This is a genomic window from Bacillus sp. EKM202B (assembly GCF_011066025.1).
GTDB classification, from domain to species: domain Bacteria; phylum Bacillota; class Bacilli; order Bacillales; family Bacillaceae_G; genus Bacillus_A; species Bacillus_A toyonensis.
On record NZ_JAAMNK010000007.1, the window covers coordinates 57,672 to 115,342 of the forward strand.

At 34.7% G+C, this 57,671-nt stretch carries 54 protein-coding genes and 4 pseudogenes (2 of these 58 cut by a window edge); 14 read left to right on the forward strand and 44 right to left on the reverse strand.

Annotation, left to right across the window (positions count from 1 at the left end; all coding sequences use genetic code 11):
- From G9F74_RS11240 to G9F74_RS11295, 12 genes and pseudogenes are all read right to left on the reverse strand, one after another.
- Positions 1 to 861: the 5' portion of a DUF979 domain-containing protein gene (locus tag G9F74_RS11240; RefSeq protein WP_001021667.1), read on the reverse strand. 102 nt of this gene lie to the left of the window's left edge; the window shows 861 of its 963 coding nt (coding positions 1–861); the start codon lies at positions 859 to 861; the stop codon falls past the left edge of the window.
- A gap of 1 nt (position 862) precedes the next feature.
- Positions 863 to 1,558, reverse strand: a complete 696-nt coding sequence (locus G9F74_RS11245; protein ID WP_000593386.1) for a DUF969 domain-containing protein — start codon at positions 1,556 to 1,558, stop codon at positions 863 to 865.
- A 22-nt stretch (positions 1,559 to 1,580) separates the two neighbouring features.
- Positions 1,581 to 2,342 carry a 5-oxoprolinase subunit PxpA gene (gene pxpA, locus G9F74_RS11250; protein WP_016108699.1) on the reverse strand — a complete coding sequence of 254 codons (762 nt, stop codon included), beginning with the start codon at positions 2,340 to 2,342 and terminating at the stop codon, positions 1,581 to 1,583.
- A gap of 18 nt (positions 2,343 to 2,360) precedes the next feature.
- The gene (locus G9F74_RS11255) at positions 2,361 to 3,350 is read right to left on the reverse strand and encodes a 5-oxoprolinase subunit C family protein (RefSeq protein ID WP_000382261.1); all 990 of its coding nucleotides are present in this window, start codon (positions 3,348 to 3,350) and stop codon (positions 2,361 to 2,363) included.
- Complete coding sequence (gene pxpB / locus G9F74_RS11260) at positions 3,341 to 4,054, reverse strand: 5-oxoprolinase subunit PxpB (protein ID WP_000672290.1); 714 nt, start codon at positions 4,052 to 4,054, stop codon at positions 3,341 to 3,343. The genes G9F74_RS11255 and pxpB overlap by 10 nt, the downstream gene beginning before the upstream one ends.
- Before the next feature lie 14 nt (positions 4,055 to 4,068).
- On the reverse strand, positions 4,069 to 4,821 hold the full coding sequence (locus tag G9F74_RS11265; protein ID WP_000026373.1) for an IclR family transcriptional regulator: 753 nt from the start codon (positions 4,819 to 4,821) through the stop codon (positions 4,069 to 4,071).
- 448 nt (positions 4,822 to 5,269) lie between these two features.
- Positions 5,270 to 6,103 carry a DNA alkylation repair protein gene (locus tag G9F74_RS11270; protein WP_016108700.1) on the reverse strand — a complete coding sequence of 278 codons (834 nt, stop codon included), beginning with the start codon at positions 6,101 to 6,103 and terminating at the stop codon, positions 5,270 to 5,272.
- Between the two features lie 153 nt (positions 6,104 to 6,256).
- A complete protein-coding gene (gene lepB, locus G9F74_RS11275) occupies positions 6,257 to 6,808 on the reverse strand; it encodes a signal peptidase I (RefSeq protein ID WP_000662506.1) in 552 nt (183 codons plus the stop codon).
- Positions 6,809 to 6,831: 23 nt separating this feature from the next.
- Positions 6,832 to 7,509, reverse strand: coding sequence for a copper homeostasis protein CutC (locus tag G9F74_RS11280; protein ID WP_000895104.1), 678 nt, complete (start codon positions 7,507 to 7,509; stop codon positions 6,832 to 6,834).
- Positions 7,510 to 8,231: 722 nt separating this feature from the next.
- Positions 8,232 to 8,687: a VOC family protein gene (locus G9F74_RS11285; RefSeq protein WP_016108701.1), complete on the reverse strand. Its 456-nt coding sequence runs from the start codon at positions 8,685 to 8,687 to the stop codon at positions 8,232 to 8,234.
- A 234-nt stretch (positions 8,688 to 8,921) separates the two neighbouring features.
- Positions 8,922 to 9,119: pseudogene (locus G9F74_RS11290) on the reverse strand (CPBP family glutamic-type intramembrane protease); the annotation flags it as partial.
- Positions 9,120 to 9,827 carry an ArsR/SmtB family transcription factor gene (locus G9F74_RS11295; protein ID WP_016108702.1) on the reverse strand — a complete coding sequence of 236 codons (708 nt, stop codon included), beginning with the start codon at positions 9,825 to 9,827 and terminating at the stop codon, positions 9,120 to 9,122.
- A gap of 69 nt (positions 9,828 to 9,896) precedes the next feature.
- Between G9F74_RS11295 and G9F74_RS11300 the strand changes: the two genes are divergently transcribed.
- Entirely contained in the window at positions 9,897 to 10,367 is a 471-nt protein-coding gene (locus G9F74_RS11300; protein WP_016108703.1) for a DinB family protein, read from the forward strand.
- A 230-nt stretch (positions 10,368 to 10,597) separates the two neighbouring features.
- On the opposite strand, the gene G9F74_RS11305 is transcribed toward G9F74_RS11300, so the two are convergent.
- From G9F74_RS11305 to G9F74_RS11355, 11 genes are all read right to left on the reverse strand, one after another.
- On the reverse strand, positions 10,598 to 11,746 hold the full coding sequence (locus tag G9F74_RS11305) for an acyl-CoA dehydrogenase family protein (protein ID WP_001218351.1): 1,149 nt from the start codon (positions 11,744 to 11,746) through the stop codon (positions 10,598 to 10,600).
- 238 nt (positions 11,747 to 11,984) lie between these two features.
- Positions 11,985 to 12,617 (reverse strand): YdcF family protein, encoded by a 633-nt coding sequence (locus G9F74_RS11310; protein WP_000662220.1) that lies wholly within the window; start codon positions 12,615 to 12,617, stop codon positions 11,985 to 11,987.
- 325 nt (positions 12,618 to 12,942) lie between these two features.
- Positions 12,943 to 13,530, reverse strand: a complete 588-nt coding sequence (locus tag G9F74_RS11315; protein ID WP_016108704.1) for a GNAT family N-acetyltransferase — start codon at positions 13,528 to 13,530, stop codon at positions 12,943 to 12,945.
- A 111-nt stretch (positions 13,531 to 13,641) separates the two neighbouring features.
- Positions 13,642 to 14,970, reverse strand: a complete 1,329-nt coding sequence (locus tag G9F74_RS11320) for a YjiH family protein (RefSeq protein ID WP_033668536.1) — start codon at positions 14,968 to 14,970, stop codon at positions 13,642 to 13,644.
- A 171-nt stretch (positions 14,971 to 15,141) separates the two neighbouring features.
- A complete protein-coding gene (locus G9F74_RS11325) occupies positions 15,142 to 16,269 on the reverse strand; it encodes an alpha/beta hydrolase (protein WP_016108706.1) in 1,128 nt (375 codons plus the stop codon).
- A gap of 142 nt (positions 16,270 to 16,411) precedes the next feature.
- Positions 16,412 to 17,272 carry an AraC family transcriptional regulator gene (locus G9F74_RS11330; RefSeq protein ID WP_000868380.1) on the reverse strand — a complete coding sequence of 287 codons (861 nt, stop codon included), beginning with the start codon at positions 17,270 to 17,272 and terminating at the stop codon, positions 16,412 to 16,414.
- Positions 17,273 to 17,347: 75 nt separating this feature from the next.
- The gene (locus G9F74_RS11335; RefSeq protein WP_016108707.1) at positions 17,348 to 18,229 is read right to left on the reverse strand and encodes an aminoglycoside phosphotransferase family protein; all 882 of its coding nucleotides are present in this window, start codon (positions 18,227 to 18,229) and stop codon (positions 17,348 to 17,350) included.
- Positions 18,230 to 18,745: a GNAT family N-acetyltransferase gene (locus G9F74_RS11340; protein ID WP_000440853.1), complete on the reverse strand. Its 516-nt coding sequence runs from the start codon at positions 18,743 to 18,745 to the stop codon at positions 18,230 to 18,232. It lies immediately after the preceding gene.
- A 26-nt stretch (positions 18,746 to 18,771) separates the two neighbouring features.
- Positions 18,772 to 19,233 carry a DUF2691 family protein gene (locus G9F74_RS11345; protein WP_016108708.1) on the reverse strand — a complete coding sequence of 154 codons (462 nt, stop codon included), beginning with the start codon at positions 19,231 to 19,233 and terminating at the stop codon, positions 18,772 to 18,774.
- A 230-nt stretch (positions 19,234 to 19,463) separates the two neighbouring features.
- Complete coding sequence (locus tag G9F74_RS11350; RefSeq protein WP_016108709.1) at positions 19,464 to 19,898, reverse strand: ferritin-like domain-containing protein; 435 nt, start codon at positions 19,896 to 19,898, stop codon at positions 19,464 to 19,466.
- A gap of 203 nt (positions 19,899 to 20,101) precedes the next feature.
- A complete protein-coding gene (locus G9F74_RS11355; protein WP_016108710.1) occupies positions 20,102 to 21,283 on the reverse strand; it encodes a YhgE/Pip domain-containing protein in 1,182 nt (393 codons plus the stop codon).
- 172 nt (positions 21,284 to 21,455) lie between these two features.
- Here G9F74_RS11355 and G9F74_RS11360 point away from each other — a divergent pair, with 172 nt between their 5' ends.
- Positions 21,456 to 22,073: a TetR/AcrR family transcriptional regulator gene (locus G9F74_RS11360; protein ID WP_001205673.1), complete on the forward strand. Its 618-nt coding sequence runs from the start codon at positions 21,456 to 21,458 to the stop codon at positions 22,071 to 22,073.
- Between the two features lie 118 nt (positions 22,074 to 22,191).
- On the opposite strand, the gene G9F74_RS11365 is transcribed toward G9F74_RS11360, so the two are convergent.
- From G9F74_RS11365 to G9F74_RS11375, 4 genes and pseudogenes are all read right to left on the reverse strand, one after another.
- On the reverse strand, positions 22,192 to 24,489 hold the full coding sequence (locus G9F74_RS11365) for an immune inhibitor A domain-containing protein (protein WP_016108711.1): 2,298 nt from the start codon (positions 24,487 to 24,489) through the stop codon (positions 22,192 to 22,194).
- 341 nt (positions 24,490 to 24,830) lie between these two features.
- A complete protein-coding gene (ppsA, locus tag G9F74_RS11370) occupies positions 24,831 to 27,434 on the reverse strand; it encodes a phosphoenolpyruvate synthase (RefSeq protein ID WP_016108712.1) in 2,604 nt (867 codons plus the stop codon).
- A gap of 432 nt (positions 27,435 to 27,866) precedes the next feature.
- Positions 27,867 to 28,085 (reverse strand): LPXTG cell wall anchor domain-containing protein, encoded by a 219-nt coding sequence (locus G9F74_RS30410; protein WP_371399109.1) that lies wholly within the window; start codon positions 28,083 to 28,085, stop codon positions 27,867 to 27,869.
- A pseudogene (locus G9F74_RS11375) lies at positions 28,077 to 29,837 on the reverse strand (leucine-rich repeat domain-containing protein); the annotation flags it as partial. The pseudogene G9F74_RS11375 and the gene G9F74_RS30410, both read right to left, overlap by 9 nt.
- Positions 29,838 to 30,336: 499 nt before the next feature.
- On the opposite strand from G9F74_RS11375, the gene G9F74_RS11380 reads away from it, so the two are divergent.
- Positions 30,337 to 31,194, forward strand: a complete 858-nt coding sequence (locus G9F74_RS11380) for an MBL fold metallo-hydrolase (RefSeq protein ID WP_000368296.1) — start codon at positions 30,337 to 30,339, stop codon at positions 31,192 to 31,194.
- Between the two features lie 623 nt (positions 31,195 to 31,817).
- Here G9F74_RS11380 and G9F74_RS11385 read toward each other — a convergent pair.
- Positions 31,818 to 32,030 (reverse strand): alpha/beta-type small acid-soluble spore protein, encoded by a 213-nt coding sequence (locus G9F74_RS11385; RefSeq protein ID WP_016108714.1) that lies wholly within the window; start codon positions 32,028 to 32,030, stop codon positions 31,818 to 31,820.
- 274 nt (positions 32,031 to 32,304) lie between these two features.
- On the opposite strand from G9F74_RS11385, the gene G9F74_RS11390 reads away from it, so the two are divergent.
- Entirely contained in the window at positions 32,305 to 32,787 is a 483-nt protein-coding gene (locus G9F74_RS11390) for a YndM family protein (RefSeq protein ID WP_016108715.1), read from the forward strand.
- A 33-nt stretch (positions 32,788 to 32,820) separates the two neighbouring features.
- On the opposite strand, the gene G9F74_RS11395 is transcribed toward G9F74_RS11390, so the two are convergent.
- Positions 32,821 to 33,336 carry a DUF3231 family protein gene (locus G9F74_RS11395; RefSeq protein ID WP_000512128.1) on the reverse strand — a complete coding sequence of 172 codons (516 nt, stop codon included), beginning with the start codon at positions 33,334 to 33,336 and terminating at the stop codon, positions 32,821 to 32,823.
- A 292-nt stretch (positions 33,337 to 33,628) separates the two neighbouring features.
- On the reverse strand, positions 33,629 to 33,841 hold the full coding sequence (sasP, locus tag G9F74_RS11400) for a small acid-soluble spore protein, SasP family (protein WP_016108716.1): 213 nt from the start codon (positions 33,839 to 33,841) through the stop codon (positions 33,629 to 33,631).
- Positions 33,842 to 34,093: 252 nt separating this feature from the next.
- Here sasP and G9F74_RS11405 point away from each other — a divergent pair, with 252 nt between their 5' ends.
- The 3 genes from G9F74_RS11405 to G9F74_RS11415 all read left to right on the forward strand — a co-directional run bounded on the left by G9F74_RS11405 (position 34,094) and on the right by G9F74_RS11415 (position 38,185).
- A complete protein-coding gene (locus tag G9F74_RS11405; RefSeq protein WP_016108717.1) occupies positions 34,094 to 35,227 on the forward strand; it encodes a zinc-dependent alcohol dehydrogenase in 1,134 nt (377 codons plus the stop codon).
- Between the two features lie 341 nt (positions 35,228 to 35,568).
- Complete coding sequence (locus tag G9F74_RS11410) at positions 35,569 to 36,423, forward strand: manganese catalase family protein (RefSeq protein WP_016108718.1); 855 nt, start codon at positions 35,569 to 35,571, stop codon at positions 36,421 to 36,423.
- Between the two features lie 88 nt (positions 36,424 to 36,511).
- Positions 36,512 to 38,185 carry a ribonuclease J gene (locus G9F74_RS11415; RefSeq protein WP_016108719.1) on the forward strand — a complete coding sequence of 558 codons (1,674 nt, stop codon included), beginning with the start codon at positions 36,512 to 36,514 and terminating at the stop codon, positions 38,183 to 38,185.
- Positions 38,186 to 38,572: 387 nt separating this feature from the next.
- Here the strand turns inward: G9F74_RS11415 and G9F74_RS11420 are convergent, their stop codons facing one another.
- Positions 38,573 to 38,914 carry a YolD-like family protein gene (locus tag G9F74_RS11420; RefSeq protein WP_000786245.1) on the reverse strand — a complete coding sequence of 114 codons (342 nt, stop codon included), beginning with the start codon at positions 38,912 to 38,914 and terminating at the stop codon, positions 38,573 to 38,575.
- The gene (locus tag G9F74_RS11425; RefSeq protein WP_016108720.1) at positions 38,911 to 40,176 is read right to left on the reverse strand and encodes a Y-family DNA polymerase; all 1,266 of its coding nucleotides are present in this window, start codon (positions 40,174 to 40,176) and stop codon (positions 38,911 to 38,913) included. Before G9F74_RS11425 ends, G9F74_RS11420 begins: the two co-directional genes overlap by 4 nt.
- A gap of 713 nt (positions 40,177 to 40,889) precedes the next feature.
- Here G9F74_RS11425 and G9F74_RS11430 point away from each other — a divergent pair.
- Positions 40,890 to 41,309, forward strand: coding sequence for a DUF1259 domain-containing protein (locus G9F74_RS11430; RefSeq protein ID WP_016108721.1), 420 nt, complete (start codon positions 40,890 to 40,892; stop codon positions 41,307 to 41,309).
- 206 nt (positions 41,310 to 41,515) lie between these two features.
- On the opposite strand, the pseudogene G9F74_RS11435 reads toward G9F74_RS11430, so the two are convergent.
- From G9F74_RS11435 to G9F74_RS11445, 3 genes and pseudogenes are all read right to left on the reverse strand, one after another.
- A pseudogene (locus G9F74_RS11435) lies at positions 41,516 to 41,782 on the reverse strand (M15 family metallopeptidase); the annotation flags it as partial.
- Between the two features lie 186 nt (positions 41,783 to 41,968).
- Positions 41,969 to 43,558, reverse strand: a complete 1,590-nt coding sequence (locus G9F74_RS11440) for a bifunctional metallophosphatase/5'-nucleotidase (RefSeq protein ID WP_000913766.1) — start codon at positions 43,556 to 43,558, stop codon at positions 41,969 to 41,971.
- A gap of 588 nt (positions 43,559 to 44,146) precedes the next feature.
- Positions 44,147 to 44,983 (reverse strand): alpha/beta fold hydrolase, encoded by an 837-nt coding sequence (locus G9F74_RS11445; RefSeq protein ID WP_001074313.1) that lies wholly within the window; start codon positions 44,981 to 44,983, stop codon positions 44,147 to 44,149.
- A 516-nt stretch (positions 44,984 to 45,499) separates the two neighbouring features.
- Between G9F74_RS11445 and ycaC the strand changes: the two genes are divergently transcribed.
- The 4 genes from ycaC (at position 45,500) to G9F74_RS11465 (ending at position 49,408) form a co-directional block, all read left to right on the forward strand.
- Complete coding sequence (gene ycaC / locus G9F74_RS11450; RefSeq protein ID WP_000131223.1) at positions 45,500 to 46,144, forward strand: isochorismate family cysteine hydrolase YcaC; 645 nt, start codon at positions 45,500 to 45,502, stop codon at positions 46,142 to 46,144.
- Positions 46,145 to 46,324: 180 nt separating this feature from the next.
- Positions 46,325 to 46,969, forward strand: a complete 645-nt coding sequence (locus tag G9F74_RS11455; RefSeq protein WP_000067163.1) for a hydrolase — start codon at positions 46,325 to 46,327, stop codon at positions 46,967 to 46,969.
- On the forward strand, positions 46,966 to 47,559 hold the full coding sequence (locus tag G9F74_RS11460; RefSeq protein WP_016108722.1) for an antibiotic biosynthesis monooxygenase: 594 nt from the start codon (positions 46,966 to 46,968) through the stop codon (positions 47,557 to 47,559). Before G9F74_RS11455 ends, G9F74_RS11460 begins: the two co-directional genes overlap by 4 nt.
- Before the next feature lie 13 nt (positions 47,560 to 47,572).
- Entirely contained in the window at positions 47,573 to 49,408 is a 1,836-nt protein-coding gene (locus G9F74_RS11465) for an amidohydrolase (RefSeq protein WP_016108723.1), read from the forward strand.
- Positions 49,409 to 49,704: 296 nt separating this feature from the next.
- On the opposite strand, the gene G9F74_RS11470 is transcribed toward G9F74_RS11465, so the two are convergent.
- The 6 genes and pseudogenes from G9F74_RS11470 to G9F74_RS11495 form a co-directional block, all read right to left on the reverse strand.
- Positions 49,705 to 50,583: a LysR family transcriptional regulator gene (locus G9F74_RS11470; protein ID WP_016108724.1), complete on the reverse strand. Its 879-nt coding sequence runs from the start codon at positions 50,581 to 50,583 to the stop codon at positions 49,705 to 49,707.
- A 218-nt stretch (positions 50,584 to 50,801) separates the two neighbouring features.
- Positions 50,802 to 51,235 (reverse strand): annotated as a pseudogene (locus G9F74_RS30045) (MarR family winged helix-turn-helix transcriptional regulator).
- Between the two features lie 473 nt (positions 51,236 to 51,708).
- On the reverse strand, positions 51,709 to 52,659 hold the full coding sequence (locus tag G9F74_RS11480; protein WP_000388990.1) for a magnesium transporter CorA family protein: 951 nt from the start codon (positions 52,657 to 52,659) through the stop codon (positions 51,709 to 51,711).
- A 305-nt stretch (positions 52,660 to 52,964) separates the two neighbouring features.
- A complete protein-coding gene (locus G9F74_RS11485; protein WP_016108726.1) occupies positions 52,965 to 53,990 on the reverse strand; it encodes a ParM/StbA family protein in 1,026 nt (341 codons plus the stop codon).
- Between the two features lie 35 nt (positions 53,991 to 54,025).
- Positions 54,026 to 54,427 (reverse strand): hypothetical protein, encoded by a 402-nt coding sequence (locus G9F74_RS11490; RefSeq protein WP_016108727.1) that lies wholly within the window; start codon positions 54,425 to 54,427, stop codon positions 54,026 to 54,028.
- Between the two features lie 86 nt (positions 54,428 to 54,513).
- Positions 54,514 to 54,900: a YflT domain-containing protein gene (locus G9F74_RS11495; protein WP_016108728.1), complete on the reverse strand. Its 387-nt coding sequence runs from the start codon at positions 54,898 to 54,900 to the stop codon at positions 54,514 to 54,516.
- A 119-nt stretch (positions 54,901 to 55,019) separates the two neighbouring features.
- Here G9F74_RS11495 and G9F74_RS30050 point away from each other — a divergent pair, with 119 nt between their 5' ends.
- Positions 55,020 to 55,175 carry an acyl dehydratase gene (locus G9F74_RS30050; RefSeq protein ID WP_080119719.1) on the forward strand — a complete coding sequence of 52 codons (156 nt, stop codon included), beginning with the start codon at positions 55,020 to 55,022 and terminating at the stop codon, positions 55,173 to 55,175.
- Between the two features lie 211 nt (positions 55,176 to 55,386).
- The gene (locus G9F74_RS11505; RefSeq protein ID WP_000714081.1) at positions 55,387 to 55,752 is read left to right on the forward strand and encodes a YxeA family protein; all 366 of its coding nucleotides are present in this window, start codon (positions 55,387 to 55,389) and stop codon (positions 55,750 to 55,752) included.
- Between the two features lie 46 nt (positions 55,753 to 55,798).
- Here the strand turns inward: G9F74_RS11505 and G9F74_RS11510 are convergent, their stop codons facing one another.
- The 3 genes from G9F74_RS11510 to G9F74_RS11520 all read right to left on the reverse strand — a co-directional run.
- On the reverse strand, positions 55,799 to 56,509 hold the full coding sequence (locus G9F74_RS11510; RefSeq protein WP_000758850.1) for an alpha/beta hydrolase: 711 nt from the start codon (positions 56,507 to 56,509) through the stop codon (positions 55,799 to 55,801).
- A gap of 256 nt (positions 56,510 to 56,765) precedes the next feature.
- Positions 56,766 to 57,221 carry a TspO/MBR family protein gene (locus tag G9F74_RS11515; protein ID WP_000749758.1) on the reverse strand — a complete coding sequence of 152 codons (456 nt, stop codon included), beginning with the start codon at positions 57,219 to 57,221 and terminating at the stop codon, positions 56,766 to 56,768.
- Between the two features lie 147 nt (positions 57,222 to 57,368).
- Positions 57,369 to 57,671, reverse strand: partial view of a cryptochrome/photolyase family protein gene (locus G9F74_RS11520; RefSeq protein ID WP_016108729.1) — the final stretch only. 1,128 nt of this gene lie beyond the right edge of the window; the window shows 303 of its 1,431 coding nt (coding positions 1,129–1,431); the start codon falls outside the window, past its right edge; the stop codon is at positions 57,369 to 57,371.

The window sequence follows — 57,671 nt, forward strand, 5'->3', positions numbered from 1 at the left end:
CTCTAAAAGCATTGCTGGAACGATATTAAAGTTTGCTGCCATTGGCGTAAGCAGTGTTCCGCAATATCCAGCAAACATGCCGAGTGCGGCCATAATCGCTGGATTCCCGCCGTGCATTTGAACAATTAAAGGTAATCCGATTCCGCCAGTGATTACTGCAAACGCTGCGAATGCATTCCCCATTACAACTGTGAAAAGCATCATTCCTAAACAGTACGCCATAACAGCAACGAATGGATATTCTGTCGGTAACACTTTTCCAACTAAATCAGAAACGACTTGTCCAACACCAGACTTCGCAAAAATGCCGCCAAGTGCTGCTAACATTTGTGGTAAAATAACTGCCCAACCAACAGCTTGTAATAATCTACTTCCTTCTTGAACAGGCGTCGTTATTTTCGATTTTGTAATACGCATCGCCGCAACGAATGCGAGTAATGCTCCTAACGCTAATGCAACTAACGTTACTTTATCTGGATCTACAAGGGATACATTTCCCCATTTGATTTTCCCTAACGTTAACGTACCGATAATTGTAAAAATAGGAATTAAAAGTGCAGGCATGAAAATTTTATTTTTTAATTTCTCAGCATGTTTCACACGTTCTTGTACAGGTACTTCTTTCTCCTGAGATTTTGTTACTTTATTCAATGAAGCTAACACGACCATAGCGAGCACGATACACCCAACGTAAAACGAAGGTATTACATTTCCGAATAAAAATGTAACTGCGAATAATGCCCAAAATAAGCTAGAACCGAATCGGTTTGGATGTTCACGATCGAATGCGATACGCACAGCGATAAAGGCAACGATTATACCTAATACATAATAAATTGTATCCATAGTTATGATGTTCATCTTATATAGCCTCCTTCTCTTGTTTTCCTTCTGCCTTCATTGTTTTCGCTATATATTTATCAAACCTTCTGAATCTAATCCAACTTACGATTAGTGCGGATATTGCTGTTGGAATACCCCAAAGCGCCATATCCCATACTCCGACATGCATACCTACTGAATCGAAGAATCCTTTCATTAATAAAATCGCACCAGTTGCGATAAAAATATCTTCTCCGAAAAACCAAGCTGTATTTTCCGCAGCAGCTGCGTTTGCTTTAATCTTTTCTCTTAATTTTTCCGGAAGTTTACCGTATTTACCTTGTGCCGCTCCTTCTGCCATTGGTGCAACGAGCGGTCTTACTGTTTGCGCATGACCACCAATATTCAGCCCTAGTGCCGCTGATGATTCTCTTATTGTAAAATATGACATTAATACTCTTCCAGTTGTTGCCCCTTTTGATTTCGTTATAAGTGCTTCTGCTCTTTCTTTTAAACCATAACGCTCTAAAATTCCGATTACAGGTAAAGTTAGTATAATAGGCATAGACATATATCTATTTTCTATAAAAAATTTACCGAACATGCTGATGACGTCATAAAAACTTAATCCTGAAACCATACCAGTAACAATTCCTGCAACCATTACTACTAATAGTGTATTTAACCTAAATAGAAAGCCAACTGCAACAAGTAGTATCCCAATTAATTTAATCATTTCCAGCACTTCCCCTCATTTTTTATTTCGGTGCACATATAGAAACACCATTAAGTGCGAATGTTCTGTATATTCTCTCCGCAAATTGTACCGCTTTCTCTCCATCGCCATGCAAACAAATTGTTTGCGCCTGAACTGTTACTTTCTCTCCATTCACCGTTTCTACATATCCTTCTTTTACCATTTGAAGCACTTGTTTTATCGCTTCGCCTTCATCTGTTATAAGTGCATTTTTTTCTGTACGACTTGTTAATGTCCCATCTTGCTTATACGTACGATCAGCAAAAACTTCTTGCATGAATGTTACTTTATATTTTTCTGCAGCTTGTATAAACGCCTCGCTATTTGCTAATCCGTAAAGTAATAGATCCGGGTTCATATGAGAAATTGCCTTTACGATTGCATCTGCAATTGCTGGGTCAGTTGCCGCCATATTATATAGGGCACCGTGCGGTTTCACATGATGCATCTTCGCCCCTGCCGCTTTCACAAACCCGTCTAATGCACCAATTTGATATAAAACGTAATCATATACTTCACTTGCTGAAACATTCATGTTTCTTCTTCCAAATCCAATTAAATCAGGAAATCCAGGATGCGCCCCTATTGCTACGTTATGTTTCAAAGCTTTTTCAACTGTTTGACGCATAACGATCGGATCACCCGCATGAAAACCACAAGCAACATTTATAGAGGAAACGAACGGAAGAATCTCATCATCATTCCCCATTTTATAAGCTCCAAAACTTTCTCCTAAATCACAATTCAAATCGATTGTCGTCACGATATTTCCCTCCTACTCTCAGCTTCGTAAAGCGATGAACTTCTTTAATAGTTTCATATTTTCTTCCTGCTCTATGTACAATTGCTCCGCTTCTTCTATAGAAACTTTTTCAAAAGTTACATAGTCCCCTGGTTTCAGCTGGGCAAGCAGAGGTAAATCTACTGAAATGACATTTCCGATTCTCGGATAGCCACCTGTCGTTTGCCTATCTGCCATTAATATAATAGGCTGCCCACCATTTGGAACTTGAATGGTTCCAAATGTAACAGGACTTGATAGAATTTCTTGTTCTATTTCTCTATTTAAAACTTCCCCATCAAACCTATATCCCATGCGATCAGCATAATTGGACACTTTATACTCTTTCATAAAAAATGACTCTTTACTTTTTTCTGTAAACTGATTATATTCAAAATCTGTTATGACGCGAAGCGTAGGATGCTTCTTATATTTTGGTAAGACGTTATTACGAATTGCCCATTTTGTTTTTATTCGCTCTTCCTTTTGTAAGTTCTGAATGAAACCACTCGCCATTTCTGCGTGCGTACCAATTTGAAAATAGTCACCCTTTTTGAGCATCCTTCCTTCAATCCCGCCAATAGCAGCTCGCATATATGTACCTTTACTTCCCATTGTATGATCAATATGAATACCACCCGCAAATGTTACATATGCTCTGCACCCACGTTTCGCTTTTCCAAAACAAAGCATGCTGCCTTCTTCTGCTAAAATAGGACGCCATAACGGAATTCGTTCTCCATTCAATAACGGTTCCAAATCCGCTCCGCCAATCGCGAGCAAAGTCGTTTTCTTTAGTAACAATTTAGGTCCCATTATCGTCATTTCTAAACCTGCTTCATTTTCTTCATTACCGACTAACATATTGATTAGCCTAAGTGCATTTTTATCCATCGCACCGCCAACTGGTACACCATACTGTTGATAATGAAATCGTCCTAAATCTTGGACTGTTGTAAGCATCCCCGCATGTAAAACCTCTACATCCATTCTTTAGCCCCCTCTAGCGATACGTATTCTTCCTTTGTTACCGGGATAAAACGTAAATACATACCACTTTGAATATAGGTAGGTGATTCTTCTCTTGGATTAAATAATGAAATCGGTGTTCGGCCGATAATATTCCATCCACCCGGTGTTTCAAGCGGATAAATACCTGTTTGATTTCCACCAATCCCTACCGAACCAGGAGCAATTTGTAACCGTGGTGTTTCTTTTCTAGGTGTTTCTAATTTTTTTGATAGTCCCCCTAAATATGGAAATCCTGGTGTGAAACCTAACATATACACAAAATATGTTGTTTCGCTATGTATACGAATAACATCCTCTACTTGCAAACCTTGATAATGTGCGACCTCTTCTAAATCCGGCCCATATTCGCCTCCGTAGCAAACTGGTATAGAAATATGTTTCACTTTCTGGTTCACTTCTTCTTTATATGAATCACACAGCTCCTGTATATATTGGCAAACGTAATCATATGACCTTTCACCTCTCTCATTTTGCATCCATACTTCGTACAAATTATAGTAAATTGCTAATGAAGTAAACGATGGCACACATTCAACCATTCCTGTAAATGGATGTTGTTTCAACGCTTGAAATAATCGCTGCACTTTTCCGTATATATCCATCCTAATTTCTTCACCAAACGTAACAATAATTGCTTGATCCCCTAACGCAGAAAACTTCATCCCATTCCCTCTTTCTATGCCAAAAAGCCGAGTTCTTTCGAAATGCGGTATGCTGTTTCTTTCACTTTCGCAGTAAAATATGAAATGTTACTTTCGCCATACTCAATTGCTAAACCTGAAACACTAATACCTGCTACAACCGTTCCATCATTCGCAAAAATCGGAGCTGCTATAGCTGCTGTATGATTTTCTAATTCAGAATAACTAATTGTGTAACCTTCCTTTTTCGCTAGTTGTAATACTTCTAGCAAATGTTCCTTATTCACAATTGTTCCATCCGCAAACTGTTTTAAATCGGTTTCCTCTATGTACTTCCTTTTCTCTTCCTCAGAAAAATAAGATAGTAAAATTCTCGGACATGCCCCCGCATAAAGAGGTGCTCTTCTTCCAACCGCTGTATAAACACGTACCGGCTGAACTCCTTCCATCTTTTCAACGTAAATTGCATCATTACCATCTTGAATAATTAAATTAACTGCCTGCCCTAAACTATCTCTAAGCTCTTTCATATATGGAATCGCAATATTTCTTACTGATAATCTTTGTGAAACAAGTTGCCCAAACCTTAAAAAAACGACTCCAAGACAATATTTCCCCTTCTCATTTTTTTGTAAAAGCTCCATTTCTTCTAGCGAACCGATTAAACGATAAACAGATGTTTTTGGCATATTTGTAAGCTGAACCATCTCTGTTAAACTTAACTCTTCATGCTCATAAAATAACTCTAAAATATCCATTGTCTTCACTGCCGTTTTATTTATACTCATCCTATCTCCTTTTTGTTCCGAATTTCGGAACTTTAATTCCATTTTTCGAAACAAAGATATAATTTAAAATTATAAAATATTCTTTCAATTCTATCAATATTTTTTTCACGTACATAATCCGATATATTTTGTCCGCTATTAAAAAAACACAAATAATAAGTGATTTATATAAAATAAAAGGCTCTTGAATGATTGACAAAACTTTAACACTTGAAGAACGAACTATTAGAATAAAAGTTACAATAAAAAAGTACGGAAGTTTAGATTTGAAATAAAATTTGATCACTTTTCATTAATAACACTGCTATAAAAGAAAATATAAAGAGCATGTTTGAATCAATTTTTGATCAAAACATGCTCTTCTCATTGTTATTCACAGTATTCTTTTTTAACTTGATTGATTGATTGATTGTTCCTTCGTTCAACTAACAAGTCTATTAGGTACATATTACTTATTTTTCAAAATCGTTCTTTTAGCTTTTTTAATAATTCTACTAGTTGATTTTATGTCAGTATCCTTTTCCCATTCTTCACACAGGTTCATTACCCAATCCGGTTTCGTTTTACTTGTATCATTTAACCAGTTTCCAACCGAATCTTGGACATATTTTGATGGATCTGATTTAAGTAAATTAAGAATAGGAAGTGCTTTTTCAGGTTCTTGTTTTAATATTTCAATATGTTTACTCCATACACCTCGAGGACGAATAGATTCTACAGAGAACCTACGAATATTCTCATCTTCACTTTTTGCCCATTCTACTAACAACTCCACACTTTTTTCTATATTCTGTGAAAGATCTTCTCTAATAGACATCCAAGCAATTTCTCGAACACCAAAATGATGATCCGCTGCAAAAGGTCGAATGTACGTTAATGTATCTTTTAATGTGTTATTTGATTTTTTATTCATAAACGCTGCCCAACATCGTACACTATCTGAAATATGATTAGATAATTTTAACAATACATCTTCCTTGTTTCCTTCATTCTCTTTGAGTATAATTTCATCCAATAAAGTTCCTGTTATTCGTATGACTTTCATTCCTGTTTCCACGTTCTGTTTTTCTAATTCAGCTACTATGCTTTCCAAACTATTCTTGAGTCCTATTGAAGGTAAGACATTTTTGAGTAGTTCAATATGATTTATAGCTAGCCATTCTGTTAGATTAACACTTTCTACTTTCCCTTGCTGTAGTAATTGTAAGACCTCTTTAGGAATTTCGTTTACTTTCCTGGCTCCTTTCCTGTTTAAGATAACTTCTGCTTCTTTCGTTATCATTTAAATTCCCTCCTTGCAACACTATTTTCAAATAAACAGAGGTCATTTTGAAAAATAATAATCAAAATGACCTCTGTCTTTCTTAAATGAACATTCAGTTTTACAAAAAATGTGATTTAAATCCACAAGAAGAACATTTCTCCCATACTTGCTTTATAACGCTCTTACTTGTTTCAATGGCCAGAAAACAGCTTGTCCTTTTCCAACAATTTCATCTTCTGAAATAAAGCCAAACATGCGACCGTCCTTAGAAACTTCACGATTATCTCCTAAAACAAATACTTGGCCTTCTGGCACTTTCGTTTTCCCTGTGATTTGTTCTAATGTAAAGTCTGGAGTTAATACACGGCCAGCTGCTTTTTCTTTAAACTCTTTTAAATACGGTTCTTCCATCGCTTTTCCGTTTACGTATAAAACATCGTTTTTATACTCAACTGTATCACCTGGTAAACCAATTACTCGTTTTACTAAGTCGTACCCTTCTTTTCCGTGGAAGACGATAACATCGAAGCGATCTAATCCACTTATACTATAACCAATCTTATTCACGAGAACGCGCTCATTATTTTCTAACGTTGGCATCATCGATTCACCTTGCACTAAAGAAGGTGTAAATAAAACACCGCGAATAATTACAATTAGTACAAGGGTAAACCCTATTGTTTTAACCCAAGAGAATAATTCTTTCTTCGTATTTTCCTTCATCGTTTCTCCTCTTTCTTATGCACTTATTTTATTATTTCAACTAATTCTCGCACTAAACTTCGATCAATTTCAGAAAAACATGATTTACCTTCTCTTACCGCTGTACCGACATGAGCTTGCGAAATTCCAGTTTCATCTAATAACTGCTTTATATTTTCTTTCGTTACACCACTTCCAGCTACAAGTTGAATTTGACCATCGCTTACCTTTTGCATATCTTTAAGCACTGGAATATTATCTACTATATTTCCTTGTCCACCTGAAGTTAACACGTGAGTCACTTTATGGAATTCCTTTAAAGTTCTCATCGCTTCTACTAGGTTTTCTATATCATCTATCGCACGGTGATACGTTACATTTATTCCATCTACAACAGATAACAAATCTGCTAGCTTCTCTTTATCAACTTCTTTTTGTTCGTTTAATACGCCTAATACAACGCCTGCTGCACCTAACTTCTGCGCAACGCTAATGTCTTCTTTCATCATTTCAATTTCTTCTTCCGTATATGTAAAAGACTTCGCATGCGGACGAATCATAACGTGAATCGGTATATTTACTGCTTCTACCGCTTTTTTAATAAATGCATAACTCGGCGTTAATCCACCTTCTGTATAAGATGAAATTAATTCAATCCGCTTCCCACCCGCGCTTTCAATTCGTTTCACATCTTCTAAACATGTTGCAATAACCTCTAGCATGAGATAACCTCTTTTCGTGCTTTTTTCTTATTATACATTAGTAAAAATAAGAAGCCTAGCTTTCTCCTATAAAACTATAAAAAGAAGAATGAAAAGAAAGATTTTTTCAATTGATAACACTTATTTGTAATGTGCTATTTTTCATGAACAATACTACTAAAAAGAGAAAAAGATATACATCTTACAAAAGAACATTCCATTATCTCTCGTTCAGATGTATTTTTTAGAATTGAGTTCTTCGAAGCTATTCAAGGGATGCTGCCCATTGCTATCAAGCTAATATTTTGGAGCATCCTCAAAACAAAAAATTGTACATCCTCATCTGGAGATGTCAATTTTCTCGCTTTGGAGTAGTTGCTCTTCTTAGTTTGATGAGCATAGGGTAGCTCAGGAAAATACGAATTTACAACGTTAAAGAAATTCCAAAATTAAAAGCCAAATTTCTCAATATTAAAATTAAGGAAATTGGCTTTTTTGTCGCTCTGGAGAAGCGCCCTTTTATTGAATAATAAATTTCTTCAAATTGAGAAGAATTAGCATATAACGTTTTCACAGAGATGTTGCCTGAATCTCTTCCCTGCTTCTTCCCCGGCGACCAAGTGGTTCGGAGAGTCCTGTCATGACGTACCATACTTCTTAAAGTTACTTTCACACCACTATTCTGTTTCAATTTTCACTTCAGTAATATATTTCAGTAAAGTTTTTTATAAAACTTCACTTTCTTATTTGTTACCGAGTTGTTCCGCCAAACCGATTAGAAGCCCTTCGGTTCCACGAATGTAACAGAGTCGATACGAGTCCTCGTACTGAACCACTTCGCCAACGAGCTGAGCACCACACTTAGTCGTGAGTCTGTATACCATTTCGTCAATGTCTTCAACAGTGAACATGACGCGTAAATAACCGAGGGCGTTTACAGGAGCAGTCCGGTGATCTGATTTAGTAGGTGGGGTGAGAAATCGCGAAAGTTCAATTCGGCTGTGGCCATCTGGCGTAACCATCATAGCAATCTCTACGCACTGGGAGCCCAGTCCGGTTACGCGACCAGCCCATTCACCTTCGACAGTAGCTCGCCCTTCGAGTTTCAAGCCAATCTCCTCGAAGAAAGAGATTGCGTCATCAAGAGATTCTACAACGATACTGACATTGTCCATTCTTAGTAATTTGTTCTTTTCCATAGTTTTATCTCCTTATGTGTAAACATTTATTATCTAATCATCTTCATAAATTATTCTATTAAAAGTTACAAATTCCTTCCCAACAAAAAACACCTTATCACCGTTTACATTCAAACTGCGGTTTTTCGACGTACAAGGGATTACCTACATTATTAGTCACTGTCTACATTGTAATCCTCGTTTATCATTTCTGTTCCTGTTTTTTAACTTTGCAACAGAACTATGTTTAGTTTCTTACAGAATGAAACCAAGGCAATTGTTTAATATATGTATCGCCATGACATATGCAATGGATCTTTTAGAAATAAGATAAGCAATAGTAAGTATCACCGCACCAGGTAAATAAATAGCAAGATCCGAAAGCTGGTTCGTATGAAGAACTGTAAAAATTATAATCGAAATGATAGATGCAATAGCAGTACCAATATAATTTCAAGCATTTCTTTCTTCAGTTTTCATATCAATATCTAATTGATTTTCCAATAATTTTACGCCCTTCTTTGTAAGATGAACCGCTCGACTCTTATCCGTTTTTGTAATCCATCCCTGTTCAAAAAACAGTTTTGCTATTTCAGACCCTAACCAACCAGAAATATGGTAGCGTCGTTCACTCCAATCAAGACAAGGTTTTGCAAATACTCTCCTTTTTGTCTCTGCCTTTTCAATATTTATTCCAAAATTCAGAAACCATTCTTTCCCTTGTTCCGTTACAATATATTCTCCATCTTTTAAAGTTATTAATTCCCTAACTAGTAATTTTTCAGCTATCTCTACACCAAGTTTGCCTGCAAGATGATCGTAACAAGTTCGAGCATAACGAACTTGTTTTAATTGACCCGATTGTTTTAAAGAGCGAACTTGAACTGTTGGTGCGATTGTTCCTAACTTTTCAAGAACTTCCGCTACCTCTTGATTAGCAAGTCGATAGTAACGATGTCTACCATGTTGTTCAACTGTAAGTAGATTCCCCTCTACTAATTTAGAAAGATGAGAACTAATTGTTGGATGTGACACTTTTGCCATATAAGCTAATTCACTAGCAGGCAGCGCCTGATTATTCATTAGACAATCTAAGATGATTGCTCTTGTAGGTTCAGCAATTAATTTAGCTACATATGAGATATTCGGATATACATTCATATTTCGATGATACCCTAACTGTTAAATTGATACAATTATTTTAAATTTAATTGTAAAGGGGATTTTAAAATGAATGCAATTGATCTTAGTATTTTAAATTTAAAAGAAACGAGAAGACGCTCAGAAAAATTATGGAGTTCTCTTCCCAATAACTTTCTTACTTGGAAACCTGATAATGAGGCTATGTCCTTTGGTGAGATGATTCGTCATGTATGGAGCTCAACTTTTTACTATCATATGATTTTAAAAAACAACGGATCGATAAACGACATACAAATTCCGTATGATAACGAACCAATTATTTGTGTTAAAAAAGAGATTGCACTAGCACAATCATACTTCACTGAATTCATAGAATATGTTCAATCAATAAACGTAACAGAGTTAAATTCAACACTTATTGATCGAAGCGATGTTGGCTATCAACGATATTTAGGAGATATGCTTTTACGAATTGCCTATCATGATGCAGTCCATGCAGGTCAATTTTTACAATATTTGCGAATGATAAATTTGGAAAGACCCTTAATTTGGGATTAAATCTAGTAAGTATTTACAAGATTTCCAAACCGGCATTACAATAAATATTTTTCATCTAGGAACATTCATCAAATCATGATAATCATTTATATGAAAACACTACATTTCAAACTAGGATGGCAAACAAATAAAAAGCACGTGTTCGATTACTAATCAAACACGTGCTTTCAAAACAACTATATTGTCCATAAACAATAACATTTAAATTCATAAGCTCTATTCCTAAAACATCACGACCGAAATGCTACATCCGCCAGTATAGACAATGTTGCATCATCCATCGGCGGATTGTGTAAACCCGCTCTGACATTTAAGTAATAACGATGAAGTGGATTTTTTTCTGATAAACTTTTTGCCCCTACGATACGCATTGCTTTATCTACTATAGATATCGCCGCATTTGTTACTGCGTATTTCACTGCCGCTAGTTCTGCTTGTAGTGATAGTTTATCTTCTGCCTCATCGTACTTTTTCGCAATTTGATATAAAAAGACGCGAGCTTGCATAAGCTCAAGCTCTATTTCTCCAACTAATCTTCTAACACTCGGTAATAAACTAATAGAATGGTTTAAACTATTTGGCTTGTATGATTCCGCAAACTGAACTGCATAATTTCTTGCTGATTGTGCGATTCCTAAATAACATGCTGGTATATGTAGCAACCAGCCAATACCCTTTTGTTTCACTTTCCCGCCCAATACATTCGTAAAGAAGCGGTTTTCTATCTCCACATTTTGTAAGACAAGGTCGTGGCTAGCAGTTCCTCGCATCGCAACGCTATCCCATGTTTCTTCAATTGATACACCGAGCGTATTTCTTGGAATGACAAACTCACCAACTTCTTCTCGGCCTTCCATACTTGCTGAAATAATAAAATAATCAAGTACTGGTGCCATCGTTGTAAAAGTTTTCCTTCCATTTATAATCCACTTCTCGCCTTGTTGCACCGCGATTGTTTCTGGTTTACCACCACGCGTCGGACTTCCTGTTTTCGGTTCTGTTGCTGCCCGATTAAAGAGTGCACCATTACGCACTTCTTCGCAAAACCATTTGAACATTCCATCATTCCAAGAGCGATTTTCAGCTAGCTCTTTTACAATACCGATATGCCATCCAATCGATAATGCAGTAGCTCCACAGCCTTCTGCAATTTTCCCTTGAAATAAAACGAAGTCATATAAAGAAATCGCACTACCACCAAATTCCTTCGGTAACGTTATTTTCGTATATCCGATATCTTTTAAATTATTAATATTTTCATACGGAAATGATCCTAATTCACTTAATTGATGCTCCCTTTCCATGAACTTCGGAATCAATTTATTTATTTGTTCAATAATGAAAGATTGTTCTTCTGTTTCAACAAATGAGAGTGCCATACTATAATCTCCTTTATCCCGCTATTTGCGGGCAGTAAAACTCCCACCTCAAAATTCAGGTGGAGCAAAGAAGTTCAGTGGGAGTCGGGCTGCCCGTAAATGCTCGATTCATAAACCGTTCATTTTGTCATTATGATTATATGAAGCTACCTCTCTATTGTTTCACTATTCCGATAAAAATACAATGTTTTTGGATTATAAGAAAAATCCCTATAGAAAAACAGGTCCTTTTCTTATATTAATCCCCCTTCAATGCCTTTAGCGGCAAAGAGGTTACATATCCGATATACGAGAATAATTCTTTAAAAAAGAATGGAATTTCTGTATCTAACGTTTTATATGCTGATGTTGGAGTCGGTGAAGCATATGCCTCAATGTTAATATGTTTTGCGATTCTCATTGCGCGTTTCATATGAAGTGGATCACTTACAATCGTGTATGAGTGTATTCCGTTCTCTATTCCAACTTCCTTCGCATTCTTTAAATTTTCTTCAGTGAAAAGGGATTTTGTTTCAATTAAAATATCCTCCTCTTTTACACCTTGTTTCAATGCATATACTCTAGCAGTGCGAGCTTCCTCAAGCTCTGCTTCAAACTTTGTACCACCTGTAAAAATAATTTTCTTAATGTTTCCGTTTTTATATAGAGAAATCGCGTGATTAATTCTTTCCTTAAATACAGGAGATGGTTTTCCGTTCCATGAAGCTGCTCCTAGCACGATACCAGCATCTGTCTTCACATCATCATCCGTTTTAAAGCGATAACTCCAAATATCGTAAGCTGCATAGCTCACATACAAAATAGCAGAACAAATCATTAATAAAAACACTTGAAAGATTCGTCTTTTTTTACTCTTCTTATTTTCTTTCATTTGTAATTGCCTCCGTACATCATCCATACTTCTATAAAAAAACATTTATATCAAATCGTTTTGTTTGAGTTTGTTTAAAAGAAGGTATTTTACTTATTATATATAAAAGGGTTTTCATTTAAAATTGAGGATTATCAATTCATTTTTCATTTGCGGTTTTCATTACAATTTTAATTCATTAGTTTATTACCATACAACTACATTGTAACGAATTTTTTCTCAGAAGGGAATGATGAAACAAAAGTAAATTAAATAAGTTAGTGTTTTGTAAGAAAAAAAGGTATATTATTCGCAAATTACGATCATATACCTTACAAAATACGAATTATAGCTTTTCTTTGTGTAACTCTAATTTTTCTAACAATTCTCCTTTCACGCCTGACCATTCACTCGCAATAATACTGTACACAACTGCATCTCTCACATGACCGCTCGGCAATCTTCTTTCATTTCTTAGCACACCTTCTTTTACCGCGCCTAACCTTTCAATTGCTCGTTGTGCTTTTTCATTTCTTACATCCGTCTTAATTTGCACTCGTAGCATATGCAGTTTTTCAAAAGCATACTGGAGAAGCATATACTTACATTCTGTATTTATACTCGTACGTTGCACACTTGGATGGTACCACGTCTGCCCTAACTCCACTGTTTTATCTTCTACTGAAATATTATATAAACGTGTACTCCCTACAATCTTGTTCGTCTGTTGATCCACTACAGCGAAAGGGATTTGTGTACCCTTTCCATAACTCTTTATCGCTTTTTGAACATATTGCTGCATATCTTGAACAGTTTCCATTTTAGAGATTAAATACGCCCAAATTTGCCTATTTCCTTCTACAATCGAAAACAAAGTTTCGACATCACCACTATCCATTAACCGTAACTTCGCTCTTTCGTGAATGATTTCCATTTGTAAGCCCCCTTCTTTTGTTACTATAACATATGAATAAATATCTTAAAATTTATATATAATGATTTTAACAAAAAAATCCTCGCTCACATAGAAAGCGAGGGTTTCCTATTAAAGCACCAAATAAGCAATCGGCGTAATAATAAGCAACGTTAATATCGTTCTCTGCACGTACAAAATAATAAGTTCAGATACTTTTAACGGAATATCTGTCGATAATATACAAGGGATTGAAGCGGAGAAAAACAAAATAGATGATACCGAAACAACCGCAATGACAAACTTTGTCACGAGCGGCGCACTTACAACTAATAATGATGGTAAAAACATTTCTGCAATACCAACTGATACCGCTTTAGCAGCTAAGTCTGCTTCTGGTAATTGTAAAACCCATGTAAATGGATAAAGAATATAACTGATCCAATCAAATATTGGCGTGAACTTCGCTAAGACGATACCAATTAACCCTACTGACATAATAGATGGTAAAATTCCCATCGTCATAATAAAACCGTCTTTTAAGTTCACTGCAATATTTTTCATAATGCTCGGTGCAGATTTTGATACTTCTAATGCATCTTCCCAAGCACGTTCTAACATTTTTTCCTTATAAACGGGCTCTGGGAACCCTTCTTTCGTAATATATGTATCGGGTTTTCTACTAAGAGGTGGGATTCTTACGGTGATAGCAGTCACGATGAATGTTACTACAAGTGTAGTCCAAAAATAAACATTCCATAAATGCATAATGTCTAATGTTTTTACGATGATGATCATAAATGTTGCGGATACTGTAGAAAACCCTGTAGCGATAATGGCTGCTTCTTTTGTCGTATACTTTCCTTCTTTATATACACGGTTCGTAATTAATAAGGCTAGTGAATAACTTCCAACGAAGGAGGCAACCGCATCAATTGCCGATCGTCCCGGCGTATTCCATAAAGGTCTCATAATCGGACGGCAAAATGTACCGATAAATTCAAGCAACCCATATCCGACTAATAACGCTAAAAACGCCGAACCAATTGGAACGAGTAAACTTACCGATATAACTAGTTTCTCATACAAAAACGGCCCAACATCTGGTGCAAAAAACCAAGCTGGTCCCACTTTAAAACAATATAATACGCCAAAAACAACACCAACTACTTTTAAAATAGAAAAGCAAATGTCTACGATAGATGCATTCCATTTCTTCGTATAAAATGGATAAATCGCACCAATCACCATAACAAACAATGCATAATAAGGTACTACGCCCGGAACTGAAGTACGGATCCACGATACGATATGATCAATCATAATAGAAGAAGCTCCATTTATCGTAACAGGTACGAAAAACATAAACACCCCAACGAGACTAGCGAGTATAAACCGAAGAATCATACTCCTCTCTCTTCCTGTCTTAATTACATTACTTTTTAATTCAATTTCACTCAAAATTCGACACCTCCTATTATCTAAATATTCTGTATAATATAGTTTTATTCCTTCTTTTGATCTTGAATATTTAATCATATGAAAAAGCCTAATTTGAAACATATCGATCAAATTAGGCTTTTTATATACTTTTTAGATATTCTCACTTAAGGCACAAAGTAGAGTTTAAAATCATTGCTCAAAGTAGGAGTCTTTCTTACTATGCTTCAATATAAAACTCCCCATCTCAATTGCTAAATCTTCACTTTGAGGATAGACACCTACATTATCTCCATACGCGTGCCCTAAACCACGATAGAGAATCGTTTCAGTATCCACTCCTTGTTTCTTCAATTTAGCTGCATACGCTAAACATTCAATCATTAAAAAATCATGTTCTCCTACCGTAATAAATGTACTTGGATAATCTGAAGATACATCAACGTATGGACTTAAATACTTCGAATGAATGTCTTCCGTACCAAGTATTTCTGCCATCCCTCCGACCATTGCATGCATCATATTAAGCATTTTTTCTAATCCTTTTTTATATTTCGGAGCAATCTCATATTTATCTATACTCCAAGAATAAAACTCGTCTTCATAGTCACACATGTTAAGTGTAGGGTACAGAAGTAATTGCCCTTTAACGAAGTTTCTACCATCTTCCATATCTCTCGTTGTACAATACTGTGTTAAGTTCCCTCCAGCACTATCACCCGCAACAAAAATATTATTCTTATCACCGCCGAATGCTTCAGCATTCTCATAAATCCATTTTAAAGTAGTGTAACAATCTGTATGTCCAGTTGGAAAAGGATGTTCTGGAGCTAATCGATAATCTATAGAAACTGCTAATATATCTGTTTTTTCTACTATTAATTTCACAAGTTCTTCTACCACATCTGGTGATCCCGCCATAAATCCGCCACCATGAATAAAATATAAAATTGGCGCGTTTTCTCGTTTTGAAATACTATTATAAATCCTTATCGGAATGTCATATCCATCTTCCGCTTTAACCGTTTCATTCGTAATATTTATATCTTTCGTTACGATTGGAACGCTTTTAATACCATTAAACTGCTTTCTCATATTCTTTACCGATTTTTCAGAAGCGTCCATTTTCATCATATTTTTAGGCATAAACCTCATTATATTCATTTGAACCTTCATATCTTTATAAAGACGTGGATCCATTGCTCCCTTTTCATCGCAATCTGGTATGTTTTTCACTATTACTTCTGCGCCTTGTACATTGATGGTTTCTTGTTTTTCTTGAATCTTTTCTAATAAATCTAAGCTATATTTTCTAGACATTCACTATTCCCCCATCTCTTTTTTAACGCTTTCATTTTCCGAAAAATTATATAACCGTATACATTTCCATTTACTAAATAAAAATACGTTCCATGTACAAAATGTAACATGGAACGTATTTTTATTGTTGTTCATATTTGATTCAATTATTGTCATTTTTTGATATGATATTTTTTCTATACTGTAATGGTGTATCCCCATATTTCCCTTTAAACTGCGAAATGAATGACTTCACATTGGGAAATCCATGTTTCACTGCTATATCTTGTATAGAATTCGTACTGCTAATAATATCTTCATACGCTTTATGAAGCCTGTATCTCGTTAAAAAAGAGATGAAATTTGATCCGAAAGATTTTTTGAACATCCGAGAAAAATGTTCCTCACTTACAAAAAAGTGTTTCGCTACATCTTTCATTTTAAGCTTTTCATCATAATGTTCATACATATATGTAATTATCTCTTTTTGTTTATTTCCAAATTGAAAATCATTATCTTCTTTTTTTCTATCTTTACAGTGGCGCAATAGAATATAAACAATCTCATAAATTAAACTATTCATTTTTATATAACTTAACTCATCAAAATTTGTGACTAACTCCTTTAATTCATAAAATATTTGTTGGAGCTTTTCTTTCTGCACAAATGATGCTTGTAGAGTAAATCTATATTTATCAAAATCAGCATTTAGCTCTTTAAGAAATTCATACGAAACTATTAACATCATTACTGCACAACTTGCATTCTCAACTTTTTCAAATTCGTGCACATCTCCACTGTTTACAAAAATAAACTCGCCAGCTGATACTTTCTTTTTTTGCCCATTTACATACAAAAAAACGTCTCCATATATTACTAAACTAATTTCAATACTTCTATGCCAGTGTGGAGGGATATAGTAGTGAAAATCAGCCGGAAGTCTTGTGCTATCTATATATTCAACCATACCTGGAATTCTATCACGCAATTTTATTTCTTCATATTTCCCTTGCCTGACTTTCAATTATGTTCCCTCCTTTTTATTGCATAGTAAACGTCAAATAACTTCAATCAAAACTTGTGCTACACATTACTATTTTCATCTCATTTTATAATCATCCACAATCACTTGGATTACACGATATGCTTCCTCAGCTACTTTTTCATTACTATTTCTATTCGCATCATATGTAATTAACGCCTTCCAAAGCGCCCATCCTCTCGCTCTATCCCACGTTTCCTCATCCATCCTCAACACTTCTTTAAATACATTTCTACTATTTTCATCAAAAAATGTCCATGCCATCGCCGCGTCACACGACGGATCACCTACTCCTAGTATACCAAAATCAATTACGGCACAAAGCTTTCCATCTTTAACGAGTAAATTCCCTGGCGCAACATCTCCATGAATCCAAACTGGTGTGCGTTCCCATTTTGATCGGAGCGCTAAATCCCAAAGGTGCTTTAACAATGCCTCATCAAAAGCGTCTTTATTGTTTTCAATAGCTACTCTCGCTTCTTCATCGTATACAGATATAAACCCGCCTCGGTAAAAGTTATGCGCTCCAGCTATTGGTCCGTTACTAGAATCAATGGATTGCAATTCTAGTAGAAATGATCCTAAGTCCGCTGCGAATTCATGTAAGTCACGAACATTTTCTTTCGTAACTGTCTCTCCCTCTATCCACTTATTAATAGACCATGGCCACGGATACTCTTCAGACGGATGCCCTTTTGCAATTGGTGCAGAAATTGGTAAAGAAAGTTCCTTATTTAATATAGGAAGCCACTTGTTTTCTTTCTCTACTTGCGGTGCATATGCTGCATCACTTGGTAATCTAACACTCATCTGATCTCCTAAGTGAAACGTTCTATTATCATGTCCACTAAACTTTACAGGTTTCACTTCTAAATGTGCCCATTCAGGAAACTGTTTCTGTATTAACTTCTCAACTAAACTTACGTTAATTGGATTCATTTATTTTCTCCTTTTCTTTTGAAACTTACTAAGCCCATCCGTACTGCCCACATACTCAAAATCATTTTTCTTATAAAAATCATTCAACGTACGATTATGTCCCACACAATCTAACTTCAAGTACTCTTTATCACACTGTACATTTTCTTCTACCCACTGCAAAATCGATTCTCCTATTCCATTCCCCTTATACTTCCGTCTCACCGCAAATCTATGAATATATACTGAATCCGAAACTTCCTCTTTACCAAAAATATGTTCATCCCATTCATTTTGTTTAGGAGATGCTGTAATCGTACCAACAATTTCATCTTCTTTCATAACAATATACGTATATTTATTTCTTATACATTCTAATATTTCAGCTGTAGCCTCTCCTCCTAACAGATACTGCCATTGATCTACTTCTTTATGTTGTAACCACTCTGCTACTTCTCTTAATAGAGTAATAATGCTATCGCTCTCCTCTTCAGTAGCAGTTCGTATTGTATATTCTTTAACTGTATTTCTCTCCATATTGCCGTTCCCCTTTCAAATTACTACTATACTGACAAACGCGTTCTACCGTCATTTTCGTCTGTAACGTATTCAACATAAAAACCTTGATTCAGTGCGTTTTCATACATCAATTCAATCACTTTTTGATCTTTAGCGTAAATGTGTATATAATCACCGTCCGCTACTAATACGACTACTTCATACTTGCTCTCTGTGAACTCTTCATATGTTTCAATCTCTTCTAATACTTCTCCTTTTGGATACGCTTTTAAATCTGCAAAAATGAGATAATATATGTTGTCTTTTATTAATTTTTTCAATTCTAATCCACTCATTACCTTGTTGTCTTCTGAAAATAATTCTGATCCTAATCCATCAGGTAATCTGAAATAAGATTCCTCATTTTCCACTCGCCAATCAAATAACGTAATATCGATCGGCTTTAACACTTTCCAAAGTAGATTATCATATTCATTTGGAATATCTACAATAATTCCTCTTTTCATTTATTTGCTCCTAGCTTATTTATTTTCGTTTTCATCTCATACATTATATACCAAATTCAACTACTATATTTTGTCGATACCTATGTAACTTGTATTTCACCGCGAAAAACCGTCCCACTACTTATGAAACGGTTTCTTTCTGCTTATATTTAGGTTTTTCATTCAATTGTTGCACTGCGCTTTAAAATAATTTCTAATATATTCATCACATCAGCCATCATTCTTTATATTTACTTCGTCTTCACAAAATAATATAAAAACCACACCGCATGGTTTTGTTCATCAGCAGCTATTCTGCGCAATAACTCTTTCAAATGTGCATCCGATGTTTCATCTGAAATTTCTAAGTAAAAATCTACTGTCTTCTGTTCATCTTGTATAGCGAATTCTAATCCTTGTAAGTACCTATTTGGACATTCTTCGGTAATCTGTGGTTTAGGCTGCCTGCCAGTTAAGTTCGTATAAATTTGGACAAAGTTTTGGAAATGCTTTATTTCATCATTACGAATTTCAAGAATCTGATTTCGTTCTACTTGATTTGGAGCCATGTTAGCTAACTTTGCGTAGCAGCTTATAGCGCTATATTCTCCGTTTATAGCTTTTTCAATATCACTTATCAACTTATCATTTTGCCTATACCAATCATGATAATTCGAATTATACATCGTATCCCCTCCATAATTTCGCATAACATTTTATGCACTTTGAAATAGTAGGAGCATGTATACAAAAAAATTACTGCAAACACGAATACTTCAATCACGTATAACATATTTTAAAACCCTATCTATCGCTGCTTAATTTCCTTAACGATTCCTAATGATTTCATCAAAAAACGCTTCACTACGAGTGAAACGTTTTTTATCTTTTAAGCATTCAATTCCATTTTATGTCCCTTTACTGCACTACGCTTCAATGCAGTTGCTAGTATAACAACCATACTTACCACACCAATCCAAACGAGCACAGTAACAGGTGTATTCCAGCTTAACCCTTTTCCGAAGAAGAAGATCTCCCTGAGTCCTTCGATCATAAATTTCATTGGTAACCAAGAATAAACCCAATCTTGATAAAATGGCGCCAACATTTCAGGCGCTAATGATAATAACGGTGCCCCGAAGAATAGTAAGAGTGCGAATAAACCGATACCTTTTAGCCCAACTAATGAAAGTACCGCCGATATCATTAAGAAGAAGCTAAAAGACGTGATGGATAAGAACAACGCTGTCTCCGTGAAATTCGAAATATTTAACCCTACCATCCCATCTGCAATCCACGTAAGGCCAAAACCAATTACAAGTGTCGCAACTGCTCCAGCTACTATTTGTTTTAATTTTAATCCAAAGTTTTCTTTTCTTGTACGTACCGGCATTTTACTAATCGCAATAAAGATAATTGCTGCGCTAGCTAAACTTGCAATCCATAACGGCTGGAATAATGACATTGGTGAGTTACCATTCGCACTGTTTTTTCCAACCTCATTCACATTTTTCACGTTCTTTACAATAGGTGTTACTAATTTTGAAGCTTGATCTGTTGTTAAAGTAGCTCCCCTTGCTTTCAATCCATCTAATATTTGTGTGCGAACATTGTTGCTCATATTATCCACTACACCATTTAACATTTGCCCTGCCATAGTTGATGCAGCCATATTCATTCCTTGATTAATTAATATTTCTACTTCTGGTGAAGATGGCTGCGGTGTTCGTAATGAAGCCTGTTTCACACTAAATTCTTTCGGAATGACGAATGCCGCATAATACTCTTGATTATTTAAACCTTTTTGAACTGCTTCCTTATTTTTCACTTCTACCCACTTCACCGCAGGTTCTTCATCTGATTTCGCTGTTTTTTTGATAGTATCAACAATTGTTTGCCCCATATTCATTTTCGGTTGATTTGGAACTTCTACACCTTGATCCTCATTTACAATTGCTATTGGCAAGTTTTTTGGCTTTGGTTGAACAGTTGGGAATAATGTTAATGAAAAAATAAAAACAACAAGTAGTGCAATAACTGGTGCTAACAATAAAAGTTTGTTTTTAAACATTTTCTTTTCTCCTCCTTTAATTTTCGTTACAATAAATGAACAACGTGTTGTTTATTTATATTTTGAATTATATGTTTGAGCTAAATCTTATTCAATAATCAAAAATCGTGAATGTGTCGGTTATAAGACACTTTTGCTAAATGTGTTGAGTAAAATTAAGGAGGGACATGCTTTGCGTGATAGTAATTTAGATTTACGTGTTATTCGTACGAAAACGGCCATACGAAATGCACTAGTGGAGCTTATTGAAGAAAAAGGTTTTGACGCCATTACAGTAAAAGATATTACAACGAAAGCGAACATAAATCGCGGTACATTTTATGCGCACTATCAAGATAAATTTGATTTAATGACGAAATGCCAAGAAGAAATTATGCATGAGTTTTCTAGCATTGCCAAACAAAAATTCCCTGAAGTGATTGCCGATCTTGGCTCAAACCCTTCCCCAACGACGCCATTTGTACTTATCGCTTCTATTCTTGAATTTCTAAATGAAAATAGTGATTTTATGAAAGCTGTGTTAAGTCCAAAAGGAGATTTATCTTTCCAAACAAAACTGAAAGACTTTATGTGGAAAACACTATTTGAAGATACGAATGGGGCTCTTATTGATAAAGAGAGTTTGCTTGTTCCAAGCGAATACCTAACTTCTTATATGGCATCTGCTCATATAGGTGTCATTCAGCAATGGTTAAATAATGGCCAAAAAGAAACACCTAAGGAAATTGCTCGTATTTTATCAACTATCGCAGTTCACGGCCCGTTTTATGCGGCTGGTTTAAAGAAGTAAGCCAACCTGCATAGAAATATATTTTAATCAATCTGGACATCAACTAATTGCTTAATGAAATTTATGTTTCTATGAAAAAAGCTGTTGAAAGGAATCCCCTTCAACAGCTTCTCCATTATTAACGATATAAACGAACTGCACCTGCAGAATTATCATCTGCTTGTCCAACTACTTCAAATTTCAATCCAAACTTCGGTAATTTACGTCCTGCATCTGGGATTAAATCATTTATATACAATTTAGAATCATCAAACTTCGTTACACCTGGTAATCCTTTGTAATCATATGTTCCGCGTGTTGGAGATACAACTTTCCATGCTGGCGTCTGATTAAAGGAGAATGCAGCATCTGCGATTTGGTATCGTGTACTACCTTGAACAGTTGGTTTGCCGTTTAGCGTTCCAACAATTGCCTCTGGGTGAGAGTCAACAACCCCTAAGAAACCTTCTCCTGGATGAATACCAACCCAATTATCTGTAAAGCTAGAGTCTGCATACCATACAACAAGACCTGTATTATACGGTACACCGCTGCTATATTTTAATGCTTGGTCAGCACCAGCGTAGTTTCTCCACTCTAAATAGTAGTTATGTTTCTTCTTATCAAAACCGTTTGCTACAACGAAACCATTTAATTTTAATTTCGATTCGCCTTCTGCATCATCAGAGAAGACAACATTTCCATCTACAGTTAATGTAGCGTTATCAAAAGTAAAACCGTTCGGTGCTAAGCCACCATCTGTAATGTATTCAAATACTAGTTTTACTTTTTGACCTTTAAATTTGCTTAAGTCATATGACCTATCTACCCATTTACCATCCGTTGTATCTAGACCATTTTTCACATTCTTTTCGCCAATTCGATCGACTAACGTTTTCTTATTATCCTCTGTCACTGCATATACTTCAAGGAAGTCATAATCTGTTTCAATTTCATACAATGACTTGTAATCAAACTTCGCCAGTGTTGCATTTGTTAAATCAAACACTGGTGTTTCTAATGTTGTATAAAGATTATCGCCTTTTGTACTATAGTAATATTTCTTACCGAATGCAGGCTGAATACCTTTCACTTCTTTATCTGGTAAGTTAACGCGAATTAGACCAGGACGAGCTGATTTCGTTACACTTTGGTCTAAGTACGTTGCAAAACCGATACCACGATTTAATTTATCATAGTCTACCTCTACAATATTTGCCCAGTTTCCACCCATGTTCTTTTGAAAGAACTCTTTGTTTTGCGGAGAGAAACTCGGTGGCGTTGTACCTGCAATTTTACCAGCCCAGCTGCCGCCACTCATAACAGACCAAGAGTTAATTGGCTCCCCTGCTCCTGAATACTTCGTATCATACTCATCCGGAAGGCCTAAATCATGACCAAATTCATGTGCGAATACACCAACTGCTCCGTCTTCTGGCTCAATTGTGTAATCGTACGCTGCCATTTTACCGCCCCAGTTATCAACTTTTGCTTTTGTTCCTTCAATTGGATATGGTGTTCCAAGGTGCCAACGATGCGACCAAATTGCATCATCACCTAGTCTACCACCGCCTCCATCTTGCCCAACTCCAGCGTGAATGACCATTAAGTGATCAATCAGACCATCTGGTTCATTTTTATTGCCATCACCATTATTGTCATATTGATCGTATTCGTCAAATTCAGATAAATCAATACCACTTTCTACAGCCGCATTACCAGGAACTGTCAACCATTTTGTTACTGTGCCATCTACTGTATAACTACCACCAGATTGCTCTTCATAATATTGTTTAAATGTTGGTACTTTTGAACCATCAAAGAGTGTAAATGGCTCATTACCAAATAACATTTTTTGATAATGTTCTGGATTAAAATCATTTGAATACATATAACCTGGTACTTGATCAATATTGTTATGCTTAAAGTCAGCAAACTCCACCAACAATACAAGCACTTTATCTTTACGGACATCACCATTATATTGTTTTTGCTTCGCTGAAGTAGTTGGTACTTTGCCGTTTAATCCCCCTTTAACCGGCTCTTGTCCAACTACCGGGCCACTAGCAGGTTGATCAGCTTTTTCTTTCGCATCTGCTTTTGCATCTTTCACTTTTTTCAAAAAGTCAAACGCTTCTCTCGAGACACTATCCCCTGCTGCTGGTTCTTTCCCAGCATTTTCGCCTTTTTTCTTCTCTACGTATTTTTCAACAGCTTTTAATGTGTCTTCTTTCGACGCAGAACTATTAATTACACCGCGTTTCTTGAGCGCATCTGCTAGACGGTCCTCTTGAATTAAATTTTCATCAACCGGACTTAAAGATCCTACATTAGACGGCGTTGCCGCATAAACAGATTGACTACCTACCCCAAATGTGCAACTAAGCACTGCTGCCGCCGCAAGCGTAGACAGCACTTTAAAAGGCTTTTTCTTCATCCCTATTCCTCCCCAATATTAAATACGTTATAACGCTTATATAATAATGAAAATTCAGACAATTTAAAATATATTGTCTGAATTTGTAATATTTTTGAAAATATTCTTTGTTTTAGATTGATGTACATTCTAATTCATCAATGTTCATGGTTGCTTCTTGCATGTGAATGAGTATCGTAGCATGTATGTCTCCTTCTACGACAGGGGTATTCAAAGAAATCCAATTCATATGCTCATTTTTATTTTAATTTTCAGTTTCAGATGGGTGATAGCAGCAAGCTTACAATCATAAAAAGATCGTCCGCTATATTTAGTGGACGATCTTTTTATTTAAAATATAACTACACTATCTCAATATATCCTTCTGTTCCATGTACCCGAATTCGTTGCCCGTCTTTTATTCGTTTCGTAGCATTCTCTACCCCGACGACTGCTGGTAATCCATATTCACGCGCAATCACTGCCCCGTGTGTCATGAGTCCGCCAACTTCCGTAACTAACCCTTTTATAGACACAAACAATGGCGTCCAGCCAGGATCAGTAAATGCCGTAACTAATATATCTCCATCTTCTAAACTTGCATCTTCCATGTTTAAAATAACACGAGCTCTCCCTTCTACCACTCCAGAAGAAACAGGCAAACCTACTATTGCTTCGGTAGGGAGATTTTCTCGTTTATATTTACCTATAATAATTTCACCATCAGAAGTAATAACACGCGGAGGTGTTAGTTTTTCATATAATTTGTACTCATTTTTTCGTTTATGAATAACTTTGTAATCTAGTTTATTCGTGCGGACGACTTCGTGAAGTTCTTCAAAAGTAAGATAGTATATATCTTCTATTTCAGTAATAACGTTATTTCGCACGAGTTGCTCGGCTTCTTTTAGTAATGCCTGCTTATATATGAAATAGCGATTAATCATTCCGTATTTTGGGTATTCACGATAGCCAGCGAAATTCCGAATTATACTGATCATTCGCTTCGTCTCTTCTACTTTTTGTTTGCCATCTGCTAAATACTGCAATTTGTCTAATAACTCTTCTTCTCTTTTTAAAGCCTCCTGCAGCCCTTCTTCAAACTTCCGCTTACTAGCACCAGCTTCAAAATCTCTTATATTATTTAAAATCATCGGGATAATTGTAGTTGGTTTTTCACTCCAGCGCGTTTTCGTAATATCGATTTCGCCGCTGCATCTCATTCCGTATTTATTTAGAAACGCCCCGATTGCATCTCGAACTTTTTCCCCGTCTTTAAACTGAACTAGTTCATCTAAAAAGCTGTCATCTTCTATATGCTGTAAATACGCAATGACTTCTGGATACGGACGAATCACATCTGCGACATCCAATAATGCTAAACCCATTTCTGAAGTAATATTATTTTGTACAGATTGAGAAAGTGTGTCTGCTGCATTTTTTTCTCCTAGCCATTGCTCCATCTTTTCATTGATCCATGATAAAGCATTCATACCTGCCATAATGACAGCCATACTTTGCGGGTGAAATAATATTTTCTTTAATTGCTGAATATCTTCTAAAATAAAATCAAGTACATCTGATCCTGATTTCGTTTGAATACTTTGTTTTAACTCTTCTATCGATGCTTGACTGTTCTTGATTAAATCCGTAACGATTGCTGGGTCGTTTTCGATTTGTGGTTGCGAGCTTGCAGGTGGCATACTTTTACCAAGACTTTTTTCTTCTTCATCCGGTAACAATTTAATAAAATTATCTCGCTCTATTACAGTCATTAATGCATCTTTAATAAGCGGCTCTGATTCTCCTATTGTATTTAATAAAAATTCTCTACTAGCAGGTGAGGCCAATCTTTGTGCAACATCAACAAACAGCCTTCCCCCAGCTTGAAACCTCGGTCCAAAGGATGTTAACTGGAATAAAGACATTCCTAATGGCTTCAAAGGATCCGTCATCATTTGCTGGTGACCAACCGATACATACACATGATTTTCCTGATCATTCGCTTCTGGAATTGGATACAAAGTCGTTATCGGCCTACTTTGAACAATATAAAATGTATCATCAACTAAACACCATTCAATATCTTGCGGACAACCAAAATAAGCTTCAATCTGTCTTCCGATGCGTGCTAGTTGTAAAATTTGTTGTTCAATAAGTGTTTGAACTTTTTGTTGATTAGGAGCAATTTTCTTTGTCTCTGTTCCGCCTTCTTTTCGTCCATAGATGGCTAATTTTTTCGTTGCGATGACCTTTTCGACGATTTCGTCTTCTTTTACCTTATAATTATCGGCAGAAACCAATCCAGATACTAGCGCCTCGCCAAGTCCAAAGCTGGCATCGATTGATAACACCTTCCTATTAGAAGTAATCGGATCCGCAGTAAATAAAATCCCTGAAGCCACAGGGAAAACCATTTTTTGAACGACAACACATATAGAAACTTGATTATGATCAAAGCCGTTTTGCATTCGGTATATAACCGCTCGATCTGTAAATAAAGAAGCCCAACACTTTCTTACATGCTGCAAAACCGCTTCTTTTCCGATGATATTTAAATACGTATCTTGCTGACCAGCAAACGAGGCATACGGTAAATCTTCAGCAGTAGCACTAGAACGCACTGCATATGCATGTTCATTTCCAAAACGCGAGAGATAATGAGCTACTGATTCCACTACATCAACTGGAATTTCCACTGTCATAATGGCTTCTCTAATTTTCTTACTAATTTCACTAATTTGATCTCGGTCCTCAATTTTTAGTATGGCTAGTTGATTCAACAAAGTATGAAACACTTCAATTTGTTCAATGGCTTTTTCATACCCTACTGTTGTAACACAAAATCCTTCTGGCACTTGTATACCTTGAATGTTTGATAACTCCCCTAAATTCAATCCTTTTCCACCAACGAGAAAAAGCTGTGTTTTTTCTATTTCCTGAAAATCGAGAACGAAAGAACTCATTTAACATCTCTCCTTACTAGTCATGTGTTCTTGATTTTAGCAGTAGTCAATAAGAATAAACAGTCTATTTCGAACGTTAATTACATGATATAATTAAGTTAGGAAGAGATATAGAAAATAAAAATGGATTCACCTAAGCTGACTTACTATTATTTATTTAAGAAGCTTCTTATTAAAATATAAAGTTACTAAAAGAAAAAAGACAATCCAGACAGATTGATAATGTAAAAATATCTATTGAAATAAAAATAAGAACAGCCTTCTTCGTTGAATGGCTGTTCTTATTTTTGTTACCATTATTAAAAATTCAGGATAGCACATCTAATTTTGCTCAAAGAAAGAATCCTATATTTAGGATAATCCCTTCAAATAACTGTATCGCACAGATTACTTCGATTTTTCAATTCATTAGTTAGCAAAAAGGTTTTTATTTTAGTTAACTCTCTTTAACCTTCTATATAAATAAGCTCCTATCAACATTAATCCCCCACCAAAAACGGATAACCAATTCGTATCATGTCCTGTAGCAGGTAATATCTGTTCCTTCTTAACAATTTGTTTATTCAATGCGTTATTTTTAGTAATTTGCGAATTCACTCGATCTATTCCTTCACCTTTTGGATCTGTCACTTCTCCTTTTGGTTCTGTCACTTCTCCTTTTGGTTCTGTCACTTCTCCTTTTGGTTCTGTCACTTCTCCTGATACTTTATCCACAACCTTTTGTATTACTGTACCAGTGTAAAAGATGCCTGTATCAGCAAATGGATCTTTTACTCCAAACTCATATGCTTTCTCACCTAACGTATTCCATGTAATTACACCATTATTGTAAGTGCCGCCATCACTTTTTAAACGGATTTTTGTAGAGATTTCACCGTCTTTTTCATAAATAGGTACTTTCACTTCTTTATGTACTTCTACGTCCTCTAAAAAGACTTTTTGATTTTGAATATTAATGTATGCTTGCTTACTTAATTCGATAACAGGTCTAACGTCACGAATTTCATTCGCTACAAGGCTTAAAAACGTTAGTTTTTTCAACTGACTAATTGGTGATAAATCAGAAATATAATTTGCCTCTAAATCAAGTTTTTGCAAGTTTACTAAATTTGATAATGGAGTAATATCCTTTAACTCATTATTAGGTACATCTAATACTTTAAGATGAGTCATTTTAGTAAGTGGTGTCACGTCTTCAATTTGATTTTTCCCAATCCATAATTCATCTAATTGATTCAATTGGTCAATGCCCGATACATCTTTAACCTTATTACGCGTTAATACTAAATCTTTTAAAGGTAATGCATATAACGGTGTAATATCTTCAACTTGATTACCCGCTAAAGTTAAGTATGTTACATTTTTTAACGAGCTTAATGGAGCAACGTTCGTAATTTTATTATTTGCTAAATTCAAGTAATCTAATTGTCCCATTTTTTCTAATGCTGTTACATCTTCAATTTGATTGCCTGCTACATATAAACTTTTCACATTCTTCATTTCAGTTAGTGGTGCAACGTTCGTAATTTTATTATTACTTAAATCAAGAGATTCTAAATTATCCATTTTAATAAGCGGTGTTACATCTACAATTTCATTACCGCGCAAAGCTAAATGGTTCAATTGTTTTAAGTTCGCAAAGAACGACGGATCTGTTATCTTTGCATTAGCAACTGTTAAGGACTTTAAATTAGGCATATATTTCAATCCACTATAGTCGAGAATCTCATTCGTATTTAAAAATAAGTTTTTTACTTGTAATAACTCTTCTTTCGTAATTGGTGTATGTAAATCTTTTCTATTAAATACTTTTTTATTAACAAGTTCCCTTAATTTTTTGTCCGTTATCATATTTTGACTATCAATTTGATGATCTGTTTCCTTATCACCTGCATTAGAATTATCATCTGGTTTCTCAGTTTCTTTGTTATTTGCTGTCGGATCTGAAATTTCAAATTGAACTTGATATTTATGATCATATCCAATAGCAGGAATGAGAATATGCATTTGCATATTATATCTCTTTGAAAATTCTCCTATTTCAAACTGAATCACTTTCGTCCCATTTTTCCGCTTATCTTCTGACAATACTTTCACATCGTGAAATACACCTGGTTGATTTTTATCTTCTATTCTAAGATATTGGAAATAATCGCTATCTTGTACTGTTGCAGTAACAACTTTTTTCCCATTTTCAATCTTAACTTTGGGATCTTTTATGTATTGAGACACCATGGATGGCTCATCTTTTTGATCTTTATATATTTTGATTTCAACATTATATACACGATCTGTTACCATAACTCCTGCTTTATTTTCTGCTATTTTTTCCGCTGCTTGCACTGGGCTAGAATAAACAGCAAAAGGAATCGCTAATGTTGTAGCTACTACTAACGCTCTCATATTATTTTTTTTCAAAGCAATATCTCCCTTTATACAAATAAATTATCCCTCAAATAAATGATAATGATTTTCATTATCATTGTCAATGAGATCTTTTCTTTTTATTTCTTGAAGCCCACACTCTTAATCATATAACATACATTACTTTGTTCTAAAGCATTCGATGAGTTATTTCATTCCAGCCTTAATTTTTTCATAATTAGCCTCGGCGCATGCCAAAATTTTTCCTTCCGTTATAAAAATGCCGTTATTTTTTATTTTAGTGGAATTGATTATGGCTTTCCTCAAAAAATAGTAGCAACTGCGACTTTAAAATCAATACACTTTTAGTTTTACTTTATATAAGGTGATATATATTTGTTAAAGTCTCTCCTCTTATTCTAAAACCAAAATAATTGACTTTTGTAACACTAAATCCCTTTTACCAAATCCCCACAAATGGATTTTCAAAATTAGGGAACTATAATGTGGTATTAAAATAACTTTAGGGGGATAACAAGTGGATAATGAAATGAATTATGGAAGTGATTACAAGTTTATTCCGGCAACTTCAATTGGAAGTGGTCATGGCATCGAGGTATTACCTGATTTATTTTGTTACACTACTCAAATCGTCAACATCTGCTTATTCGGAAGTCCGCAAGCAAATGATTTTGTTTTAGTAGATGCTGGAATGCCTAAATCTGCAGATGAAATTATCTCTGTCGCTGAAGATCGCTTTGGTGCAAATAGCCGCCCAAAAGCAATTATTTTAACTCATGGACATTTTGATCATGTTGGAGGAATAATTGAACTCGTCAAACATTGGGATGTTCCAGTCTATGCTCATCAAATGGAGATACCGTTCCTGACTGGGCAACAAAGCTACCCTGAACCAGATCCTACAGTTGAAGGTGGTATGATAGCGAAAATATCCCCTCTGTTCCCTAACGAACCAATCGATTTAGGGAATAACGTAAAAACGCTACCTGCTGATGGAACTGTTCCACATATGCCAGGGTTTAAATGGATTCATACACCAGGTCATACCCCTGGGCATATTTCGTTATTCCGCGAAAAAGACCGAATTTTAATTGCTGGCGATGCTTTTGTTACAGTGAAACAGGAATATCTATATAAGGTAATTACTCAGGAACAGGAAATAAGCGGTCCACCTCGTTATTTAACAACAGACTGGACAGCTGCTAAAGAATCCGTCATTAAATTAGAAGAATTAAAGCCTCTGGTCGCTGTTACTGGACATGGGCTACCGATGTCAGGTGAAGTGCTATCAACAAACCTCAAAACACTCGTTCAAGAATTTGATAAAATTGCTGTACCTGATTACGGAAAATATGTGGACCGAAAGATGTATTAAACAAAGAAATATTTTGTATACTTTTCACATTCAAGAACTAAAATGTAATAAAAAATCAAAATCTTGTTCTTTGAAAAATTGCAACCTGTATATAGATGTTGACTCATCCTACCTTTGTGAATAAAACTCGATACTCTACAAATAATATCCGTAGTATAATCTGCTTCTTACCCAGGTTGTACTTCTTACCAGTAAAGAGCGGTCATTATAAATAACTGCTCTTTTTTAATTTTTTTACATAAAATTAGTTTCTTTATTCATACTATATTTAACCCATGAAATGGTTATACTCCTTAAATTCATGGATGTAACTTTCTCATTGCAGTTAGCTTTTGCTAACTGCTTTTTATTTATAATTCTTAAAACTTATACAACACTATATATCTTTAACCATGTACTAAAATTCATTTTTTTAAATGAGCTTCTAGTTTCATAAAAGATTTAATCCTCTTCAGTTAAATATTTAAGGCATCATAGCTAAAAGTAGTACCTATATAAATAAGATTTCAGATTTTCAAATTCTAATATTTTATAGTTGTAAATATTAAATATAAATTGAAAAAGAAATGTATGAAAAAGGAGAGGCCATATGCCTCTCCTCTATATCCATTCAACATATAAAATTAACGAGTAACTCCACCGCCAAGTTGTTGCTCAGCTAATGATACTAGACGTTTTGTAATTTCACCACCGACAGATCCGTTTGCACGAGCTGTTGCATCTGCACCAAGTTGTACACCAAATTCTTGAGCAATCTCATATTTCATTTGATCAAGAGCTTGTTCAGCGCCACGTACTAATAATTGATTGTTGCTTCCACTCTTATTGTTTGACATGTTAATTCACCTCCTTCTTTCTTTAATATGTTAAATTACATGCCAAAATATATATCTAATTAACTGGTAATTATGACCACGTATTTGAAGGTATAATTCATGCACTTTTATCCAAAAATAGTAGTGTGTAGGAGACCGAAATGCAACATACGTGCCATGGGATATCATAAATATGCCTCCATCACAAAATGAAACGGGTTACGCTATATAAAAGCATAACCCGTTTTCAATGAAATATTTTATTCTATATACCTTTAAACAATGGAGGAAAATGATGAAACATATTGTTGCTTTATTAATTAAATATACAGCTATAACTGCAGTATTATTAATCATACTCGGTATTTTTCAAGATATTTCAATTCCGAGAATATTACTGATTTCTCTTCTTCTTACAGGAGCTGCCTATTTAATTGGAGATCTCTTTATTTTACCTAAATACGGAAATATGATTGCCACCATTGCAGATTTTGGCTTAACCTTCTTTGGAATTTGGTTGCTAACATCGTTGTTTACTGATTTAGATTCCACTCGTAACATTGGATTTTCTTCATTTATAGCCGCTTTAATTATTGGCGGAATAGAAGTTTTTTTCCACATTTATATGCAGAAGTTAGTACTGCATAAAGACAATGAATTAAGAGAACATAATCCTATTCACCATGATAAATATGCTATGGAGATGTCAGATGAATATATAAATTCTTCCACAATAAATAAATCCAAACTTGAGGATAAATCTGGTAAACAAAAATAAAAAGTGGCGTTGGCCACTTTTTATTTTTGTTTATTAAGCTTGATCAGAATTTCTTACATGTAATGGCGGTGGAACTACCCAGCCTTTTTTCTTACTTAAACGTAGCAACGTTACACCTGCCTGCGCTTTTTTCATATGGAATTGTCCGAATAGCATGCCTACATCTTCTCGAAGACATTTTCCCATTACTTGACTACATGTCACAAGGCCAGCTGCTAACCCTGTAGAAACAGCAGCTGCAATTTCAACATCATTAATACGTGCTCCCGGAGGAATGTCTTCAATAGATGCAACTGGTCGTTCTGGAGGAGCAGGCGGTAAAGCGACCCCATTAACTTTTAAAAGCGCCTTTAATTCTTCTATTTCCGAATTCATATCATTTTCAATTAGGCTTTCTAAAAACTTCTTCAAGTCTTCATCACCTGTATGATTCATAAATACTTGATGACTTGCAATGGCACCTTGTGCAGCAAGAAGATAGCTCCAAATGTCAAATACCTCTCCGTAATGTAAAGGCTCATTTTGAGGATTTCCACTTAATATACCCATTTTTAAATTCCTCCCTTTCGAAAATATCATAATGAATATTGATTTCAATATTGAAATCAAATTTTTAAGTATGCTTTTTCCTGCAAAAGATTTTCTACTATGCATGGAAAACACCTTTCCAACACTGCGTGTTTATTGTTTAGGAAAGTAGTTTACAAATAAAATACCCAAAGATTATGAAAAAAATTATCGATAATCTTTGAGTGAGAATCCACTTACTATAAGGGTTTATTTTTTATAAATATACAAAAGAAATTGATTTAAAGATTTGCTATATTTTTCACTAATTCACTTAGCGGTTAGCTCTACCACCAAGTTGTTGTTCAGCCATTGCTACTAAACGTTTTGTAATTTCACCACCAACAGATCCATTTGAACGAGCTGTTGCATCTGCACCAAGTTGTACACCAAACTCTTGTGCAATTTCATATTTCATTTGATCAAGAGCTTGTTCAGCTCCTCGAACTAATAATTCATTACGACTTCCACTATTACTGTTTGCCATATTTTCACCTCCGATGTTTTTAATATGCTACGAACTATGAAATAATAGTTATCCTTTTTATGGAAAGTAGATTATGTATAAATGTTGATTTTCTTCTTAAAATAGGACAAAAGACTTAAGAAAGAAAAGCTGCTATAACGTACTTTCATAACAACACTAGGTATAGACCGCCGTTTAATAAAGATTTCTGTTTTGCCAAAGGATAAATATACAGTATGTTTTGAGAAATGATTCAAAAGGAGATATGAAATTATGAAAGCTGTGACCTATCAAGGACCAAACCAAGTACAGGTTAAACAAGTTGATGATGCAAAATTAGAAAAAAAAGATGATATTATTGTAAAAATTACTTCAACCGCTATTTGTGGTTCTGATTTACATTTATATCAAGGTAACATGCCTTTACCTCCAGGATACATTATCGGCCATGAACCAATGGGAATCGTTGAAGAGGTCGGGCCAGATGTCACTAAAGTGAAAAAAGGCGATCGTGTTGTGATTCCCTTTAACGTTGCTTGTGGACATTGTTTCTATTGCCAACATGAAATGGAGAGCCAATGTGACAACTCCAATCCTCATTATGATTCTGGTGGATACTTTGGTTATACAGAAAAATTTGGTAACCATCCTGGTGGACAAGCTGAATATTTAAAAGTTCCTTTTGGAAATTTCACTCCATTTGTTATACCAGAATCCTGCGAACTTGAAGATGAATCCCTACTGTTTTTATCAGATGTTTTACCAACAGCCTATTGGAGTGTAATAAATGCAGGTGTCAAGCGAGGTGATACTGTTATCGTCCTCGGTTGTGGACCTGTTGGATTAATGACACAAAAATTTGCTTGGATGCAAGGCGCTAAGCGCGTAATCGCGGTCAATTACTTAGATTACCGAATAAATTATGCAAAAAAGATTAACAATGTTGAGGTGTTTGAGTTTACAAAATTTCCTGATATGGGAGAACATTTAAAGGAAATTACACATGGTGGTGCCGATGTAGTCATTGATTGCGTAGGAATGGATGGAAAAAAATCATCTTTAGAGTTTTTGGAACAAAAATTAAAATTACAAGGTGGAACCCTCGGCCCTATTCAAATCGCTACGAAAGCAGTAAGAAAATATGGAACGGTTCAAATGACAGGCGTTTATGGTGGCAACTATAATGCATTTCCACTCGGTGCATTTTGGGTTAGAAATATTAATCTTAAAATGGGACAAGCACCTGTCATTCATTTTATGCCAGAACTATTTGAAAAAATAACACATAATGAATTTGATCCAAAAGAGATTATTACACACAAAATTCCCCTTGAAGAAGCGAGCTACGGTTATCAAATTTTTAATAATCGTGAAGATGATTGTATAAAAGTCATTCTGAAGCCTTGAGGCTATATCCTTTTTAATTCATTATTATTAATGATAAAGATAAGATTCCATGTCTTATCTTTTTTAATTTTTCAAATATACATTTCAGTTTGACTTAACAAATCCACGTTCTCAGGGCTAGCCTAATAATTATCTTCTCTTTTATTAAATTCTAGTAGTTAACTTTGATTACAACATACTTTCCTTTCTAACTTTCTCCTTCCTCTCACACCTAAAATGATTATTTTAAATCTACGCATTTTGAGATAGCCCCCATATGGAAAAAAAATGAATTACAGTATTGAATAACCATATCGCGGACATCATAACAATGTTAACTATCATAAAAAGAGGTGTACTTCATGTTTTATTATAAAGAAGAACTTATTAATATTATTAAGCCGGATAAACCAGATCCAGCTGCTGCAAAAGTTCTACAAGAAATATTAGGTGGGCATTATGGTGAAATGCGTACAATGATGCAATATTTCTTCCAAAGCTCAAATTTCAGAGGTAAAGAGAAGCAATATCGTGATTTACTTCGAGGTGTTTTTTTAGAAGAAATAAGCCATGTAGAACTTGTACAAAATACAATTAATCAACTATTAAATGGAGCTGGTGAACCTACATCAGGGAATGCTGGTATTGACAAAGCACCTCTTGATGAGGCAGTTAAGCATGCAAACCCACATCACTTTATTGTAGGTGCTCAAAGTTCATTGCCAGTGGATGCGGCTGGAAACCCATGGAATGGATCTTGGGTATACAGTCATGGAAATTTAATTAGTGATTTACTAGATAATGTAGTACTTGAATCAACAGGTGTACTTCAAAAGACTAGAATTTATGAAATGAGTTCAAATCAAACTTTTAGAGAGACACTTGCATTTTTAATTGTACGTGATAATGCACATCAAAACGCCTTTGCAAAAGCATTAGAGACATTGGGTGTTGAGTGGGGGAAACTTTTCCCTGTGCCGAACTATGATATTAATAAGTACCCAGAGTGCAGAAAGTATGTAGATATGGGATTTCATAATGCACAATTTAATTTTAGATTAGATCCAACAAGAATGGGAGAAATTTTCCAAGGTGAATCACCAAGTAGAAACAAAGGAACATTAACAGTAACTGACCCACCAAAAGGTTTTCCTGTACCAGAACTTCCTGAAATGCCAAATGAGCATAGTCCCGGATTAAAAGATATGGATCTTTAAGATAATTATGACCAATTATTTATCAATGGTTGGTCATAACCCTTTACATAGCTTCAAGTAAACTTGTTTTAAAAAGGAGGATATTCATTTGAGTACAATAAATGAAAAACTATCTATTTTTGCTTTAGGTGGTGTTAATGAAATTGGTAAGAATATGTATGTCATACAATATTCAAATGACATTGTAATCATTGATTGTGGTTCTAAATTTCCTGATGAGAGTTTATTAGGAATAGATTTAATAATTCCTGACATTACATATTTGCAAGAAAATAAAGATAAAATTCGAGGCTTAATTGTTACACACGGACACGAAGATCACATTGGAGGTATTCCGTATTTTTTAAAGCAATTGAATGTGCCAATTTACGCAACAAAATTAACTTTAGGCTTAATCGGTATTAAATTAAAAGAACATAAACTTCAAGATTCGACACAATTAACTATTATTGACTCTGAGTCTTTAATTGAGTTTGGACAAATAAATTTATCCTTTTTCAAAACAAATCATAGTATTCCCGATTGCCTTGGGATTGCTTTTCATACACCAGAGGGTACAGTAGTCCATACAGGTGATTTTAAATTTGATTTAACTCCTGTAAACAATCAATATCCAGACATCCACAAAATGGCTAATATCGGAAGTAACGGTGTTTTAGCTCTCCTCTCAGAAAGTACAAATGCCGAACGTTCTGGATTTACTCCATCAGAGCGATTAGTAGGTGGAAAAATTGAAGAAGCATTTATCAAGGCTCATAGAAAAGTTATTATATCTACCTTTGCTTCTAATGTGAATCGTGTACAGCAAATAGTAGATGCCGCTTTGAAAACAAATAGAAAGCTTGCCCTCCTTGGAAGAAGCATGGTAAATGTAGTCTCTGTTGCCTTAGAACAAGGCTATTTGAATATACCTGAAGGAATGTTAATTGAAGCAAATGAAATTAACCAGCTAGAGCCCGAGAAAGTCGCTATACTTTGCACTGGTAGTCAAGGTGAACCTATGGCCGCTCTGGCCCGGTTGGCTAGTGGAAATTATCGACAAGTTGATATTTTACCGGGTGACACAGTCATTTTGTCTGCATCCCCTATACCAGGAAATGAACGTAATGTTTCACGTATTATAGATAACCTATTCCTATTAGGAGCAAATGTTATTTATGGATCTGGAAGTTCAACGGGAATGCATGTTTCTGGACATGCATATCAAGAGGAATTAAAATTGATGCTTACTTTAATGAAACCTAAATATTTCATTCCAATACACGGTGAATTTAGAATGCTACATCATCACCGTCAATTGGCCGAATCCGTTGGTGTCAAGAAAGATAATATTTATGTTATCGACAATGGAGATGTTGTTGATATTAAAAATCAAACCGCCATGCAAACTAGGCGTATACCTGCCGGTAATATATATGTAGATGGATTAGGTATTGGAGATGTTGGGAACGCCTTATTGCGCGATCGTAAACAACTTTCTGAAGATGGCATGCTTGTAATAGTTATCACCTTAAGTAAAACGGAAGAAAAAATAATTTCTGGCCCAGACACAATTTCTCGTGGGTTTGTATATGTTCGCGATTCAGAAGATTTCTTAAAGAAAATTAATCAATTAGTTGTGGAAACTATCAACAAATTACAAAAAGCACATATTTACCAATGGAATGTTCTAAAAAGAGAAATAAGAGAAACACTTGGCCATTTTATATACTCACATACAAAAAGAAAGCCAATGATCCTTCCTATCATAATTGAAGTTTAAATTACTTATTTTCTTTAGTTATTAAGTATTGCCTTGATTATGTCTACTATTATTTAAAACGGCTTTTTCTAAATGAATATAGTACTACCTAACAGCTCGTATTCGTAATTTCAAGAAACCCTTTAACTTCTGGTAGTACTAATTCTATCGTTTAGAGAGTTCATCATTTTTCCACATTATCGTATCATCCTTAACGGTAATAAAGTGAAACTTTAATCAGTGGGGTTTTGTTCATCCCCCACTGATTATTAGCCTTCACCAATCGGGCGTTTACGGGATAAAAGCAGTAGGAAGTTAAGGATAAGATATTTTAGTATAAGTGTAGTACTGTAACTGACCTTTCTATGCAGTAGGCTAAAAAATAATCCTACTGCATAGAAACATACTTTAATTAATCTCAATTACATCAACAAACTTAAAAGTACGCTTAGTACTAAAAGCATCAGTACACACAATCACCTCTCTTAATGGATTAATATCAACTACTGTTATGTAATTTTTATATAAGTAGCCACCTTTATAATATGTAAGTAAAATCTCTTCCTCACCTAAATAGGAACATAACAACTTATTTTCAAGCACTTCTTTTGCATCCTCTGTTAAGATCGGACGCGTGACTTTCGTTTTCGCATGTATCATTTCTTTAATAACTGCGAATTGCTCTGGCATACTAGCGAACGGTTGCCACTTTACCATCCCTCTTCCTTTTGGCATATTAGCATTCTTCACGATTTATGTCCTCCTAATAATGTGTTTCTATATCTTGCTGTTGCGACGCTTGTGTAGGAAATCCCACGTAAAATACTGTTCTTACCAAACCGTGTTCGAATTTCATCCATAACTTTCGTTAATCGGATTTCTTTTTCCCTTTGTACAATGTTATCGAAAAGCGAAATTTGCTCTTCACCTTCATTAATAAGGTTTGTTAATGAGACACTTAACGATCTAATCGGTTCTCCTGTATAGCGCTCATATAAAAAATATGTACAAACATTGTACATATCCATCGTTACATTTGTTGCCCGATTTAACGTATGTGCCTTTTTTATTCCCCCTCCATATTCCTTGCTATACCCAATTGAAAAATGAATTGTTTGTGCATATTTCTTTTCTCTTCTCAACCTATAACAAACTTCTTCTATATGCTCTAATAAAATAACTACGAACTCTCCTATCGAATAATCCCGTAATAATATTTGGCTTTTCGCTATAGATGTTGTCGCTGGAACGTATTTCTCTGCTATTCTGCTAAAATCAATCCCGTTACTATGTAAATGTAATTCTTCCCCTATTACACCGAAAGATTGCTTTAAATATTTCAAAGGATACTGAGCTAATTCTCCAATTGTATGTATACCTTTTCGATTCAATTTCATTTCAGTTTTGTACGATATACCCCAAAATTTACTGAGTGGTCTAATACTCCATAACTTCTCGGGTATATCGTCATACGTCCAGTGCGCTATTCCATCTTTACTCTTTTTCGCTTCAATATCCATCGCTACTTTACTCAATAATAAATTAGGCCCTATACCAATCGTACTTTCAATCCGTGTACGTTCATATATTTCTCGCTTGAGCTTTAATGCGAATTCGCGCGGATTACTCGCAAACAAATGAATACTTGCAGTCATATCCATGAAAAACTCATCGATACTATATTGATGAAAATCTTCCGGCGCAACATACTGCAAAGCCAAACTAGTTATGAAAGTTGAACATTTCATATACGTATGCATAATCGGATTTACAATAATAATATCTGGCCGCTTCGGTATTTCGTACAACCTTGCCATTTTCTTAATCCCTAACGCTTTTAATGGCGGTGTTGCTGCTAATACGATTGATCCACTCCGATTTACATCTCCTACGACAGCCAATTTTGTATAACGTGGATCCAGTCCTTTTTTAATACATGACACACTTGCATAGAAGCTACGAAGGTCTACACAAAGAATAATACGATTCGGTAAAAGAGAATAATCATACAAGGTTATCACCCCCTAACAAGGAACATTTGTTCTTATTATATACGAACTAACGTTCTTTTAAAAGGTATTTCTATGAAAATTTTGGTTAAAATAACCGTAATTTAATAATTTGTTTAAGAAAAACATAAGGAATTCCCTTCTATATTCATAAGAGGTTTTTTCTATACTTAAAAATATAAATAGATACAAGGAGAAACAACTGAATTCTTCGTGAATAAGCAAGGTATTTTAGAACCCATTCTTTTGTATTCAAAAAAGTCTTGTTTTTAAATAGATATGTTCATAGTAGCAATATACTTATATAAGAAAGACTTATTTCGAAAAAAATACTATTTAGCAGTACTTTTTATAGAAAATAAAATATTATTGGTTATTTTCTCACCGTTGTTTTTCTAGTTTTATCATTCAAATTTAGACACATATTTATCTAACCTACATAGACTAAAAGCGTATAATTACATACTTTATAGATTTTTTACTACAATATCTCGAACGGACTATCATGAATCATAAATTTAATAACTCGAATATACTAATCATTTTCGATTGAATTCTAAATATTTAAATAATATAACGTGCATTTCTTTTAAAATAAACATTAAATAAATTAAAATTACAGCCTGTTTTTTGAATATTGAAGAAAGATTGTTTATCTGTATTTCATCAATCAAATCTCTAATTACATAATTTTGTACGAGAAAGGGATTGAATTTATGCAAAATTTTAATTTCATTTGTGAACAATTTGCTACAATACTTAAAGGGAAAAGTAAAATAAGTCAAGGTGGTTGTTCGGTGTCTTTTCACCGCAATTTTAGGGTGCTTGTTCAAGGAAAACCGAGTACCTATGTAGTACCCGTCGGAGTAAGTTTTGAATCGTTGGATCAAAATGGTAATGCATTAAATTTAGGCGAAATCGCTATTCTACAAGAAGAGACTCCTGCATTTATGAAATCAGTTGTACAACAAGGAATTATTGTAAGTGCTTTACATAATCACTGGCTTTACATGAATCCCTTAATTATGTATATTCATATCCAATCTGTAGAGCCTCCATTACATTTTGCACAAAAGTTAGCCAATTCTTTTTTGTCCTTAAGTAGCTATCCTATCGCTAATAATGAGGAGCAATAATTGGTGTTTAGGATATATTTATACATTACACTTTTCATATGTGTGAACATAATAAAATCATTTCACTTTTTACTCAAAAGAAAACAACTGCCTATCAAATTTTTAGATAGGCAATTGTTCAATCTATTAAAATAAAGTACCCTACTATTTTATAAAATACTATTCTCCAAACAAAAAATACAGATTTCCAATTCACTTTAGCCTTCTTATCTCATATATTCCCCTAAAGTTAGTTTTTCCTTGTATATTTTTTCAGCATCATCCCCTACATAGCGAATGTGCCAAGGTTCATACGCATAACCAGTTACATTCTCTTTTTCCTTTGGATAGCGAATAATAAATCCTGCACGATGCGCATTTTCTTTCAGCCATTTCCCCTTCCTTCGTCTTAGCAAATGATAACTCTAGTTCATTATTTATACTTTTAACATCCATCGTTAAGCCGTTTGATGTTCGCTATGTCCCGTTTTTTCAAAAAAAGACTCCCTGTACGTCCAGGATATCGACTTTTGTTTATTTCAATTTTTTTCGGCACTCTGCATCTAGACGGTATACCCATTGGCCACAGTTAGACTATTTCAAATCAAAAAAATAGATTACCTGCACACTAAAAAGTATAGCGCACAGGTAATCTAGTTGTTTTTGAGATTAATAAAAAACTAATTTATTTTTTGAATTCTTCCATCAATAATAGACTGAATTGGTTCTTTTGATTTTTTTATATAATCTACTAGTGCTTCAAAATCGGTTGGTCCTGTTTCAGCATCTTTACCGTTTTTAAAGGATACAAATCCATCTCCACCTGAAGCTAGAAATGCGTTCGCAACGACGCTGTAAGTTTTAGAAGGAATGATTTCTTCTCCATTTGTTAAGCGAATACTTGTTACTTTTTCTCCATTAGGCTTATTCGCATCCCAAGTGTATTGGATCCCTGAAATTTGAAGCATTCTTGTTATGTCTTTTTGCCATTGTTGATTTAAAATATCACGAATGTCTTGACCTGTTAAATTTACCTTTATTAATTGATTTCCGAATGGTTGAATACCATATATCTCTCCCCATGTAATATCACCAGCATCTAAGTCATTACGAATACCACCAGGATTCATAAGTGCAATTTGGGATTGCATTGTTGTACGCTGGGCATCAGCAACTAAATTTCCAAGAGTAGATTCACCAGCCGTATTTAGTTTGCGATCTAGTGGAGCAATAGACTTACCTACAACTTCATTAACAAGAGGTGCGATTTTTGCTTGATATTTCTCCATCTTCTTCTTGATTTTTTTATCAGGCTCTATGCCTTCATGATAAGTTGTAACAATTTCTGCTTTTTTCTCAACAATATCTTGTGTCTTACGATCAATCTTTACATCAACATCAGCAAAAGCCATACCATAAGAATTTGCTTGTACGACAAGTTTATTATTGACAGTTCCATTTACATAGGTGTGGCTATGCCCACCAAAAATAACATCGACTTCTGGATCAGTCTCATTTGCTAATCGAACGATATCACCATTTGTTACGCCGTTTCCATCTGTTGTACCTCCGTTATGCGCAAGAACAACGATAGATTTAACGCCAAGTTTTTTTAATTGCTTTACGGATTTGTTAATAGCTTCAACTTCATCTGTAATTTCTACATTCTTTAGCATAGTAGGCATAACAAGGTTAGGAACATCCGTTGTTACGACTCCGATAAATCCAACAGGAACTCCTTGCACCTTTTTTATAGTGAATGGTGGTAAAAATAAACGACCGGTGGATTTATTATAAAAATTTGCAGCAACATATGGGAATTTTGCTCCTTTAAAATCCCCTGTTTTCTCATGGTATCCACCATAAATAAGACGGTGCATTTCTTCAACACCTTCATCAAATTCATGATTTCCTATAGTTCCAACATCGAATTTCAAATCATTTAGAAATTCAATCGTAGGTTCGTCTTGTAATAATGCTGAAACAGGAGTACTTGCTCCAACAACATCGCCAGCATGTACCTTTAATGTATTCGGATTTTGTTTTTCACGATCACGTAAATAAGCCCCTAAGTACTCGATTCCCCCTGCATCTTTATTGTTAATTTTTTTTACAGTGTCTAGTTGCCCATGAAAATCGTTAATACCGAGCATTTGCACATCTATGTAGCGGTTTTGTTCTGTACTTGCTTGGGCTGAAGGGGCAGCAAATACACTAGTAAAAGTAACTGTACTTAATGCTAAAGCAACTGGAATGATTTTTTTCAACATAAAATTTCTCTCCCCTAATTAAAATCTGACATAATACGATGTTATTTTAATATATTAAGAGGATTATTTCTATAAAATTCTACTAATTATAAAAAATAATAAGATTTTATTGTTTTCTGATAAAATACTCCTTCCTCAAAAATGTGAAGGTGTAAAACGACAATTTTAAGTGGGAGATGAATATTTGTAGGCTTAAGCCTACACTTTTTGATTAAGATATAGGGGCCCCCACTCAACTTAAGAGACTTCACTACCCAAAACAATAAAATGTACGTTTCTTTGTTTTGAGGATTATTCAAAATATTATCTTGATAGTAATATATCAATGCATTTAAGAGACCTAAAAAACTCTAATCAATACATTTTAGCTGTTAAGAAGATTATTCAATTCGAAATTAATGAGTATTTTTCATGCTAACGTCTCAATATCAAAATTTAAAAATAAGTAGAAATTTCGTAATGGATGATTACAGTGGTGCACTACTCCCGCATTTAAAAAGATGCTCCTGGATTTATCCAAGAGCATCTTTTATAAAACTTTATTTTAACTTGTTTATAATTTATCAATTAACAATTATATAGTTGTAATCAGTCCTTTAAAAATGATAGGAGTGCTTCATTAAATTCTTTGGCATGCGTTGCATTTAGCCCATGTGGACCACCCTTTATTAACGTTACTTTAGAATTAGGAATTGCTTCATGTGTTAATTTCCCACTATATTCAAATGGTACAGTTGCATCTGAATCACCATGAATAATAAGGGTAGGTATATTAACCTTAGCTAAATCGCCTCTGAAGTCTGTTTTGCTGAAAGCAGCGATACAATCTAGTGTTCCTTTAGGCGATGCACCCGCAGCGATATCCCTATTGTAAATTCGAAATGGTTCACTAACTAAGTCAGTTCGATCTCCAGCAGCAAAAAATCCTTTCGTAAACTCATCAAGGAATGCTAGGCGATCACTTTTTACTCCATTTTCAAAACCTTGAATTGCTACATCATCTAATACACCCTCAGGATGGTCTGCTGACTTGTAAAGGAATGGTGGTACAGCTCCTGCAAATACAGCCTTCTCTACTCTATTAGTTCCATATTTCCCAATATACCGGGCTACCTCGCCTCCACCCATAGAAAAACCAACAAGTGTGACATTTTGAAGCTCTAACTGTTCTAATAGTTGATGTAAATCAGAAGTAAAGGTATCATATTCATACCCTTCCCACGGCTGAGATGATTTTCCAAAACCTCGACGATCATATGTTATAACTCTGTATCCAGCCTCAACAAGAGCGGGAACTTGATATTCCCAAGATCGACCGCTTAACGGCCAACCATGAATTAGTACAACTGGTTTTCCTGTGCCATGATCCTCATAATATATCTCAATTGGTGCTTGGTTTTCGGTTCCTACAGTAATTTTAGCCATGCTTCTACCTCCAAAAAATATTCTAATATGTATCCTTTTCTTCAATAATCCGGATGAATCTCATAACTTATTCATGCACGTTTATGTTGTGAACTCTAAGTATGAAACTCTATTGTTCCAATGCATTCATTTTCTCCTTTTGGAACAATCCCCCCTCTAATATCTTTTTCATCATAAAATACTTACTGAACATTACTCATATTCAATTGTAATAACAAAAATAGGTGACTATCAATATCGTTCTATCTATAGAATGTATAGGTAAAATCAATCTATTTTATAGTGAAAACAACTATAGTTACGACCTATACGAATTATAGATAATTTAGAATTGATTAACGAATCAGTTTTCAAATACTATAAATTTGTATAGCACTTCATATTCTGTGAATGCTGCTATAACTAATATTATTGGTCAGCTTAGTTATAAACGAATCGTAACAAACGAAGAAACTTATGATAGTATTCGACTATTTAACTTTTCTTCGATTACTTAATTTTTAGGAGGAATACATAATGACTGATCTCTATTCTCGTATTAACAAAGATGATGCTGTCGTGCTTTTAGTAGATCATCAAACTGGTCTTATGTCCGGACTAGTACGTGACTATGGTGTTGATGAATTTAAGAACAATGTTTTAGCTCTTGCTCATACTGCTAAGTTTTTTGATTTACCGGTTATTTTAACAACAAGCTTTGAAAACGGACCTAACGGACCTTTAATGCAAGAATTGGTTGATCTCTTTCCTCACGCACAAAAAATAGCTCGCCCTGGACAAATTAACGCATGGGATAATGATGATTTTGTAAAAGCAATCGAAGAAACTGGAAAGAAGCAACTTATCATCGCGGGCGTAGTTACGGACGTTTGTGTTACTTTCCCAGCACTTTCCGCTATAAAAGCTGGATATGAAGTATTTGCTGTTACTGATGCTTCGGGAACTTTCAGTAAACAAGTTGCAGATGCTGCAAATACTCGCATGGCACATAGTGGCGTGCAACTTATGAACTGGTTTAGCGTAGCTTGCGAATTACAACGCGATTGGCGCAACGATGTCGAAGGTTTTGGCAATTTGCTTGCTAGTAATCTTCCAGGCTATCAAAATATAATTGGAAGCTATATGGGCGCGCAGCGAGATCTTAGTAAACAAAATGCATAAATGTATTTCAAAGAAATGACTTTAAATCACTTTCAAAAAAATGGATAGTATACATTTAGTGCTGATTAAATCAGCACTCTCTTTTAAATTAAAAGGTATAGCAATTTTTTTTTTTACGATTACAGTTTTAATTGTTGAAAATATATTATTTTCAACAATTAAAAAAAGGAGCGTTTTATTATGAGTAATTTAGAATTGTTAAATCCAGAGAACAGTGCCTTAATTTTAATTGATTTTCAGCCTCAAATGACTTTTGGAGTTGCAAGTATTGATAGACAAACATTGATTAATAACGTTATGTTGCTTGCTAAATCAGCAAAAACTTTTAACGTACCTACTATTCTTACTACAGTTGAGACACGTAGCTTTTCTGGTTATTTTTGGCCACAAATTCTTGACATATTCCCAAACCATGAAATTATAGAACGCAGTTCAATGAACTCTTGGGAAGATCCAAAATTTGTTGAAGCAGTTAAAGCAACAGGTAGAAAGAAATTAATATTTGCAGCACTTTGGACTGAAGTTTGCCTTGCATTCCCTGTGCTTGAAGCAATGAAAGCTGGCTATGAGGTGTATGCAGTTGATGATGCTTCAGGTGGTACTAGTTTGACAGCACATAACGCTGCTATGCGCCGTGTAGAACAAGCTGGTGCAATTCCAGTGACAGCAATTCAAGTTTTACTTGAATACCAACGTGACTGGGCACACAAAGATACTTATGATGCTGTAATGGAGATTGTAAAGGAACACACTGGTGCTTATGGTCAAGGTGTAGAATACGCATATACTATGGTGCATGGTGCGCTTCCAAGCAGGAAAATATGAAACAAGAAGGAGTAGCTGTCGAAGAGACTTATACAGGGAACGCGATGGATGCTGCCGATCCAGTAACAACGATTGTTACATGGGAAATTCAACAGGGTAAAGAAAAACAGTTTGAAACATGGAGACATGAAATTGAAGCTGCCGCTACTAAATTCCCAGGACATTTAGGTGTAAATCTAATAGTCCCAAATAACGAATTCAGAGAGTATACTGTTATTTTTCGCTTTGATACGTATGAGCATCTACGTGCTTGGCAAGAATCAGATATTCGCCGAGATTTGTTAAAAACGGCCGAACAATTTCAAGTTACTAATCCAAGTTATAAAACTGAAAGCAGTTTGGCTTATTGGTTTGTTACTCCGAAAACGCCAGTCCCACCTCAAAAATGGAAAATGTCTATCGTTACCCTTCTGGGTGTATGGCCTCTTGGCATGTTAGTTCCTAAATTGATAGGACCTATCATAAAACATATGAATCCTATTATGTCCGCTTTTTTTGTTTCTGTATGTATAGTGTCCTTGCTATCATGGGTAGTTATGCCGATTTTCGGTAAATTATTTCATCCATGGTTACAAAATAATAGGAAGTAGACGAGGTGTGAATATGAATTTACCGGATATGATCTTATATAACGGAAAAATTACTACCCTTGATCCCTCTCAACCTGAGGTATCTGCTATCGCCATAACTGATGGTTTAATAACTGCAATAGGTGGAGATGAGCTTCTTGATAGCGCCACAGAAAAAACAAAAAAAATAGACCTTAAAAGAAAAAGAGCTATTCCAGGTCTGAATGACTCTCATATACACGTTATTCGTGGCGGTCTTCATTATAATATGGAATTACGATGGGAAGGTGTGCCTTCAATTGCCATTGCTCTCGAAATGCTCAAAGAACAGGCAAGGCGTACACCTGCTCCTCAGTGGGTAAGAGTAGTTGGAGGTTGGTCTGAATTTCAATTTAAAGAGAGACGGATGCCAACTTTGGAAGAGATTAATGCTGTTTCTGAAGACACACCTGTCTTTGTGCTACATCTTTACGATAGAGCACTTGTAAATCGTGCAGGGCTGCGTGCACTGGGATACACAAAAGATACCCCAGACCCTCCAGGTTGTTTAATTGAACGGGATAAACGAGGTAATCCAACGGGCCTTTTAATTGCAAATCCTAACGCTTCTATTCTTTATTCAAGTTTGGGTAAAGCTCCAATACTTAATTTTGACGACCAGATTAATTCAACTCGCCATTTTATGCGCGAATTAAATAGATTAGGTATTACAAGTGCCATTGACGCAGGTGGCGGTTTCCAAAATTATCCTGATGACTACAAAGTTGTTGAACATTTAGCTGAGAAGGAACAATTAACTTTGCGTATTGCTTATAATCTATTTACACAAAATCCAAATCATGAATATGAAGACTTTGCTTCATGGGCAAAAATTGTTTCTCCAGGTCAAGGAAATGATAAGTATAAAATGAATGGTGCTGGAGAAATGTTAGTATTCTCGGCAGCCGATTTTGAAAAATTTCAAATGCCACAGCCCGAACTAGCTACGATGATGGAAGCTGACTTAAAGAAAGTAATTTCTCTATTGGTAGAAAACCGTTGGCCATTCCGTTTACATGCAACTTATGACGAGTCAATCACACGATTCTTAAATGTATTTGAGGAAGTCAACAAAGAAATTCCTTTTAATGGTCTACGATGGTGGTTTGACCATGCAGAAACAATCTCAGATCGTAGTATGGAACGTGTTAAGGCTTTAAATGGCGGTATTGCTATCCAAGACCGCATGGCTTTTCAAGGTGAATACTTTGTTGATTTATACGGAAAGGAAGCTGCAAAGCGTACTCCTCCGATTTATCGTATGTTAGACCTAGGTATACCTGTTGGCGCAGGTAGTGATGCAACTAGGGTTTCCAGCTATAACCCTTGGGTCGCTCTTTACTGGATGGTTGCCGGAAAAACCATTGGTGGTCTTTCGATATACGACGAAAAAAATAAACTTGATAGAAAAGTAGCCCTGGAATTATATTCAAAAGGAAGTGCGTGGTTCTCTGGTGATGAAGGTAAAAAGGGAATCCTTGCAGTAGGTCAATTTGCTGATATTGCTGTATTGTCTGCTGACTACTTTACTGTGCCAGAAGAAGAAATCAAGAACCTTGAATCATTACTCACTATTATGGGTGGGCAGGTTGTTTATGGAAATGATGAATTTAAAAGGCTATCACCTGAATTGCCGCCAGCATCACCTAATTGGTCACCGACGGGAGTTTATGGTTATGGTGGTGCTAACCTAGCCCACACTATACTTTCTCACGATGCCCATGATCACAAGTTACATAGTTGCAGTAACCCTCTCCATCAACACACTCATACCATAATAGGAAAAGATGGAACTAAATGGGGTATTGGTTGTACTTGCTTTGCTTTCTAAGTCAAAACCACCGGTATAATGCCCGGTGGTTTTCTTTATGCAATAAGAATATGTAAAAAGAAATAGCAGTATATCCCTAATGGAATCTATTACTATGCGATAAGACCGAAGAGTTAATTGATTAACTTGACTTGTTTTTAACAGCCTTCTCCCCTTAAGTAAAATTCCATGATATTCCCTTTTGAAGCGACTACACCACACATATAAATCTACTTGCCCTTTAACTGTAATTTAGGTCTTATCCTAAGAATTATGTATCATTTTTAATTCCCACACTATAATCATTATTATTTCTATTATACTAATACTTTTTTAGGTTCATTTAACTTCTGCATAAAGATACGTGCTGCAAAACTTAAAAATTTATCATCAAAGTGAATAAGATTAATATCTTGACTTGGTGTTGGTTCAATAATACGAACTATGCTCAAAGTATCATTATTAACGAAGTTAACCAGTGAAAGAGGTATTATGGCAACCCCATGTCCATTGTATACAAGACTCAATAGAGAAATAGAAGATTTTGTTTCTATATTTGCTTCAGATAAAGATAACCCTAAACTCTCACAATATATTTTAATAGATTCACGACAACTACATGAAACCATTATTCTACTCAGTCCTACTAATTCTCGAAAAGAAACAAATGATGTTTCATTCAAAGGATGATTTTTTGGAATGGCAAGGACAAGCTCTTCGCTATACAAAAGGGTGCTTGTTAATGTGTCTGGAATTTGAGCACTACGCGTGATGCCTATATCAATATTTTTATCAACGATTTGATTTACAGCAACTTCAGATTCTATAATTTTTACTACGATGTTAGGATAATGTTGTTGAAACTTCATAATATAAGGTGTTAAATAAGTGAGATCCTCTAATAAACCTCCTATAGTAATTACCCCTCTTTTTACCCCCTTTAATTCAAAAATTTCATTATAAACGTCATCAAATTGTTGCATGATAAATTTTCCTTTATCAAATAGCAACTTACCCGCTTCTGTCATTTTGATACCTCTTCCAACTCGATGAAACAAGGGTGTATCAAGTTCACCTTCTAACACACGGATTTGTTGGCTTAAAGTCGGCTGTGAAATACCTAGAACTTCCGCAGCTTTAGTAAAACTATTATTATTACAAACTTGAATAAAATACTCTAAATGACGTAATTCCATTCTTGATACCCACTCTCCGCTTTATGAAAGATTTATAATGAAAAGGACGATATGTATACGTTAATATAACAACTTTATTCCCTACTGTACTGATTTAAATAATATGATTTATTCATTTTGTATTATAATACATTTACTACCACTTATTAATTTTTCCTCCTATTTATTTAATTTATATGTAATTAGGATATTACTAAACAGAAATAGCCTCTACAAACTTACAATTTCTGTGCGTAATATCCTAACTTTTTCAACCGTTTCATTATCATTTTTTTCTCAATATAGTCCAAACTACCAAATATTTGCCGAATCTCCTCTTTATGCTGAGGAAAAATAATATCATCGATTCAATACCTTCTGAAGTAATTGACGCATACATGACACGGCAGTCTTTAGGACATGGTTTTCACCTCTTCTTTTCCAACCTATTCACTACATACGTGATACTACTACTTGCAAGTAATGTTTTGTCTTCAAGTTTTTGTATAGGCTGATCGCCTTTACTGTATAGTAGCTTAAGCACTGCAAATTCTGTTGGATTAAGTCCATAAATTTTTATATCCTTTTCAATACGTTTAGTGATTGACTGTAATTCCCTTGATAATATAACAAGTAACTTTAAAGATAGGCTCTCATCGTTAATCAACCTCACAATTACCAATCCTTTACAAGTTATCTTGAATTCGAGATTTATTATATTATCGTCAAAATATTATGTCAATCATTCATTTTAGCTTTATCAACCCACTTATAATTTATTTCTCAACATATGACATATGGAATTAGAAGAAAACAATTGTTAATATATAAGTATCTCAATTACGTTATTTCTTTTAAAGAGAGCTTGTTTTTAATCGCAAGTTCTCTTTTGCCATATTCTAAATTGAATCCGGACAAATTTCAGATGATGAGTCTGCCCCCATGTATATGATATAGTTTTTAAACAAAAATTAGAGCCCTCCTACAAGAGGGAGAGCTCTAATCTTTCATATAAATATTCACCATTTTTATCATTGCGGGGACATCAAAACTTTAACTTGATGGGGATATGGTACTACCTCAATTAATAAATATTACAAACCATATATCTATGGTTAATATCTATCATATTTTTTATAAACAGGATTAATTAGATTTAAAAAAAGATTTCTTTTTCTTTACTCGTAATAAGTCACCTGTCCATCCTTTGAATCGCATATACATATACATACCCCCTGTTGTGAAAATAATAAATAAGAGAGCGATTAAATAGCTATATTTCCATTCTAGTTCAGGCATGTATTTAAAATTCATACCCCATAATGCTCCTAAGGCTGTCAAAGGCGTACTCACAGCAGTTAATACAGTAAGAGCTTTCATAATTTCATTCCCACGATGAGAAGAAACAACTTCTTGTAAATGAATCATCGTGTCTAATTCTTCTTGATACTCTTTAACAAGTTGTAATCCACGCTCTAATTTTACCTGTGTTTGTTTATAACAAAGGGTGTTTGTTAGGTTTTCTAACCAAGCTTCTTTCAGGCCTTGTAACACTTCTTGTATTAAGCGAAACACATGTGTGTTCATAAATAATTCATGACGAATATGATAAATTCTTTCTAAAACTGCTATGTTATTATGATGATAAAAATCCCATAATACATTTCTGAAATTGTTTTCGAAATAGTCAACCTTTCGTAAGTAGTGAGATATAAACATTGATAAGATAGCACATAATCCTTCAGCGGAACTATTACAATTTTTTACACTAAAAGAGGAATTATGTATTAATTTTTGAAAATCCTCTTCCTCTTTTTCTTGGACCGTTATCAGTATTCCATGAGCTACGAAATAATGAAGAAAGTTTTGAATTTTGGCGTCCTTTTTATCTTGATCATATAAAAACGAACCATATACACAAGTTTGACTTGGTGATAACGTATAAACATATAATCCATTTTCACAGGGAGAACTTATTTTCTTTACAAATTGAGAGAAATGAGATGTTACATCACGAGGGATTATAGAAGAAAGATTTTCAAGCTCACTAGTTTTCACATGATACCAACTCCATTTCGGCATTTTTAGGCATTCCATATTATTCTTCCTTTCTAAATAGTTTTATGTTTGATCGAATCATATCCGTAATATGAAATTTGTATGTAGGTATTCATGTCTTGGAGGAAAAGTTTTTTGATCAACTAAATTACAAAATAAATGGCATAGGAGGTCTTATTCTGTTAAAAGGAAGACCCCCTATATATTAGCTATTTTTATTCTCAATTTTAAACATTTCCTCTATACAAGCACTTTTTATCTTTTCTTATAAAGAATTTATTATATGTGGAAAAGAAGCTACATAATTTGGTACGTCTATTCAACAAACTCCATTTCGGTCGTTATTAAAATTTAGATTCATATGCAGATTGATTGGTGATGTCGTCAAATACTTGACTTCCAATAATGTAGTATCCATGAAGTGCAGCTTCTTTCGAAGCGTCTACCATACGGAAAGAAGAAATTTCACCTTGCATTTTTTCAATTCGTTTTTTGTGGAGATCTACTATTCCTCCTGTCCAAATAATAGTATCATACTGTTCTAACTTAAATTGTTCTTGTAATACACGCATGACGTCTTGGAAGTGTGCATCCAACTCTTTTTGAATCAAAGTATGAACCTGACTTGTCTGATGATTTTCTTCTCGACATTCATATCTTTTTTCTAATATTTTTGGCATGTCGTTAATATGCAAGTGATCACTTTCACCCGCATGATTCTGCAGGATATTCTTAATATTTTTCAAAGGCTTGCTACATCCTAGTTCCGTCTCATAATGATTTAAAATGACATTCTGTTTCATATCTGTCATTTCTAATGTACGAAATCCACCATCAATAATTAAGATACGATCTCGTTCCTGAATGATTCCCTCTTTTAAGAAATAGGCATGTAAAGCGACTGGTTGCTGAAGAATCAAAGCATTTTCCACCGTAATATTAATAAATTTCCCATCAATTTGCACGGAAGTTTCTTTTTTTAGTGCACGTTGTAATTGCTCATGCTGACTACCAAAACAAGTAACGGGAAGCCCAGTAACAACTAAAGGTAACACGACATTTTCTTTATAATCCTTTGCAATGCAACCAAATATTTGTTGTTTGAACCGTTCGCTTTCATAATAATTTTCTATTTCTTCATCAAATGGAGGAAGAAATGATGCGTCAGATTGATGTGCTTCATTTCCCATGTAGTATGCAAAATCTAAGTCTATAAAACTTACTTTTGTTAAATCTTCACTTTCAGCATGATTAGGTACAGGGGCTAGCGTGGAAGCTTCACTCTTAATCGTCACCTCAGAATCTACATCCTGTCGATATGCCCGCTTGGTAAAACCAATTCCTACATCAATCGCATACAGAGATTTCATACTTTTTTCCTCACTTTCTCTTTTTAGAATTAAATCTAAGCACTCTCTTCTTTCCCTTCTTTCATATATTTCTTTTCATTTTTCGTTTTTTCTCCGTCTATGTCCTTACTATTTTCATTTATTTCGTAATCCTGTTCATCTTTTTTCTTTTTGTTATTTTCGTTTTCTGTTAAATCTTTAATGGTAGAAATGACAACTGGTGTGGCTGTAAGCAGTTGTGGTAATGTTTGTTTTGCAACATTAGCTGCAGTTACAGAGAATTGTTTACTTGTCTCAGTTACCTTCTCTAATGTTTCCTTTATGTTTCCTTCTTGTAGTTTGTCTTTTACGCTTTTTCCTGTAGTTTGTATAGCTTTCCGGTTTTCTTTTTTTAATAGGGAGACCATGACTCCAGTCGTAATCCCAATCACAGCATATTTAAATATTGTATGTTTCATTTTCCTCATCCTTCTCTACTTTTATTTTTTTCAATGCTACAACCTAAAATAATTACCTTACCTATTTATCAGATGTTGCCAATCTATTAGAGAGAATGATAGTTTTGCGTCTGCCTATCACTCGCCGTTGGTGTTTCAGCTGTTACTAGGAGTAAAATTCTCCCTTGATCTAGTTTTTCTTCATATAAGTTAGCTTCCTCCTTCGACAACCCCATTTCCCCCATTTGATTTCGGAGTTCGTCCCCTTTTTTGGAGAAAAAGTTAATAATACTTGTGCCCAATCCTTGTTCTTTTACTCCAATCGTATTTGTGTTTGTATCATCCGCAATCCTTTTTGTTAGATGTTTGTCATGTGCTAAAACATAAATATCATCTTGGCGAATCCCTTGCAATTCTAGCTCTTTTACTTTCATAACTACTTCCTGCTCATTTTGATATTCATGAACCACCGGGTTTCTTTCATTCTTATTCATGGTATTTTTCCTCCTTTAGATTTTTTATTTTTTTATTTAGTTGTTATGTAATATGTAATACACCTATTTTAAAGATGTTAAACCTAAATTTTCAAAAAATTTAATACAATAGGTTATTAATGTTTTTGAATATCAAAGTGATGTCACGAGAACTTTGCTTTGATAAAAGTGTTACAAATAACGATTTGTTTGGAAGGCAAGCCCTTTATTTTATAGAAAATTTCTATATAGAAAAAGTTACAAAAGGAGTACAAGATACTTTTTTCGTTAATTAAATCCAAGAAAAATAAAAAACCAAATAACCTACCATCAAAAAATAAAGAAAACAGGTTATTTGGTTATTCATTCCGTAAGCTTAATGCTCAAGTTAGTCTTTTTTCACACGGTTAAACTTTATTAAGAAAACATTAAGGAATTTCCCTCTATATTCATAAGAATTTTTTCCTATACTTAAAAATAAGTAAATTAACAAAAGGAGAAACAATCATGAAGAAATTTTTACTTTGCATATTAGGAATAGGCCTCCTTATATACTTACTACCGTTCATATTACGCGGGGATTTGGACCGATTTAATCCACTTGCTGAAGAAAAACATGTATATGCCGTTGCGAAAGGGTATGGTGTTCCAGATTACCATCATAAAGGAAGAGCTATATACTCACTAAAAGGTATTGATGAATCCGGGAATGAGATAGAATATACAGTAGGAACAAACACTCCTAATGATTTTATAAGAAAAACGTACTTAAAGGTTCATGTGAAAGGCAAGTATGTCTATTCTTACGACGTTATTTCTGAAAAGGACATTCCGGAGAAACTAAGAGGGAAATTGGAGATAGAAGTTAAATAAAAGAGCCCACTCGTATGAGTTGGCTCTTTATTACCTCTCCCGTCTATCATTGTTTTAACAACCATTCTTCCATTACTTTAACTGTTTCATCTTGTTGTGCTTTTGACGTAATTAAGCTAGCATTATCACCTTTTTGCTCGCCATACATGCCGAAATTAGCATGATTCCCCCCTTTTATCATGTGCATAGTTGTATTCTTTGACATTAACTTTTTATTGTTCTCTATTTTTTCTACAGTTGCTAAAGCATCTACTTCTCCATAAATAGATAACATTGGAATCGATTTGGTAGAGAAATCATCTGCGGGATAAGAACCTAAGAAAATGATTCCGTCTACCTTTTCTTCATGCTGAAAAGCATATTTAGAAATCATAGCTCCGCCCATTGAATGCCCTGCAACATACCATTTCTGAACTTCAGGATACTGTTCCATTACACTGTCTACTGCATTGATTCCAAGTATCGCTAAATTTAATGGTAACTTAGGCATTACTACAAAATGCCCATCTTTTGCAAGAGCTTCTCCTAAATAACTATAAGCTTCAGCTTCTACTTTAGCTCCTTGATAAAAAATAACTCCTATTTTAGCATCTTTCTCTCCAAAAACTATATTCTCTTCATCTTTTTTATTATCTACTAGAGACAAAGCCTCTTTCGTTGGTTTATAAGTAAACTGAGACCAAGTCAAAAAAGTAATACTTCCGATAATTAAAATACCTAATACAGAGTACAGAACAATTTTTATCCATTTCTTCACATATATGACCTCCCTAAGATGTGTATATTCTATACTTTAGATTATCATTAATAAAGTGAAAATTTAATCAGTGGGGGTTTTATTCATCCCCCACTGATTATCAGCCCTCACCAATCGGGCTTTTACGGGCAGCCCGATCCCCACCTAACTTCTTTGCTTTCGCTGAATTTTGAGCTGGAGGTCTTACTGCCCGTTAATGCGGGATAAACATAAAAACTCGAGCATTTTTATTATGCTCAAGTTTTCATTTACGTCTTTAATTTATACTATAAATTGTCCAAGATAAATATGTAGCAAATGCAGCCCATAAAAAATATGGGATTAGCAACCATGCCGATACTTTAGATAAATTGGAAGAAAACATAATGAGAAGTAACGTAGTAATAGCGACTAGTAAACAATCTACTGTTGCTAAAAACAAATTCTTTTGGCTAAATTGAAAGTAGCTGAACGCTTGATTGAATATATAATTTAAAAAGAATAAAAACCAAAATGTTTTTGGCTTGAATCCATAGTTGTTGTAAATAATTGCAACTGATAATGCAATAAGTCCAAATAATACAGCCCATATCATTCCGATTGTCATACCAGGAGGTGTCCAAGACGGCTTTTCTAACGCATTATACCAAGTACGATCAATAGGGAATAAAACACTAGAAACATAAAACAAACCATATGTTAGTAAGAACACTATAATGCTAGATTTTTTCATAAACATTCTCCTTTTTTACTAGAAGGTTTTAGAAACTCTATATGATTCGTATGTTCTTTCAATGAATACAACTTTAATACACAAATAGACATTCTTATACTTTTCATTATACCCTTTACATATCAAATTCATATTGACTCGTGTATTTTATATAAATTCTTTCATACTTTTATATGCACAAAGTGCTCTCTCCCGCGCTGCCTTATGATCAACAACTGGCAAAGGATATGTATGACCAAGCTGTATATTGGCCTTTTGTAAAATATGCTCAGGTGCTTCCCACGGCTTATGTATATATTTATTCGGTATATCTCTTAATTCTGGCACCCATCTTCTTATATACTCCCCATTTTTATCAAACTTTTCTCCTTGTGTAATCGGGTTAAAAATACGAAAGTATGGTGATGCATCCGCTCCACTTCCAGCAACCCATTGCCACCCCATTGTATT

Excerpts from the sequence above, each read along its gene's own strand:
- G9F74_RS11245 (WP_000593386.1), bottom strand. The coding sequence starts at position 1,558 with ATGATTAAATTAATTGGGATACTACTTGTTGCAGTTGGCTTTCTATTT.
- G9F74_RS11255 (WP_000382261.1), bottom strand. The coding sequence starts at position 3,350 with ATGGATGTAGAGGTTTTACATGCGGGGATGCTTACAACAGTCCAAGAT.
- pxpB (WP_000672290.1), bottom strand. The coding sequence starts at position 4,054 with ATGAAGTTTTCTGCGTTAGGGGATCAAGCAATTATTGTTACGTTTGGT.
- G9F74_RS11265 (WP_000026373.1), bottom strand. The coding sequence starts at position 4,821 with ATGAGTATAAATAAAACGGCAGTGAAGACAATGGATATTTTAGAGTTA.
- G9F74_RS11270 (WP_016108700.1), bottom strand. The coding sequence starts at position 6,103 with ATGATAACGAAAGAAGCAGAAGTTATCTTAAACAGGAAAGGAGCCAGG.
- lepB (WP_000662506.1), bottom strand. The coding sequence starts at position 6,808 with ATGAAGGAAAATACGAAGAAAGAATTATTCTCTTGGGTTAAAACAATA.
- G9F74_RS11280 (WP_000895104.1), bottom strand. The coding sequence starts at position 7,509 with ATGCTAGAGGTTATTGCAACATGTTTAGAAGATGTGAAACGAATTGAA.
- G9F74_RS11285 (WP_016108701.1), bottom strand. The coding sequence starts at position 8,687 with ATGGAAAAGAACAAATTACTAAGAATGGACAATGTCAGTATCGTTGTA.
- G9F74_RS11295 (WP_016108702.1), bottom strand. The coding sequence starts at position 9,827 with ATGAATGTATATCCGAATATCTCATATGTAGCTAAATTAATTGCTGAA.
- G9F74_RS11300 (WP_016108703.1), top strand. The coding sequence starts at position 9,897 with ATGAATGCAATTGATCTTAGTATTTTAAATTTAAAAGAAACGAGAAGA.
- G9F74_RS11305 (WP_001218351.1), bottom strand. The coding sequence starts at position 11,746 with ATGGCACTCTCATTTGTTGAAACAGAAGAACAATCTTTCATTATTGAA.
- G9F74_RS11310 (WP_000662220.1), bottom strand. The coding sequence starts at position 12,617 with ATGAAAGAAAATAAGAAGAGTAAAAAAAGACGAATCTTTCAAGTGTTT.
- G9F74_RS11315 (WP_016108704.1), bottom strand. The coding sequence starts at position 13,530 with ATGGAAATCATTCACGAAAGAGCGAAGTTACGGTTAATGGATAGTGGT.
- G9F74_RS11325 (WP_016108706.1), bottom strand. The coding sequence starts at position 16,269 with ATGTCTAGAAAATATAGCTTAGATTTATTAGAAAAGATTCAAGAAAAA.
- G9F74_RS11335 (WP_016108707.1), bottom strand. The coding sequence starts at position 18,229 with ATGAATCCAATTAACGTAAGTTTAGTTGAGAAGTTAATACAGAAACAG.
- G9F74_RS11340 (WP_000440853.1), bottom strand. The coding sequence starts at position 18,745 with ATGGAGAGAAATACAGTTAAAGAATATACAATACGAACTGCTACTGAA.
- G9F74_RS11345 (WP_016108708.1), bottom strand. The coding sequence starts at position 19,233 with ATGAAAAGAGGAATTATTGTAGATATTCCAAATGAATATGATAATCTA.
- G9F74_RS11350 (WP_016108709.1), bottom strand. The coding sequence starts at position 19,898 with ATGTATAATTCGAATTATCATGATTGGTATAGGCAAAATGATAAGTTG.
- G9F74_RS11355 (WP_016108710.1), bottom strand. The coding sequence starts at position 21,283 with ATGTTTAAAAACAAACTTTTATTGTTAGCACCAGTTATTGCACTACTT.
- G9F74_RS11365 (WP_016108711.1), bottom strand. The coding sequence starts at position 24,489 with ATGAAGAAAAAGCCTTTTAAAGTGCTGTCTACGCTTGCGGCGGCAGCA.
- ppsA (WP_016108712.1), bottom strand. The coding sequence starts at position 27,434 with ATGAGTTCTTTCGTTCTCGATTTTCAGGAAATAGAAAAAACACAGCTT.
- G9F74_RS11385 (WP_016108714.1), bottom strand. The coding sequence starts at position 32,030 with ATGTCAAACAATAAGAGTGGAAGCAACAATCAATTATTAGTACGTGGC.
- G9F74_RS11390 (WP_016108715.1), top strand. The coding sequence starts at position 32,305 with ATGAAACATATTGTTGCTTTATTAATTAAATATACAGCTATAACTGCA.
- G9F74_RS11395 (WP_000512128.1), bottom strand. The coding sequence starts at position 33,336 with ATGGGTATATTAAGTGGAAATCCTCAAAATGAGCCTTTACATTACGGA.
- sasP (WP_016108716.1), bottom strand. The coding sequence starts at position 33,841 with ATGGCAAACAGTAATAGTGGAAGTCGTAATGAATTATTAGTTCGAGGA.
- G9F74_RS11405 (WP_016108717.1), top strand. The coding sequence starts at position 34,094 with ATGAAAGCTGTGACCTATCAAGGACCAAACCAAGTACAGGTTAAACAA.
- G9F74_RS11410 (WP_016108718.1), top strand. The coding sequence starts at position 35,569 with ATGTTTTATTATAAAGAAGAACTTATTAATATTATTAAGCCGGATAAA.
- G9F74_RS11430 (WP_016108721.1), top strand. The coding sequence starts at position 40,890 with ATGCAAAATTTTAATTTCATTTGTGAACAATTTGCTACAATACTTAAA.
- G9F74_RS11440 (WP_000913766.1), bottom strand. The coding sequence starts at position 43,558 with ATGTTGAAAAAAATCATTCCAGTTGCTTTAGCATTAAGTACAGTTACT.
- G9F74_RS11445 (WP_001074313.1), bottom strand. The coding sequence starts at position 44,983 with ATGGCTAAAATTACTGTAGGAACCGAAAACCAAGCACCAATTGAGATA.
- ycaC (WP_000131223.1), top strand. The coding sequence starts at position 45,500 with ATGACTGATCTCTATTCTCGTATTAACAAAGATGATGCTGTCGTGCTT.
- G9F74_RS11455 (WP_000067163.1), top strand. The coding sequence starts at position 46,325 with ATGAGTAATTTAGAATTGTTAAATCCAGAGAACAGTGCCTTAATTTTA.
- G9F74_RS11460 (WP_016108722.1), top strand. The coding sequence starts at position 46,966 with ATGAAACAAGAAGGAGTAGCTGTCGAAGAGACTTATACAGGGAACGCG.
- G9F74_RS11465 (WP_016108723.1), top strand. The coding sequence starts at position 47,573 with ATGAATTTACCGGATATGATCTTATATAACGGAAAAATTACTACCCTT.
- G9F74_RS11470 (WP_016108724.1), bottom strand. The coding sequence starts at position 50,583 with ATGGAATTACGTCATTTAGAGTATTTTATTCAAGTTTGTAATAATAAT.
- G9F74_RS11480 (WP_000388990.1), bottom strand. The coding sequence starts at position 52,659 with ATGGAATGCCTAAAAATGCCGAAATGGAGTTGGTATCATGTGAAAACT.
- G9F74_RS11485 (WP_016108726.1), bottom strand. The coding sequence starts at position 53,990 with ATGAAATCTCTGTATGCGATTGATGTAGGAATTGGTTTTACCAAGCGG.
- G9F74_RS11490 (WP_016108727.1), bottom strand. The coding sequence starts at position 54,427 with ATGAAACATACAATATTTAAATATGCTGTGATTGGGATTACGACTGGA.
- G9F74_RS11495 (WP_016108728.1), bottom strand. The coding sequence starts at position 54,900 with ATGAATAAGAATGAAAGAAACCCGGTGGTTCATGAATATCAAAATGAG.
- G9F74_RS30050 (WP_080119719.1), top strand. The coding sequence starts at position 55,020 with ATGTTTTTGAATATCAAAGTGATGTCACGAGAACTTTGCTTTGATAAA.
- G9F74_RS11505 (WP_000714081.1), top strand. The coding sequence starts at position 55,387 with ATGAAGAAATTTTTACTTTGCATATTAGGAATAGGCCTCCTTATATAC.
- G9F74_RS11515 (WP_000749758.1), bottom strand. The coding sequence starts at position 57,221 with ATGAAAAAATCTAGCATTATAGTGTTCTTACTAACATATGGTTTGTTT.